55 protein-coding genes and 2 pseudogenes (1 of these 57 running past the window's edge) are annotated in these 57671 nt (G+C 49.1%); 39 read left to right on the top strand and 18 right to left on the bottom strand.

The window, feature by feature from the left end; all coding sequences use genetic code 11:
• Window positions 1–558 carry the 5' end (the start) of an alkaline phosphatase gene (locus tag C510_RS0112985; RefSeq protein WP_018711729.1) on the bottom strand. 861 nt of this gene lie to the left of the window's left edge, so the window shows 558 of its 1419 coding nt (coding positions 1–558); it begins with the start codon at window positions 556–558; its stop codon lies beyond the left edge, outside the window.
• A 158-nt stretch (window positions 559–716) separates the two neighbouring features.
• Between C510_RS0112985 and C510_RS0112980 the strand changes: the two genes are divergently transcribed.
• The 3 genes from C510_RS0112980 (at window position 717) to C510_RS0112970 (ending at window position 3749) form a co-directional block, all read left to right on the top strand.
• Window positions 717–1676, top strand: coding sequence for a fimbrillin family protein (locus tag C510_RS0112980; RefSeq protein WP_025892803.1), 960 nt, complete (start codon window positions 717–719; stop codon window positions 1674–1676).
• Between the two features lie 165 nt (window positions 1677–1841).
• A complete protein-coding gene (gene xpt, locus C510_RS0112975) occupies window positions 1842–2411 on the top strand; it encodes a xanthine phosphoribosyltransferase (RefSeq protein WP_018711727.1) in 570 nt (189 codons plus the stop codon).
• Between the two features lie 3 nt (window positions 2412–2414).
• Complete coding sequence (locus tag C510_RS0112970) at window positions 2415–3749, top strand: nucleobase:cation symporter-2 family protein (RefSeq protein WP_018711726.1); 1335 nt, start codon at window positions 2415–2417, stop codon at window positions 3747–3749.
• Between the two features lie 83 nt (window positions 3750–3832).
• On the opposite strand, the gene C510_RS0112965 is transcribed toward C510_RS0112970, so the two are convergent.
• Window positions 3833–4009, bottom strand: coding sequence for a DUF4250 domain-containing protein (locus tag C510_RS0112965; protein ID WP_018711725.1), 177 nt, complete (start codon window positions 4007–4009; stop codon window positions 3833–3835).
• A 366-nt stretch (window positions 4010–4375) separates the two neighbouring features.
• On the opposite strand from C510_RS0112965, the gene C510_RS0112960 reads away from it, so the two are divergent.
• Together C510_RS0112960 and C510_RS0112955 are read left to right on the top strand one after the other, a co-directional pair.
• The gene (locus C510_RS0112960; RefSeq protein WP_004291422.1) at window positions 4376–5611 is read left to right on the top strand and encodes a site-specific integrase; all 1236 of its coding nucleotides are present in this window, start codon (window positions 4376–4378) and stop codon (window positions 5609–5611) included.
• Between the two features lie 11 nt (window positions 5612–5622).
• Window positions 5623–5985: a hypothetical protein gene (locus C510_RS0112955; protein ID WP_004291423.1), complete on the top strand. Its 363-nt coding sequence runs from the start codon at window positions 5623–5625 to the stop codon at window positions 5983–5985.
• Window positions 5986–6062: 77 nt separating this feature from the next.
• On the opposite strand, the gene C510_RS0112950 is transcribed toward C510_RS0112955, so the two are convergent.
• Both C510_RS0112950 and C510_RS0112945 read right to left on the bottom strand, forming a co-directional pair.
• Window positions 6063–6368 carry a helix-turn-helix domain-containing protein gene (locus C510_RS0112950; protein ID WP_004291424.1) on the bottom strand — a complete coding sequence of 102 codons (306 nt, stop codon included), beginning with the start codon at window positions 6366–6368 and terminating at the stop codon, window positions 6063–6065.
• A 31-nt stretch (window positions 6369–6399) separates the two neighbouring features.
• Entirely contained in the window at window positions 6400–6699 is a 300-nt protein-coding gene (locus tag C510_RS0112945) for a helix-turn-helix domain-containing protein (protein ID WP_004291426.1), read from the bottom strand.
• A 138-nt stretch (window positions 6700–6837) separates the two neighbouring features.
• On the opposite strand from C510_RS0112945, the gene C510_RS0112940 reads away from it, so the two are divergent.
• From C510_RS0112940 to C510_RS16540, 13 genes and pseudogenes are all read left to right on the top strand, one after another.
• On the top strand, window positions 6838–7263 hold the full coding sequence (locus C510_RS0112940) for a helix-turn-helix domain-containing protein (protein ID WP_004291432.1): 426 nt from the start codon (window positions 6838–6840) through the stop codon (window positions 7261–7263).
• 3 nt (window positions 7264–7266) lie between these two features.
• Entirely contained in the window at window positions 7267–7617 is a 351-nt protein-coding gene (locus C510_RS0112935) for a helix-turn-helix domain-containing protein (protein WP_004291454.1), read from the top strand.
• Window positions 7618–7637: 20 nt separating this feature from the next.
• The gene (locus tag C510_RS0112930) at window positions 7638–9209 is read left to right on the top strand and encodes a DUF3945 domain-containing protein (protein ID WP_004291455.1); all 1572 of its coding nucleotides are present in this window, start codon (window positions 7638–7640) and stop codon (window positions 9207–9209) included.
• A 60-nt stretch (window positions 9210–9269) separates the two neighbouring features.
• Window positions 9270–11357, top strand: coding sequence for a type IA DNA topoisomerase (locus tag C510_RS0112925; RefSeq protein WP_018711724.1), 2088 nt, complete (start codon window positions 9270–9272; stop codon window positions 11355–11357).
• A 27-nt stretch (window positions 11358–11384) separates the two neighbouring features.
• Window positions 11385–11972 (top strand): DUF1896 domain-containing protein, encoded by a 588-nt coding sequence (locus C510_RS0112920; protein WP_004291461.1) that lies wholly within the window; start codon window positions 11385–11387, stop codon window positions 11970–11972.
• A complete protein-coding gene (locus C510_RS0112915; protein WP_004291462.1) occupies window positions 11962–17778 on the top strand; it encodes an N-6 DNA methylase in 5817 nt (1938 codons plus the stop codon). The genes C510_RS0112920 and C510_RS0112915 overlap by 11 nt, the downstream gene beginning before the upstream one ends.
• A 657-nt stretch (window positions 17779–18435) precedes the next feature.
• A complete protein-coding gene (gene tet(Q), locus C510_RS0112910; RefSeq protein ID WP_004291466.1) occupies window positions 18436–20361 on the top strand; it encodes a tetracycline resistance ribosomal protection protein Tet(Q) in 1926 nt (641 codons plus the stop codon).
• Entirely contained in the window at window positions 20361–22679 is a 2319-nt protein-coding gene (locus tag C510_RS0112905) for a hybrid sensor histidine kinase/response regulator (protein WP_004291467.1), read from the top strand. The genes tet(Q) and C510_RS0112905 overlap by 1 nt, the downstream gene beginning before the upstream one ends.
• Window positions 22672–23994, top strand: a complete 1323-nt coding sequence (locus tag C510_RS0112900) for a sigma-54-dependent transcriptional regulator (protein ID WP_004291471.1) — start codon at window positions 22672–22674, stop codon at window positions 23992–23994. The genes C510_RS0112905 and C510_RS0112900 overlap by 8 nt, the downstream gene beginning before the upstream one ends.
• Window positions 23995–24273: 279 nt before the next feature.
• Window positions 24274–24696, top strand: coding sequence for a dihydrofolate reductase family protein (locus tag C510_RS0112895; protein WP_004291474.1), 423 nt, complete (start codon window positions 24274–24276; stop codon window positions 24694–24696).
• A 238-nt stretch (window positions 24697–24934) separates the two neighbouring features.
• Window positions 24935–25540: an RteC domain-containing protein gene (locus C510_RS0112890; protein WP_004304269.1), complete on the top strand. Its 606-nt coding sequence runs from the start codon at window positions 24935–24937 to the stop codon at window positions 25538–25540.
• Window positions 25541–25841: 301 nt separating this feature from the next.
• Window positions 25842–26972, top strand: a complete 1131-nt coding sequence (locus C510_RS0112885) for an ATP-binding protein (RefSeq protein WP_004291480.1) — start codon at window positions 25842–25844, stop codon at window positions 26970–26972.
• Window positions 26973–26988: 16 nt separating this feature from the next.
• Window positions 26989–30243: pseudogene (locus tag C510_RS16540) on the top strand (P-loop NTPase fold protein).
• Window positions 30244–30374: 131 nt separating this feature from the next.
• Here C510_RS16540 and mobC read toward each other — a convergent pair.
• From mobC to mobA, 3 genes are read right to left on the bottom strand one after another with little or no spacing between them, the layout of a single operon-like run.
• The gene (gene mobC, locus C510_RS0112875) at window positions 30375–32393 is read right to left on the bottom strand and encodes a conjugal transfer protein MobC (protein ID WP_004291482.1); all 2019 of its coding nucleotides are present in this window, start codon (window positions 32391–32393) and stop codon (window positions 30375–30377) included.
• Window positions 32394–32423: 30 nt separating this feature from the next.
• Window positions 32424–33671: a conjugal transfer protein MobB gene (mobB, locus tag C510_RS0112870; protein WP_004291483.1), complete on the bottom strand. Its 1248-nt coding sequence runs from the start codon at window positions 33669–33671 to the stop codon at window positions 32424–32426.
• Window positions 33650–34078: a conjugal transfer protein MobA gene (gene mobA / locus C510_RS0112865; RefSeq protein WP_004291488.1), complete on the bottom strand. Its 429-nt coding sequence runs from the start codon at window positions 34076–34078 to the stop codon at window positions 33650–33652. Before mobA ends, mobB begins: the two co-directional genes overlap by 22 nt.
• A 421-nt stretch (window positions 34079–34499) precedes the next feature.
• Here mobA and C510_RS0112860 point away from each other — a divergent pair, with 421 nt between their 5' ends.
• The 21 genes from C510_RS0112860 to C510_RS17885 all read left to right on the top strand — a co-directional run bounded on the left by C510_RS0112860 (window position 34500) and on the right by C510_RS17885 (window position 52036).
• Window positions 34500–35549 carry a ParA family protein gene (locus C510_RS0112860; RefSeq protein WP_004291492.1) on the top strand — a complete coding sequence of 350 codons (1050 nt, stop codon included), beginning with the start codon at window positions 34500–34502 and terminating at the stop codon, window positions 35547–35549.
• A gap of 2 nt (window positions 35550–35551) precedes the next feature.
• A complete protein-coding gene (locus C510_RS0112855; protein WP_004291503.1) occupies window positions 35552–35992 on the top strand; it encodes a DUF3408 domain-containing protein in 441 nt (146 codons plus the stop codon).
• Between the two features lie 2 nt (window positions 35993–35994).
• Window positions 35995–36348 (top strand): DUF3408 domain-containing protein, encoded by a 354-nt coding sequence (locus C510_RS0112850; RefSeq protein WP_004291505.1) that lies wholly within the window; start codon window positions 35995–35997, stop codon window positions 36346–36348.
• A gap of 16 nt (window positions 36349–36364) precedes the next feature.
• Complete coding sequence (locus C510_RS0112845) at window positions 36365–37093, top strand: hypothetical protein (protein ID WP_004304280.1); 729 nt, start codon at window positions 36365–36367, stop codon at window positions 37091–37093.
• A gap of 201 nt (window positions 37094–37294) precedes the next feature.
• On the top strand, window positions 37295–37612 hold the full coding sequence (locus C510_RS0112840; RefSeq protein WP_002560983.1) for a DUF4134 domain-containing protein: 318 nt from the start codon (window positions 37295–37297) through the stop codon (window positions 37610–37612).
• A 10-nt stretch (window positions 37613–37622) separates the two neighbouring features.
• Complete coding sequence (locus C510_RS0112835) at window positions 37623–37955, top strand: DUF4133 domain-containing protein (RefSeq protein WP_004291514.1); 333 nt, start codon at window positions 37623–37625, stop codon at window positions 37953–37955.
• Window positions 37952–40456, top strand: a complete 2505-nt coding sequence (locus tag C510_RS0112830; protein ID WP_004291515.1) for a TraG family conjugative transposon ATPase — start codon at window positions 37952–37954, stop codon at window positions 40454–40456. Before C510_RS0112835 ends, C510_RS0112830 begins: the two co-directional genes overlap by 4 nt.
• A gap of 40 nt (window positions 40457–40496) precedes the next feature.
• Window positions 40497–40877, top strand: a complete 381-nt coding sequence (locus C510_RS0112825; RefSeq protein WP_004291516.1) for a DUF3876 domain-containing protein — start codon at window positions 40497–40499, stop codon at window positions 40875–40877.
• Between the two features lie 23 nt (window positions 40878–40900).
• Window positions 40901–41530 (top strand): DUF4141 domain-containing protein, encoded by a 630-nt coding sequence (locus C510_RS0112820; protein WP_004304283.1) that lies wholly within the window; start codon window positions 40901–40903, stop codon window positions 41528–41530.
• Between the two features lie 3 nt (window positions 41531–41533).
• Window positions 41534–42538, top strand: coding sequence for a conjugative transposon protein TraJ (gene traJ, locus C510_RS0112815; protein WP_004291518.1), 1005 nt, complete (start codon window positions 41534–41536; stop codon window positions 42536–42538).
• A 31-nt stretch (window positions 42539–42569) separates the two neighbouring features.
• The gene (gene traK / locus C510_RS0112810; protein WP_004291519.1) at window positions 42570–43193 is read left to right on the top strand and encodes a conjugative transposon protein TraK; all 624 of its coding nucleotides are present in this window, start codon (window positions 42570–42572) and stop codon (window positions 43191–43193) included.
• A 27-nt stretch (window positions 43194–43220) separates the two neighbouring features.
• Complete coding sequence (locus C510_RS17630) at window positions 43221–43508, top strand: TraL conjugative transposon family protein (protein WP_018697145.1); 288 nt, start codon at window positions 43221–43223, stop codon at window positions 43506–43508.
• The gene (traM, locus tag C510_RS0112800; protein WP_004291521.1) at window positions 43489–44841 is read left to right on the top strand and encodes a conjugative transposon protein TraM; all 1353 of its coding nucleotides are present in this window, start codon (window positions 43489–43491) and stop codon (window positions 44839–44841) included. Before C510_RS17630 ends, traM begins: the two co-directional genes overlap by 20 nt.
• Window positions 44842–44875: 34 nt before the next feature.
• Complete coding sequence (gene traN, locus C510_RS0112795) at window positions 44876–45862, top strand: conjugative transposon protein TraN (protein ID WP_004291522.1); 987 nt, start codon at window positions 44876–44878, stop codon at window positions 45860–45862.
• 2 nt (window positions 45863–45864) lie between these two features.
• Complete coding sequence (locus C510_RS0112790; protein ID WP_004291523.1) at window positions 45865–46440, top strand: conjugal transfer protein TraO; 576 nt, start codon at window positions 45865–45867, stop codon at window positions 46438–46440.
• A 7-nt stretch (window positions 46441–46447) separates the two neighbouring features.
• Window positions 46448–47350 (top strand): toprim domain-containing protein, encoded by a 903-nt coding sequence (locus C510_RS0112785; protein WP_004291524.1) that lies wholly within the window; start codon window positions 46448–46450, stop codon window positions 47348–47350.
• Window positions 47347–47850, top strand: coding sequence for a DUF3872 domain-containing protein (locus C510_RS0112780; protein ID WP_004291525.1), 504 nt, complete (start codon window positions 47347–47349; stop codon window positions 47848–47850). Before C510_RS0112785 ends, C510_RS0112780 begins: the two co-directional genes overlap by 4 nt.
• Window positions 47847–48374: a glycoside hydrolase family protein gene (locus C510_RS0112775; RefSeq protein WP_004291526.1), complete on the top strand. Its 528-nt coding sequence runs from the start codon at window positions 47847–47849 to the stop codon at window positions 48372–48374. The genes C510_RS0112780 and C510_RS0112775 overlap by 4 nt, the downstream gene beginning before the upstream one ends.
• 274 nt (window positions 48375–48648) lie before the next feature.
• Complete coding sequence (gene erm(F) / locus C510_RS0112770) at window positions 48649–49449, top strand: 23S rRNA (adenine(2058)-N(6))-methyltransferase Erm(F) (protein ID WP_025892811.1); 801 nt, start codon at window positions 48649–48651, stop codon at window positions 49447–49449.
• Window positions 49450–50194: 745 nt separating this feature from the next.
• Window positions 50195–51490 (top strand): group II intron reverse transcriptase/maturase, encoded by a 1296-nt coding sequence (ltrA, locus tag C510_RS0112765; RefSeq protein WP_007567572.1) that lies wholly within the window; start codon window positions 50195–50197, stop codon window positions 51488–51490.
• Window positions 51491–51832: 342 nt separating this feature from the next.
• A complete protein-coding gene (locus C510_RS17885) occupies window positions 51833–52036 on the top strand; it encodes a hypothetical protein (RefSeq protein WP_004316914.1) in 204 nt (67 codons plus the stop codon).
• A gap of 33 nt (window positions 52037–52069) precedes the next feature.
• On the opposite strand, the gene C510_RS0112760 is transcribed toward C510_RS17885, so the two are convergent.
• The 11 genes and pseudogenes from C510_RS0112760 to C510_RS16535 form a co-directional block, all read right to left on the bottom strand.
• Window positions 52070–52378, bottom strand: coding sequence for a hypothetical protein (locus tag C510_RS0112760; protein ID WP_004304290.1), 309 nt, complete (start codon window positions 52376–52378; stop codon window positions 52070–52072).
• Between the two features lie 53 nt (window positions 52379–52431).
• The gene (locus tag C510_RS0112755; RefSeq protein WP_004291529.1) at window positions 52432–52677 is read right to left on the bottom strand and encodes a DUF6956 domain-containing protein; all 246 of its coding nucleotides are present in this window, start codon (window positions 52675–52677) and stop codon (window positions 52432–52434) included.
• Window positions 52674–52907 carry a DUF3873 domain-containing protein gene (locus C510_RS17210; RefSeq protein WP_004304291.1) on the bottom strand — a complete coding sequence of 78 codons (234 nt, stop codon included), beginning with the start codon at window positions 52905–52907 and terminating at the stop codon, window positions 52674–52676. The genes C510_RS0112755 and C510_RS17210 overlap by 4 nt, the downstream gene beginning before the upstream one ends.
• Before the next feature lie 19 nt (window positions 52908–52926).
• Window positions 52927–53184 (bottom strand): hypothetical protein, encoded by a 258-nt coding sequence (locus C510_RS0112745; protein WP_004291531.1) that lies wholly within the window; start codon window positions 53182–53184, stop codon window positions 52927–52929.
• Window positions 53185–53208: 24 nt separating this feature from the next.
• Window positions 53209–54540, bottom strand: coding sequence for a PcfJ domain-containing protein (locus C510_RS0112740; protein WP_004291532.1), 1332 nt, complete (start codon window positions 54538–54540; stop codon window positions 53209–53211).
• On the bottom strand, window positions 54537–54953 hold the full coding sequence (locus C510_RS0112735; protein WP_004291533.1) for a PcfK-like family protein: 417 nt from the start codon (window positions 54951–54953) through the stop codon (window positions 54537–54539). The genes C510_RS0112740 and C510_RS0112735 overlap by 4 nt, the downstream gene beginning before the upstream one ends.
• A gap of 13 nt (window positions 54954–54966) precedes the next feature.
• Complete coding sequence (locus C510_RS0112730) at window positions 54967–55188, bottom strand: hypothetical protein (protein WP_004291534.1); 222 nt, start codon at window positions 55186–55188, stop codon at window positions 54967–54969.
• Between the two features lie 11 nt (window positions 55189–55199).
• The gene (locus C510_RS0112725) at window positions 55200–55415 is read right to left on the bottom strand and encodes a hypothetical protein (RefSeq protein ID WP_004291535.1); all 216 of its coding nucleotides are present in this window, start codon (window positions 55413–55415) and stop codon (window positions 55200–55202) included.
• 161 nt (window positions 55416–55576) lie between these two features.
• The gene (locus C510_RS17625; RefSeq protein WP_009126113.1) at window positions 55577–55963 is read right to left on the bottom strand and encodes a hypothetical protein; all 387 of its coding nucleotides are present in this window, start codon (window positions 55961–55963) and stop codon (window positions 55577–55579) included.
• Between the two features lie 553 nt (window positions 55964–56516).
• Window positions 56517–57089: an ORF6N domain-containing protein gene (locus C510_RS0112710; RefSeq protein ID WP_025892812.1), complete on the bottom strand. Its 573-nt coding sequence runs from the start codon at window positions 57087–57089 to the stop codon at window positions 56517–56519.
• A 327-nt stretch (window positions 57090–57416) separates the two neighbouring features.
• Window positions 57417–57671 (bottom strand): annotated as a pseudogene (locus tag C510_RS16535) (IS4 family transposase); the annotation flags it as partial.

The following is a 57671-nucleotide window of genomic DNA, read 5'->3' as shown; positions in this document are numbered from 1 at the left end:
TAAATCATACAGGTTCTCGGTGTCTTTGCCCGATTTGTCTACCGGTTCCAGGAAATCAGAACCGGCGTAAAAGTCGAAACCTGTCCGGTAAAGGTCTTTACCGATGCTGTAATAGCTGCTACGGCCGGCAACATGTGCATAGAAGGCGGCTGGGGTAGCGTGGTCTACACTTACACTGGTAGCGATACCTACCTTGTGTCCGGCTTCTTTCGCCCATACAGCTACGCTGTTAACCGGAGTTTCCAAATCTTTCAGTACACCGATGGCTCCGTTTTTGGTCTTGTTGCCGGTCGCCAGTGCAGTACCGGCTGCTGCAGAATCGGTTACGCCGTTTGTGGCTGAGAAAGTGGTCGATACTGTAGCATAAGGGAACTGTGTGAACTGCAACGGGATGATTCCGATTTTTCCGTTCAGTTCTCCCCGGTAGAGTTCTGTCCCTTGTACTTGGTTAACACCCATACCGTCTCCGATGAAATAGAAGACATACTTGGCCTGCTGGGCAAATGAATAATAAGTGGCCAGCAGAATGAATACGAATAAAAATGAAACTTTCTTCATGGATGAATCAGTAAAAAGTTAAATGTTTTGACGCAAAAATAGGGAAAAGTTATTTTCTAGTGATGCGAACTTCGAAAAAAAACATGTTTAAGTGGAAGTTTCTTGATGAGGTGGCGTTTCCCTTATTACAGATTCATTAATTTTAAAATTTCTAATACATGAAAAAAATGATGTTATTGGCAGGAGTCTGCTGTCTGTTGGCAGCCTGTCAGAGTAAGGAGGAATTGCAAGAGGTAAATCCAGAAAGTAATGCACCGATGTTTTTGGAGGCATCCATCGCTTCAGGGGGAGTAACGAGTCGAACCACCACTTCCGAACAAGGGGTATCCAACTTTGAATTGACAGACCGGATTGGTCTTTTCCAACCGGATGAAGATGAAGCTTCCTGTTGGGAGTTTGAAGAAAGCGGATGGACTACAGAAACGGCAATGAATTGGGAAAATAAAGTGGAAGATTTTCATTTCTGTGCTTTCTATCCTTATGAGGAAACGGCTACCCGTTCGTCAGTGCCTATGCCGGATTTGACAGCACAGACCGGTGAACTGGAGCGTATCGGTACGTTTGATTTCCTGGCAGGGCACTGTACGATGTCTTATGCCGATGCTGCCGGAGTGGTCTCTTTTACAGAAGACAATGCCTTCCACCATGTATATGCTATGCTGAAAATTGTGGTGAACAAGAGCAGTGCGGAAGATGAGCTGACTATCCATAAGGTGAGTTATGAAGGACAGGACATTGTAACTAGCCAGACTTATAGTTTTGGAAGCAGTTTTGCGGAAGACCGTTTGATATCAGGTTCTCCGTCTACGTCCGTGCTGACATTGACTCCGGAGGCAGTAGTCAGTGGAGAGAGTTATACATTTGTGGTGTTGATTAATCCGGTCACTTTATCGTCTTCCTTGAAATTGAGTTTTGATTATACCCGAAACGGTATTCGTTACACGGCTTCTACCGAGAATTTGGTATCAGAGTATGCGGGCGGTAAACTTTATACCTATACGATACGGCTGAAAAAAGAAAATATTCTGATAGAAGGCAATAGTATCGGTAACTGGGAAAGTCAGGTGGGAGATGATATCTGGATAGATGAGAACCATACTCCCGAGGAAATGGATTGATTCCATATCCGGATATATGATAAAGGATGCAGATGGGGATACCGCTGCATCCTTTTTTTGTCTATGCTTGTCGGGTTGTCCGGAAAAATACCGATGATTTCCGGAAAAACCTATAACTTTGCAGAATTTTAAGGAACATATCAATTACCTAAATATCGAAAAGCAATGAAAGCATTGAAGGAGCGTATCCTACGCGATGGAAAATGCTTTGAGGGAGGAATCCTCAAAGTCGACAATTTTATCAATCATCAGATGGACCCGATTCTGATGAAATCAATGGCTGTAGAATTTGTCCGCCGTTTTGCCAGTACCAGGATTAATAAGGTGATGACAATCGAGGCGAGCGGGATAGCTCCGGCTATCATGGTGGGCTATCTGTTGGAATTACCGGTAGTCTTTGCCAAGAAAAAGGTTCCCAGTACCATGGAGAACATGTTGACTACAAAGGTGTATTCCTTTACCAAAGACCGTACCTATGATGTGTGTGTCAGCCGTGATTACCTTTGTCCGGGTGATAAGGTGTTGTTTATCGATGACTTCCTGGCCAACGGTAATGCTGCCAAGGGAGTGATTGATTTGGTAAAACAAGCTGGAGCGGAACTGGTAGGAATGGGTTTCCTGATTGAAAAGTCATTCCAGCACGGAGGCGATTACTTGCGTGAGCAAGGTATTCATGTAGAGTCTTTGGCTATCATTGAAAGTTTGGATAACTGTGAGATTCGTATCAAGGAATAAAGGATGGGAAAAGAAGATACAATAGTCCGGGGAGCCGGACTGATTTATGGGCTGAATGACCGCCCACCGTTGAAGGAGACTGTCTTTGCAGCACTCCAGCATTTGTTGGCTATCTTTGTGGCCATTATTACACCTCCGTTGATTATTGCTGGTGCCTTGAAACTCGATTTGGAGTCTACCGGTTTCTTGGTTTCCATGTCCTTGTTCGCATCGGGAGTCTCTACATTCATCCAATGTCGTCGGATAGGACCTGTAGGTTGCGGGCTGTTGTGTATCCAGGGAACCAGCTTTTCGTTCATCGGTCCCATTATTTCGGCTGGTTTGACGGGAGGATTGAGTGCCGTTTTCGGGGCAACCATCATGGCATCCTCGGTGGAGATGCTTATCAGTCGGGTGTTGAAATATACCCGTAAGGTAATTACGCCACTGGTTTCAGGAATTGTGGTGACACTGATAGGTATGAGCCTGATTAAAGTTGGAATTTCCGCTTGTGGCGGTGGCGCGTCCGCTCAGGCCGACGGTAGTTTCGGCTCTTTTCATCATGTCGGGCTGGCTGCTTTGGTGCTGATCTTGATTATTTTCTTTAACCGCAGTTCCAACCGCTATCTGCGCATGAGTTCTATTGTTATCGGACTGATGGTCGGGTATGTACTGGCGTGGATATTGGGGATGGTTGATTTATCGGCAGTTCAGAATTACGGTGGCTTCAATATCCCTGTTCCTTTCCGTTACGGCATTTCGTTCGACCTTTCGGCCATCATCGGATTAGGACTGGTGTATCTGATTACAGCCATCGAGGCTTATGGTGACATTACAGCCAATTCTTTGATTTCGGGCGAGCCGGTAGAAGGAGAGGTTTTTGTGAAGCGTGCTTCCGGAGGAATTCTGGCCGATGGATTCAATTCCATGTTGGCCGGTATTTTCAATTCTTTCCCGAATTCCATCTTTGCCCAGAATAATGGAATGATACAGTTGACTGGGGTGGCCAGTCGTTATGTCGGTTATTTCATTGCCGGTTTTCTGATTCTGTTGGGCTTGTTCCCGGCAGTAGGTTTGGTTTTCTCGCTGATGCCTGAACCTGTATTGGGAGGGGCTACCTTGCTGATGTTCGGAACCGTAGCGGCGGCAGGTATCCGTATTATTGCTGCGCAGAACATCAACCGTAAGGCTACGTTGGTGATGGCATTGAGCTTCTCTTTCGGATTGAGTGTAGAACTGGTACCTGAAATTCTGTGTCAGTTGCCTGAGACTGTCCGGAATATCTTTTCATCCGGTATCACGACCGGTGGATTGACAGCCATCATTTCGAATCTGCTGATCCGTATCAAGGAAGACTGATATATACCTCAAATATAAGAATAGCGGGCTTTGCAGGAATAGATTCTTGCAAAGCCCGCTATGGTTTCAGAAGTTTCCGTTGATTACCAGAACTTGTTCAACTCCTGATTATATTCAAAGCCGGCAGCTTTCAGGTTGTTTACAATTTCTTCTTTGCTGACATTCAGGTCAGAACAAAGGGCATCGAGCGATGGATAGAAGTCACGCAGTTTCATGTTGATGAGGCTGTACAGCATCATCGGGTCTTTAGGTAATTCCATAATTTTTTCTCAAAAAACGTTTCTTTCTTTTTGCGGCGCAAAGTTACTACAAAAAAGTGAAATGCGGAAAGATATAGTGATAGAATTGAGTTACAAGGGTTTTGGTTGAAGTGGCGATAATCCGTGAAGCCATTACAATCCCTGCCGAAGCCAAATCCTGACGCCGCTACGTTACTTGTTCGTAACCATGCCCGAAAATGCGACAAACGGGTACGAATAGCGAAACAAGGCTCTAAGGAATAGTGAGTTATCCATAACTCATGCGAAAAATCAGGTTACGGAAAAAGATTGCGCCGTTCCTCCCCGTTTTGCGTACCAACACCGGACTCTTCACCAACTAATTTTGAAACCCAAAAATTAAGGACAATGAAGAGTACATTTTCAGTAATCTACTACCTCAAGCGTCAGGTAGTGAAAAAGGACGGGACAGTTCCCGTCATGGGACGCATCACGGTGGACGGCAGCCAGACACAGTTCAGCTGCAAACTGACTGTCGATCCGAAACTGTGGGACACCAAAGGTGGACGTGTCACGGGCAGAAGCACGGCGGCACTCGAAACGAACCGTATGCTTGACAAGATGCGGGTACGCATCAACAGGCATTATCAGGAAATCATGGAGCGTGACAACTTCGTCACGGCGGAGAAGGTGAAGAACGCCTTTCTCGGACTGGAACACCGCTACCACACGCTGATGCAGGTGTTCCGCCAGCACAACGAGGACTACGAGAAGCAGGTGGAGGCAGGCATGAAAGCCAAAGGCACGCTGCTGAAGTACCGCACCGTTTACAAGCACATGCAAGAGTTCCTCGACATCCGCTACCATGTGAAGGACATCGCCCTAAAAGAGCTTACCCCGGCTTTCATCTCCGACTTCGAGATGTTCCTGCGCACGGACAAGCACTGCTGCACCAATACCGTGTGGCTGTACGTCTGCCCGTTACGGACGATGGTATTCATCGCCATCAACAACGAGTGGCTGACGCGCGACCCGTTCCGCGAGTATGAAATCAAGAAGGAGGAAACAACACGCAGTTTCCTGACCAAAGATGAGATCCGCCTGCTGATGGAGGGGAAACTGAAAAACGCCAAACAGGAATTGTACCGCGACCTCTACCTGTTCTGCGCCTTCACGGGGCTGTCGTTCGCGGATATGCGCAACCTTACGGAAGAGAATATCCGCACCTACTTCGACGAACACGAGTGGATAAACATCAACCGCCAGAAAACGGGCGTGGTGTCCAACATCCGCCTGCTCGACATCGCCAACCGCATAATCGGCAAATACCGGGGACTGTGCGGGGACGGCAGGATATTTCCCGTTCCGCATTATAACACGTGCCTTGCCGGTATCCGTGCCGTCGCCAAGCGTTGCGGCATCACCAAGCATATCACGTGGCATCAGAGCCGCCACACGGCAGCCACGACGATATTCCTCTCCAACGGTGTTCCCATCGAAACGGTCAGCTCCATGCTCGGACACAAGAGCATAAAGACGACGCAGATTTACGCAAAGATAACCAAAGAGAAGCTCAATCAGGACATGGAGAACCTTGCCGCAAGATTGAACGGCGTCGAGGAATTTGCAGGTTGCACCATCTAAAAAGAAAAGCCATGAAACGTGACACAATCATCATCGAGGACAAGGCAGTCAGCGTAACCGGTAACGACGTGTGGATGACCGCCACCGAAATAGCCGGATTGTTCCATACGACCGTCCCGGCAGTGAACGCCGCCATCAGAGCCGTCCGCAAGTCGGACGTGCTGAACGACTACGAGGTGTGCCGCTACATGCAGCTTGAAAACGGGCTGCACGCGGACGTGTACGCCCTTGAAATCATCATCCCGGTCGCTTTCAGGGTGAATACCTACAACACCCACCTGTTCCGCACATGGCTGGTGGGAAAGGCACTCTCACAAGAGAAACGGCAGACATACGTGATGTTCATACAGAACGGAAAAGCCGGGTATTGCTGATTGCACATACCCCATAAGACAAGTAAACGGGTAGCACCACAAAAGGTGTCACCCGTTTACTTTTTCATGAAACCGCCTCACTCCAGCGGCTTGCGGTAGTTCGCTTCCAGTACCCCGCGCAGCCCCGTTTCCGGGTAAAGCACCTTCCCTCCCAAAAGTATGAAGGGCAACACGCGGTTGTTGCGGTATTCCTGCAAGGTGCGCCGGCTCACACGGAGCAGTTCCGACACCTCGCCGTCCGTCAGGTAACGTTCCCCGTCCAGCGGAGGACGGTAGCTTTCCAGAAATGCGGACAGCCATTTCGAGCCTTTGCGCATATCCTGCACCACAGAGGCTATCGGCTCGTCTTCCATCGTAAAAACATCGTTGTTCTCGTTCATCATAACTTCGGATTCAGTGGGTGAATAAATCAAATCATCTGCCGTGCGGATAGAGCGTGCCGACAAGCGGTATCAGCCGCTTCACCTCCTCTGGCTTGTAATAGAACCTGCGGTTTATCTGCGAGTAGCCGATAAGCCGCCTGTCACGCAGCGTCTGCAACGTGCGCGGGCTTATTCTCAACTGCCCGCAGACCTCCTCGCCCGTGAGCCATCTTTCCATGCGCCCCGTGTCGCTTTTGCGCCTCAGGGCGGCGACCTTCTCCGAGAGTGCGCCGAATGCCGCCACCATCATCTCGAAAGTCTTTTTCTCGATAGATACTATTTCCATATTCATGTCATTTAGAGTTTGCCGCAAAGGTAACGAAACGGCATACAAGACGTATCGTTTTCCGCTGAAAGGCTGCCTGTTGCGCCGTTTGACCGGGTTACGGAGCCATCTTCCGCAAAAATCTTACGTGAGTCACGTAGTGAGTTGTTAAAGCCCCTTTTGTTTATTGCCGAATTTTGTCGCAGAAACAAAAAGAAAGGACTGAACATGAAAGTGATAACAATGGAAAGTTCCGCCTACAAGGAGATGATGGCGCAGATTGCGAACATCGCAGGGTACATCCGCGAGGCAAGGGACGAGAAGAAACGGAAGCGGGAAACCGAAGACAAGCTGCTTGACACGGCACAGGCGGCGAAGATGCTCAACGTGAGCAAGCGCACCATGCAGCGTATGCGCACCGACCACCGTATCGAGTATGTGGTGGTACGCGGAAGCTGCCGCTACCGCCTTTCCGAGATACTGCGGCTATTGGAGGACAACACAGTAAGGAACGAGGAAGGGACAATAGACACCCTGTTCCACAACCACACGCTGCGCACGGGCGGCAAACCAAAAGGAAGGAGGACATAGGTCATGGAACTGCTCACACGAAACAACTTCGAGGGCTGGATGCAGAAGCTGATGGAACGGCTCGACCGTCAGGACGAACTGCTGCTGGCGATGAAGGCTGAGGGGAAACAGCCCACTATCACGGAAAGCATCCGCCTTTTCGACAATCAGGATTTGTGCATGTTGCTCCAGATAAGCAAACGCACCCTCCAACGCTACCGCAGCGTAGGCGCATTGCCCTACAAGACGCTGGGCAAGAAGACCTATTACAGCGAGGAGGACGTGCTGACATTCCTTTCCAACCATATCAAGGACTTCAAAAAGGAAGATATAGCCTTCTACAAGGCTCGTATCCATAATTTCTTTCATAAATAACCCATTAAAACATTTTTCAGATGGCAAAGAAAAAAGACGAAAAGGACGTGCTGGTAGTCCGTGACGAGAAGACAGGCGAGATCAGCGTGGTAGCCGGGCTGAACGCGGACGGCACACCCAAGCGCACCCCCGCAAAAGCGGAGAACGCGCAGAGTTTCCTGCAATTCGACCGACATGGCGACGTGCTGGACAACTTCTTCAAGAACTTCTTCCGGCAGTGCAAGGAACCCAGCCGCTTCGGTTTCTACCGCATTGCGGCAGACCAAGCTGAAAATCTCTTAGAGGTGATGAAGCAACTGCTGAAAGACCCCGAAGCGAACAAGGAGCTGCTCGCCCCTCACAAGGTGGACACCTCCGACTATGAGAAGAAGGTGCAGGAAGAGATGGCAGCACAACAGACAGAGAAACAAGAACCTCAAAAACAGGAGAACATGGAACAACGGAAAGAACAGCAACAGGACAAATCCGAACAGATGCAGGGCAAACGTGGCTACCAGCCCATCGACGAGAGTAAAATCAACTGGCAGGAGCTGGAGGACAGATGGGGCGTAAAGCGGGACAACCTTGAAAAGTCCGGCGACCTTACGAAGATGCTCAACTATGGCAAGTCCGACTTGGTAAAGGTCAAACCGACCTTCGGCGGCGAATCATTCGAGCTGGACGCCCGCCTCTCCTTCAAGAAGGACGGTGAGGGAAACATCAGCCTCGTGCCGCACTTCATCCGCAAGGAGCAGAAGCTGGATGAGTACAAGGAACACAAATTCTCCGACAATGACCGGAAGAACCTCCGCGAAACGGGCAATCTCGGTAGGGTCGTGGACATTGTGGACAGGGAAACGGGCGAGATCATCCCCTCCTACATCAGCATCGACCGCAAGACGAATGAAATCACGGACATTCCGGCAAGCAGGGTGCGCATCCCGGAGCGCATCGGCAAGACGGAAATCACCACGCAGGAGCGGGACATGCTCCGCGCCGGACTGCCCGTACGCGACAAGCTCATCGAGCGCAACGACGGCAGAAAGTTCGTCACCACCCTGCAAGTGAACGTGGAGCAGCGCGGCGTGGAGTTCGTGCCGGGAACCGGCAAGTCGCCCCGTACCGCACAGACACAGGAAACCAAAGGCGACACATCGAAAAGTCAGGCGCAGGGCGGGGAAAATGCCGCACAGACCAAGAAGGAGCAACGCCGCAACACGTGGACGAACGAGGACGGCAGCATCCGCCCCATCAGCAAATGGAGCGGCGTGAGCTTCACCGACCAGCAGAAAGCCGACTATGTGGCGGGTAAAGCCGTGAAGCTGGAGAACGTGACCGACAAGCAGGGCTTCCATGCCACGATGTATATCAAGTTCAACCCGGAGAAGGGACGCCCGTACCGCTACGACACGAACCCTGACAATGCACAGCAGGTTGCTCCGTCCAACGAGAGCCGCACGCAGGTGGCGGTGAACAACGATGGCAAGACCAACGAGGCTACAAAGAATCTGAGAGAGCCGTTGCAGAAAGGTCAGACCAACCCGAAGGACGCCCGCCAGCAACAGCAGCAGGAGAAGCCGCAGAAGAAAACGGGCAAGGGCATGAAAATGTAATCCCGTGTCCGCCACTGAATCCAAAATAAAATCCAAAGTATCAACAAAAAAGAAGAAGACATGAAGACAATCATTGCAGAAAAGCCCTCCGTGGCACGTGAAATCGCCCGCATCGTGGGCGCGACAAAGAGAGAGGAAGGATATTTCGAGGGAGGCGGTTATGCCGTGACATGGGCATTCGGACACCTCGTTCAGCTTGCCATGCCCGACGGCTACGGCGTGCGCGGATTTGTCCGTGACAACCTCCCGATTATTCCCGACACATTCACGCTCGTCCCCCGTCAGGTCAGGACGGAGAAAGGTTACAAGCCCGACAGCGGCGTGGTGTCGCAGATAAAAGTCATCAAAAGACTGTTCGACACAAGCGAACATATCATCGTGGCGACCGATGCCGGACGCGAGGGAGAGCTTATCTTCCGCTACCTCTACCACTATACGGGTTGCACCACTCCTTTCGTGCGCCTGTGGATCAGCTCTCTCACCGACAAAGCTATCCGCGAGGGACTGCGGAAACTCGAAGACGGCAGCAAATACGACAACCTCTACCTCGCCGCCAAAGCGCGGAGCGAATCCGACTGGCTCGTGGGCATCAACGGCACACAGGCGTTATCCATCGCCGCCGGACACGGCACGTATTCCGTGGGGCGGGTGCAGACACCAACGTTGGCTATGGTATGTGAACGCTACTGGGAGAACCGCCGCTTTACGTCCGAAGCATTCTGGCAGCTCCATATCGCAACGGACGGTTGCGACGGCGAAGTCGTGAAATTCTCATCCTCCGAGAAATGGAAAGAGAAAGAACCGGCGATGGAACTATATAATAAGGTAAAGGCGGCAGGTTGCGCCACTGTCACGAAAGCCGAGCGCAAGGAGAAGACGGAGGAAACTCCCTTGCTCTACGACCTGACCACGCTCCAGAAAGAAGCCAACGCCAAGCACGGCTTCACGGCGGAACAGACGCTTGAAATCGCGCAGAAACTCTACGAAAAGAAGTTGATAACCTATCCGAGAACGGGAAGCCGCTACATCCCCGAAGACGTGTTTGCCGAAATTCCCAAACTGCTCGCTTTCATCGGCACACAGCCCGAATGGAAAGACAAGGTGCGGGCAAAAGCCGCCCCGACACGCCGCAGCGTGGACGACGGCAAGGTGACAGACCACCATGCCCTGCTCGTCACGGGTGAGAAACCGCTCTTCCTCTCCAAAGAGGACAATACCATCTATCAGATGATTGCCGGGCGCATGGTCGAGGCATTCTCTGAGAAATGCGTCAAGGATGTGACCACTGTCACGGCGGAATGTGCCGGAGTGGAGTTTACCGTAAAAGGCAGCGTCGTGAAGCAAACCGGATGGCGTGCCGTCTATGGCGAGGAAAAAGAGGAAATTACCATCCCCGGCTGGCAGGAAGGCGACACGCTGACACCGAAAGGCTCGTCCATTACCGAAGGAAAGACCAAACCCAAGCCGCTGCATACCGAAGCCACCCTGCTCTCGGCAATGGAAACGGCGGGCAAGGAAATTGAGGACGACGCACTGCGGCAGGCGATGAAGGACTGTGGCATCGGTACTCCCGCCACACGCGCCTCCATCATCGAAACGCTTTACAGGCGCGGTTACATGGAACGCTGCAAGAAGTCGCTTGTTCCCACCGAAAAAGGACTTGCCCTCAATTCCGTCGTCAAGACGATGCGCATCGCCGATGTTGCCATGACGGGCGAATGGGAAAAGGAGCTGGCGCGTATCGAGCGCGGGGAACTGTCCGACGACACCTTCCGCAAGGAGATAGAGGCGTACACACGTGAGATAACCTCCGAACTGATCTCGTGCGACAAGCTCTTCGGCAGCCGTGACTCCGGCTGCGCGTGTCCCAAGTGTGGCACGGGCAGGATGCGGTTCTACGGCAAGGTGGTACGCTGCGACAACACGGAGTGCGGACTGCCCGTGTTCCGGCTGAAAGCGGGACGCACCCTGTCCGACGATGAAATCAAAGACCTGCTCACCGAAGGGCATACCAAGCTGCTCAAAGGGTTCAAGAGCAAACAGGGCAAGAGTTTCGATGCTGTTGTCGCCTTTGACGGGGAATATAACACGACTTTTGTGTTCCCGGAGGCTAAAAAGGACAAGAAATTTTCAGGACGGAAGAAATAGTATTAACTTTGCCACTTGTTCAGAGTAATGAATTGTTCTTCGATACCGGATTACACTCATACTTTGGATTTAGTGGTGGCACTCGGAGGGATACCGAGTGCCTTTTTCTTCCTTTTTCCAACCGATTATCCCGTTAATTATCAATCCGCTAAATCCAAAGTAATGAACAACAAGAAGAAAAACGAGGGTCAGACCGACTTTTCCTATTACGGTCTGTACCTGCTGGACTATCTCCGCACGAACAAGTTTGAACAGGCTGACGACACCGCTTTCATACGGGAACGGGCCGACCGTGCCGCCGAAACGTATGAGAGGGCACGGCTTGAAGGCTATCCCGCCGATGGTGCGCAGGAACTGGCGATGGACACGCTGCTGCGCGGGCTGCATTATTCCCGTTACGCCATCCTCCGCGAAGTCGTGGAAAACGAGTTTGCCGATGAAGTGCCGGAAGAGAAGCGTGAAGCCTTTGTCCTGAAACTGCTGCCGCTTGTCGGCAACGTGTTCTCCGTCTATGACCTCTCGGATGACAATTTCGCCCTGTCTTCCGATTACGACCTGCTCTACACGGAGCTGACGGGAGCAACCGTCCTTTACTTAGACGAATATGGCGTTTAACCGCAAACAGAAACTGCGGGACAACATCGAGGCGATACGGACGGCATTCATCCTTGACAGGGAAAATAGGACAGCGACAACCGAAGAGCGTGCCATACTTCAAAGGTACTGCGGTTTCGGCGGTCTGAAATGTATCCTCAACCCTGCAAAGGAACTGACGGATGCCGTCCGGTGGGCGAAATCCGACCTCGAACTGTTCGCCCCGACGGTGGAGCTGCACAGGCTTATCCGTGAGAACAGCAAGGACGAAACAGAGTACAAGCGGTTTGTGGATTCGCTGAAAGCGTCCGTGCTGACCGCTTTCTACACCCCCAAAGAGATAACCGACACCATCGCGGACGTGCTGGCAGATTACAGCGTCCGCCCCGCCCGTATGCTCGAACCGTCGGCAGGTGTCGGCGTGTTCGTGGATTCCATGCTGCGGCACAGCCCCAATGCGGATGTGATGGCTTTCGAGAAGGATCTGCTCACGGGTACAATCTTGAGGCATCTCTATCCCGACCAGAAAATGCGCACCTGCGGTTTTGAGAAAATCGAAAGACCGTTCAACAATTATTTCGACTTGGCGGTGTCCAACATTCCGTTCGGTGACATTGCCGTGTTCGACGCGGAGTTTCAGCGGAGCGACTCTTTCGGCAGACGCTCCGCCCAGAAAACCATCCACAACTATTTCTTTCTCAAAGGACTGGATGCCGTGCGTGACGGCGGTATCGTGGCGTTCATCACCTCGCAAGGGGTATTGAATAGCACCAAGACCTCCGTGCGTAACGAGCTGTTCAGTCAGGCCAATCTGGTATCCGCGATACGCCTGCCCAACAACCTGTTCACGGACAACGCGGGCACGGAGGTGGGCAGTGACCTGATTGTCCTGCAAAAGAACCTCAGCAAGAAGGAAATGTCGCAGGACGAGCGGCTGATGACCGTGATACAGACGGACACGAAAACCGCCCTGACCGACAACGCCTATTTCATCCACCACCCGGAACGCATCGTGCATACGATGGCGAAACTTGACACAGACCCCTACGGGAAGCCCGCTATGGTTTATCTGCACGAGGGCAAGGCAGCAGGCATCGCCGGGGATTTGCGCCGTATGCTCGACGAGGATTTCCATTACAGGCTTGCCATGCGCTTGTATTCGGGTTCAATCCGGCAGGCAGGAACGGAAGAAAAAGTTGCCGTTCAAAATAAAGTAGAGCGTCCTGCCATAAAATTGGAAACAGTATCCTCGGCGCAGACGGTGGAAACTCCGACAGAAAAGCCGCAACCCGCAGATGAAAAGCCGGAGATAGAACCGCGCCCGCAATATTCCGCAGGCGTGCAGCTCACCCTGCTTGACCTCTGGGGGATGACGGAAGAGGTCAGCCAACCGAAAACCTCCAAAAAGAAAAAGACGGTGAAAAAGGCAGTTACGGCAAAGTCCACTCCGCCCAAACCGAAAGTCACGGTTACACCGACAGCTCCAACTGCAAAACCCGCAATGGAGAATAAGGAGGTGAAAGCGGAGAACACCGCCAAGCCTGCCGACCCGGACGACATCTATGCCACACTGGACTGGGATACCAATCCTCCCATCAACGGTTTCTATGAAATGATGATGGGTTTGACGCCGGAGCGTAGGAAAGAACTTCGGGAACTGGCAAGGCAGCATAACGAGAAACAAGTGGCGGAAAAGACGGAAGTGAAAGCCGTGCCGGAAACTTCCCGTGAGCAGCCACGACAGGAGGAAACACAGCCGGAGGCAGTCGCCGCACCTGCCGTTACAGATACCCCATCGGAAGCGGTGGGGACTTTCCTTTTCCCCGACATCGAAGCGGAAAAGCCGAAGGAGGAAGTCGTGGATCTTTCTCCGCGTGCCTACCACCGCACGCCGGAGATGCACCTGCGCGAAGGGTCGCTGGTGGCTGACCGGGGGCGTCATAACATCGGCTACCTGAAAGACATCACGCCATACGGGGCGACATTCCAGCCGCTCGACCTGAAAGGATACCAGAAGGAAAAGGCGTTGTTGTATGTGTCGCTGCGTGACGCCTACGAGCGTCTGTACCGTTATGAATCGCTCCGGCGCGAGGCAAATGTTCCGTGGCGAGAGCATCTGAATACCTGTTACGATGAGTTTGTCATGCGCTACGGCAACCTCAACGCCAAGCAGAACGTGAAGTTAGTGATGATGGATGCGGGCGGGCGCGACATCCTTTCGCTGGAACGGATGGAAAACGGAAAGTTCGTCAAGGCGGACATCTTCGAGCATCCTGTTTCCTTCGCGGTGGAGAGCCATGCCAACGTAGGCTCTCCCGAAGAAGCCCTGTCTGCGTCGCTCAACAAATATGGTACGGTCAATCTCGACTATATGCGGGAGATAACCGACAGCACGGCGGAGGATTTGCTCACTGCCCTGCAAGGGCGCATCTACTACAATCCGCTCGTGACCGGTTACGAAATCAAAGACCGTTTCATCGCCGGAAATGTCATAGAGAAAGCGGAACGCATAGAGGCATGGATGGGTGACAATCCCGAAAATGAGCGTATGCCGGAGGTGAAGCAGGCGTTGGAGGCTCTGAAAGATGCCGAGCCGCAGCGCATCGCCTTCGAGGATCTGGACTTCAATTTCGGGGAACGCTGGATTCCGACGGGTGTCTATGCCGCCTACATGAGCCGGCTGTTCGACACGGAGGTGAAAATCGCCTATTCCGCAAGCATGGACGAGTTTTCGGTGGTGTGCGGCTACCGCACCATGAAAATCACGGACGAGTTTCTGGTGAAGGGGTATTACCGGAACTATGACGGTATGCACCTCCTAAAACACGCCCTGCACAACACCTGCCCTGACATGATGAAGTCCATCGGCAAGGACGAGCATGGCAACGACATCAAGATGCGCGACAGCGAGGGAATACAACTCGCCAACGCCAAGATTGACGAGATACGAAACGGCTTCTCCGAATGGCTCGAAGAGCAGTCGCCGCAGTTCAAGGAGCGGCTTGTGACGATGTATAACCGCAAGTTCAACTGTTTCGTGCGCCCGCGCTACGACGGCTCCCATCAGACCTTTCCCGACCTCAACCTGAAAGGGCTGGCAAGCCGGGGTATCAAGAGCGTCTATCCCTCACAGATGGATTGCGTCTGGATGTTGAAACAGAACGGCGGCGGAATTTGCGACCACGAGGTGGGAACCGGTAAGACGCTGATAATGTGCATCGCCGCGCATGAGATGAAGCGTCTGAATTTGGCACACAAGCCGATGATTATCGGGCTGAAAGCCAACGTTGCGGAGATTGCAGCCACCTATCAGGCGGCATATCCCAACGCACGTATTCTGTACGCTTCGGAGAAGGACTTTTCGACCGCCAACCGTGTGCGCTTCTTCAATAATATAAAGAACAACGACTACGATTGCGTCATCATGTCGCACGACCAGTTCGGCAAGATACCGCAGTCGCCGGAATTGCAGCAGCGCATCCTGCAAGCAGAGCTTGACACGGTGGAGGAAAACCTCGAAGTGCTACGGCAGCAGGGAAAGAACGTGTCGCGGGCGATGCTGAAAGGATTGGAGAAGCGCAAGCACAACCTTGAAGCGAAGCTGGAGAAGGTGGAACACGCCATAAAGTCACGCACGGACGACGTGGTGGATTTCAAGCAGATGGGCATCGACCACATCTTCATAGATGAGAGCCACCAGTTCAAGAATCTGACTTTCAACACGCGCCACGACCGTGTGGCGGGATTGGGAAACAGCGAGGGAAGCCAGAAGGCACTTAACATGCTCTTTGCCATACGCACCATACAGGAGCGCACAGGAAAAGACTTGGGTGCGACCTTCCTCTCCGGCACGACTATCAGCAACTCACTGACTGAATTGTACCTGCTGTTCAAGTACCTGCGCCCGAAGGAGCTGGAACGGCAGGACATAAGGTGTTTCGACGCTTGGGCGGCGATATTTGCCAAGAAGACGACGGATTTTGAATTTAACGTGACGAACAATGTGGTCCAGAAGGAGCGTTTCCGCTACTTCATCAAAGTGCCGGAGCTTGCCGCCTTCTATAATGAAATCACGGACTACCGCACGGCGGAGGATGTGGGCGTTGACCGTCCTGCCAAGAACGAGATACTGCACCATATACCGCCCACGCCGGAACAGGAGGACTTCATACAGAAACTGATGCAGTTCGCCAAGACGGGCGATGCCACCTTGTTGGGCAGGCTGCCGCTTTCGGAAACGGAAGAAAAGGCGAAGATGCTCATCGCCACGGACTATGCCCGGAAAATGGCACTCGACATGCGCATGATAGACCCGAATTACGAAGATCATCCCGACAACAAAGCGAGTCACTGTGCCAAGATGATCGCGGAGTATTATCAAAAATACGACGCCCAGAAAGGCACGCAGTTCGTTTTCTCTGATTTGGGGACATACCAGCCGGGCGACGGGTGGAACGTCTATTCGGAAATCAAGCGCAAACTGACGGAGGACTACGGTATACCGCCAAGCGAGGTGCGCTTCATTCAGGAGTGCAAGACCGACAAGGCGCGGAAGGCGGTGATAGACGCCATGAACGCCGGGACGGTGCGTGTGCTGTTCGGCTCTACCTCTATGCTCGGAACGGGTGTGAACGCCCAGAAACGGTGTGTGGCTATCCATCATCTCGATACGCCGTGGCGACCGTCCGACTTGCAACAGCGTGACGGACGCGGAGTTAGGGCAGGTAATGAGATTGCCAAACATTTCGCCGGGAACAACGTGGATGTAATCATCTACGCGGTGGAGAAGTCACTGGACAGCTACAAGTTCAACCTCCTGCACTGCAAGCAGACTTTCATAAGCCAGCTCAAAAGCGGTGCGATGGGTGCGCGTACCATCGACGAGGGGGCAATGGACGAAAAATCGGGCATGAATTTCTCGGAATACATGGCGTTGCTCTCCGGCAATACCGACCTGTTGGACAAGGCGAAACTGGAAAAGCGGATCGCATCGCTCGAAGGGGAACGCAAGTCGTTCAACAAGGGCAAGCGTGATTCGGAGTTCAAGCTGGAGTCAAAGACCGGCGAGTTGCGCAACAACACGGCTTTCATAGATGCCATGACGGAGGACTGGAACCGCTTCCTGTCGGTGGTGCAGACCGACAAGGAGGGCAACCGCCTTAATATAATAAAGGTGGACGGAGTGGATTCCGCCGATGAGAAGGTCATCGGAAAGCGTTTGCAGGAGATAGCCAAGAATGCCACGACCGGAGGGTTGTACACGCAGGTCGGTGAACTTTACGGTTTTCCGATAAAGGTGGTGAGCGAAAGGATACTCAAAGAGGGATTGGAGTTCACCGACAACCGCTTCGTGGTCGAGGGGAACTACAAGTACACCTACAACAACGGGCATCTGGCGATGGCTGACCCGTTGGCCGCCGCCCGCAACTTCCTCAACGCGATGGAGAGGATACCCTCCATCATCGACCAGTACAAGGCGAAGAACGAGGTGCTGGAGATGGAGATACCGCAGTTACAGGAGATAGCGGGTAAGGTGTGGAAGAAGGAGGACGAGCTGAAGCAGTTGAAGTCCGAACTTGCCGCCCTTGACCGAAAAATTCAGCTGGAGCTTGCGCCACCCACGCCCGAAGTCGCAGAAAAGGAGAATGAAGGGCAACAGCTCAAGCCGGAAGCGGAAGATGTGAGGAACAGGCAGGCGCAATATCCCGAAAATGCACCGCCGCAGATACGCAGTCCGGCGGATAGTATCGTTGCCAACCATGTCATAATCGGGCGTCCGGGACTGTATGCCAAGGAGGAAACCCGGTCCAAAGGATTGAAAATATAACCTAAGGAATTTTATCTGAAGTATTAATAAGGGCTATCCCAAAAGGTCTAAAAGTAAATTTTATCCTTTCTGCAAGTATCTATAGGATGGCAACTGCATTTTTTTCTTTTTGGGCAGCCCTTATTAAAATTTATTCTTATTTTAGGTTATATACATTCATGTCCATTTATGTAAAAAATTCCTGCTGACCTTGTTTATGTCTTGTCAGTCACCATTTGCAAAACCATATTTGACCCTCAAAGAGGCTGAATTTGATAAGTAACTTGCTACATACTCATAATAAGGAGCTAAATAGAACACGAATGGGAAATACACAAATGCTAAACTAAAGAAGATATTGGCCAAAATAAACGCTATACCGAGAGAGAAACTTGATTTTTCAACTTCCTAAAACGGTGTTGTTCAAACATTTCTACTTATTTGTACTTGCCAGTTGAACCTACGCTTCCCTAATAAAATGTCTATGGTAAAAAGTTAAAAAATCCTCCCACTTTTGTTAGATATATTTTTTTGTGTAATTTTGTAATCGTTATGCGGCAGTAATAATATACATATTAATACGAGTTAGTAATCCTGTAGTTCTCATATGCTACGAGGAGGTATTAAAAGGTGCGTTTCGACAATGCATCTACTGTAGTATATTATTGCTTAATCCAAATGAATATTATAAATTTAGGAATTCTTGCTCACATTGATGCAGGAAAAACTTCCGTAACCGAGAATCTGCTGTTTGCCAGTGGAGCAACGGAAAAGTGCGGCCGTGTGGATAATGGTGACACCATAACGGACTCTATGGATATAGAGAAACGTAGAGGAATTACTGTCCGGGCTTCTACGACATCTATTATCTGGAATGGAGTGAAATGCAATATCATTGACACTCCGGGACACATGGATTTTATTGCGGAAGTGGAGCGGACATTCAAAATGCTTGATGGAGCAGTCCTCATCTTATCCGCAAAGGAAGGCATACAAGCGCAGACAAAGTTGCTGTTCAGTACTTTACAAAAGCTGCAAATCCCGACAATTATATTTATCAATAAGATTGACCGTGCCGGTGTGAATTTGGAGCGTTTGTATATGGATATAAAAACAAATCTGTCGCAAGATGTCCTGTTTATGCAAACTGTTGTCGATGGATCGGTTTATCCGGTTTGCTCCCAAACATATATAAAGGAAGAATACAAAGAATTTGTATGCAACCATGACGACGATATATTAGAACGATATTTGGCGGATAGCGAAATTTCACCGGCTGATTATTGGAATACGATAATCGCTCTTGTGGCAAAAGCCAAAGTCTATCCGGTGCTACATGGATCAGCAATGTTCAATATCGGTATCAATGAGTTGTTGGACGCCATTTCTTCTTTTATACTTCCTCCGGCATCAGTCTCAAACAGACTTTCAGCTTATCTCTATAAGATAGAGCATGACCCCAAAGGGCATAAAAGAAGTTTTCTTAAAATAATTGACGGAAGTCTGAGACTTCGAGACGTTGTAAGAATCAACGATTCGGAAAAATTCATCAAGATTAAAAATCTAAAGACTATTTATCAGGGCAGAGAGATAAATGTTGATGAAGTGGGTGCCAATGATATCGCGATTGTAGAAGATATAGAAGATTTTCGAATCGGAGATTATTTAGGTGCTAAACCTTGTTTGATTCAAGGATTATCTCATCAGCATCCCGCTCTCAAATCCTCCGTCCGGCCAAATAAGCCCGAAGAGAGAAGCAAGGTGATATCCGCTCTGAATACATTGTGGATTGAAGACCCGTCTTTGTCCTTTTCCATAAACTCATATAGTGATGAATTGGAAATCTCGTTATATGGTTTGACCCAAAAGGAAATCATACAGACATTGCTGGAAGAACGATTTTCCGTAAAGGTCCATTTTGATGAGATCAAGACTATCTACAAAGAACGACCTATAAAAAAGGTCAATAAGATTATTCAGATCGAAGTACCACCCAACCCTTACTGGGCCACAATAGGGCTGACTCTTGAACCCTTACCGTTAGGGGCAGGGTTGCAAATCGAAAGTGACATCTCCTATGGTTATCTGAACCATTCTTTTCAAAATGCCGTTTTTGAAGGGATTCGTATGTCTTGCCAATCTGGTTTACATGGATGGGAAGTGACAGATCTGAAAGTAACTTTTACTCAAGCCGAGTATTATAGCCCGGTAAGTACACCTGCTGATTTCAGACAGCTGACCCCTTATGTCTTCAGGCTGGCTTTGCAACAGTCAGGTGTGGACATTCTCGAACCGATGCTCTGTTTTGAGTTGCAGATACCCCAAGTAGCGAGTTCCAAAGCTATTACAGATTTGCAAAAACTGATGTCTGAGATTGAAGACATCAGTTGTAATAATGAGTGGTGTCATATTAAAGGGAAAGTTCCATTAAATACAAGTAAAGACTATGCCTCAGAAGTAAGTTCGTACACTAAGGGCTTAGGCATTTTTATGGTTAAGCCATGTGGGTATCAAATAACAAAAGACGGTTATTCTGATAATATCCGCATGAACGAAAAAGATAAACTTTTATTCATGTTCCAAAAATCAATGTCATTAAAATAATGGAGCGGTCAGGAAATTTCTATAAGGCAATACGGTTGGGATATATACTTATCTCCATTCTTATCGGATGTATGGCATATAATAGCCTCTATGAATGGCAGGAGATAGAAGCATTAGAACTTGGCAATAAAAAAATAGACGAGCTCCGAAAAGAAATAAACAATATCAATATTCAAATGATAAAATTTTCTCTATTGGGTGAAACAATACTGGAATGGAACGATAAAGATATCGAGCATTACCATGCACGGCGTATGGCAATGGACAGTATGCTCTGCCGTTTCAAGGCCACCTATCCAGCAGAGCGCATCGATAGTGTGCGCAGTCTTTTAGAGGATAAGGAACGACAGATGTTCCAGATAGTCCGGTTAATGGATGAACAACAATCTATTAACAAGAAGATAGCCAATCAAATTCCGGTTATTGTACAGAAAAGTGTGCAGGAACAGTCCAAAAAGCCAAAACGAAAAGGTTTCTTAGGCATATTCGGCAAAAAAAAGGAAGTAACTCCAGCAGTATCAACCACTATCCTTCATTCGGTCAATAGAAACGTAATCAGCGAACAGAAAGTGCAGGATCGCCAATTGTCGGAACAAGCCGACAGCCTTGCAGCTCGTAATGCAGAACTTAACAGACAACTGCAAGAATTGATTTGCCAAATAGAAGAAAAGGTACAAACCGAACTGCAAAGCCGGGAAAACGAAATAGTTGCCATGCGTGAAAAGTCATTTATGCAAGTAGGCGGTTTAATGGGATTCGTTCTTCTATTGTTGTTAATTTCCTACATCATCATACATCGTGATGCAAAAAGCATTAAACAATACAAGCACAAGACAACTGATTTGATAAGGCAACTGGAACAATCCGTACAACGGAACGAGGCACTGATAACGTCAAGGAAGAAGGCGGTACATACTATCACCCATGAACTGCGCACACCGCTGACAGCAATAACAGGCTATGCCGGACTGATACGGAAAGAACAGTGTGAGGATAAGTCCGGGCAGTATATCCAAAACATACTGCAATCCTCCGACCGTATGCGGGATATGCTTAACACTTTGCTTGACTTCTTCCGCCTGGACAACGGCAAGGAACAGCCCCGTCTGTCACCCTGCCGGATTTCAGCAATCACGCACACACTTGAAACGGAGTTCATGCCTGTTGCCGTGAACAAAGGGCTGTCCTTGTCCGTGAAGACTGGACACGATGCCATTGTATTGACCGACAAAGAGCGAATAATACAAATCGGGAATAACCTGCTGTCAAACGCTGTCAAGTTCACAGAAGAAGGCGGTGTTTCTTTGATTACTGAATATGATAATGGAGTTCTGACACTGGTCGTTGAAGATACAGGTACAGGCATGACAGAAGAGGAACAGAAACAAGCGTTCGGTGCGTTTGAACGTCTATCAAATGCCGCCGCAAAGGAGGGTTTCGGGCTTGGGCTTGCCATAATGCGTAATATTGTGTCGATGCTTGGCGGAACAATCCGTTTAGACAGCAAGAAAGGGAAAGGCAGTCGTTTCACAGTTGAAATTTCTATGCAGGAAGCTGAAGAACAGCTTGGATATACAAGCAATACACCTGTTTATCATAACAATAAATTCCATGATGTTGTCGCCATTGACAATGATGAGGTATTACTTCTGATGCTGAAAGAGATGTATTCCCAAGAAGGAATACACTGCGACACTTGCACCGATGCTGCGGCACTGATGGAAATGATACGCCAGAAAGAATACAGCCTGTTGCTGACAGACTTGAATATGCCCGATATAAACGGTTTCGAATTGCTGGAACTGTTGCGTTCGTCCAACGTGGGCAATTCACCAACAATCCCGGTGGTTGTGGCAACCGCTTCGGGCAGTTGTAACAAAGGGGAACTATTGGCAAAAGGCTTTGCCGGATGCCTGTTCAAACCGTTCTCCATATCGGAACTGATGGAGGTTTCCGACAGGTGTGCCATAAAAGCGACACCGGACGGGAAACCGGACTTTTCCGCCTTATTGTCCTATGGCAATGAAGCCGTCATGCTGGAAAAGTTGATAACTGAAACAGAAAAGGAAATGCAGGCGGTACGGGATGCAGCAAAAGAAAAAGACCTGCAAAAGCTGGATTCCCTGATCCACCACCTGCGCAGTTCGTGGGAGGTGCTCCGTGCCGACCAACCGCTGAATGTACTTTACGGATTGCTTCGTGGCGATGCTCTCCCGGATGGTGAAGCGTTAAGCCATGCCGTGACTGCCGTGCTGGATAAGGGAGTGGAAATAATACGGTTGGCAGAAGAGGAAAGGAGAAAATACGAAGATGAATAAGACAAAAATAATTGTGGTGGAAGACAACATCGTGTATTGCGAATATGTCTGCAATATGCTGTCACGGGAGGGCTACCGCAATATGAAGGCTTACCACCTCTCAACCGCGAAGAAACATCTGCAACAGGCAACAGATAATGATATCGTGGTTGCCGACCTGCGTCTGCCTGACGGCAGTGGCATAGACCTTTTGTGCTGGATGCGAAAGGAGGGAAAGATGCAGCCCTTCATCATTATGACCGACTACGCCGAAGTTAATACCGCCGTGGAAAGCATGAAACTCGGCTCGATAGACTATATTCCCAAACAGCTTGTGGAGGATAAACTTGTCCCCCTGATCCGTTCCATACTGAAAGAACGTCAGGCAGGACAACGCCGTATGCCTATATTCGCCCGTGAAGGTTCCGCCTTTCAGAAAATCATGCACCGCATAAGGCTGGTAGCCGCCACCGATATGAGCGTGATGATATTTGGTGAGAACGGCACGGGCAAGGAGCATATTGCCCACCTGTTGCATGACAAGAGCAAACGTGCAGGCAAGCCATTTGTGGCGGTGGACTGCGGTTCACTCTCCAAAGAGCTTGCACCGTCGGCTTTCTTCGGACACGTCAAAGGTGCATTTACAGGTGCGGACAATGCCAAGAAAGGATATTTCCATGAGGCGGAAGGCGGCACGTTGTTTCTGGACGAGGTAGGAAACCTCGCGTTGGAAACCCAACAGATGTTGCTCCGTGCCATACAGGAGAGGCGGTATCGCCCGGTCGGAGACAAGGCAGACCGGAATTTCAATGTCCGCATCATCGCTGCTACCAATGAAGATTTGGAGGTATCGGTGAATGAAAAGCGTTTTCGGCAGGATCTTCTGTACCGCCTGCACGACTTCGGGATAACCGTTCCTCCGTTGCGTGACTGTCAAGAAGACATTATGCCGCTGGCAGAGTTCTTCCGTGATATGGCAAACAGAGAGCTGGAGTGTAGCGTGAGCGGGTTCAGTTCCGAAGCACGTAAAGCGTTGCTGACACACGCATGGCCGGGCAACGTGCGGGAACTTCGGCAGAAAGTTATGGGTGCTGTATTGCAGGCGCAGGAAGGTGTTGTCATGAAAGAGCATCTGGAACTTGCCGTGACGAAACCGACCTCTACTGTCAGCTTCGCCTTGCGCAATGACGCGGAGGATAAGGAGCGGATATTGCGTGCGTTGAAACAGGCAAACGGCAACCGGAGTGTCGCCGCAGAACTGCTCGGCATAGGCAGGACAACACTATACAGCAAACTTGAAGAGTATGGACTTAAATATAAATTCAAGCAATCATAGCCCGTAATTCACTGAATTTGGCTATCTTTGCATAACATTTGAGAAAAACGGCGATTGGCAGGAGCTTTTCGCCGCCAACATATAGGATAAGACCGCAAGGCGTTTCAAGCGAAAATCTGGTAAATTGGAACTACGGAGACGATTGCGTGATGCTTATGCTATGCTTACGCATAGCGTGCATTCACGTACTCTCCGTAAAGGCTTTACCAGAGCCATCGCTTGAAGGTAGTGTGAATTGCACGCTACTTTTTTACCCTTGCCTAACGAAAGGAAACGATTATGGGTAAAGTTCAGATTCTCGCCGTACTGACGATGGACGGATGTCTTTCTTCAGAGTTATATGATAAAGCACATCAGGATTTGTGCCTTGACCGTTGCGGTCTTGATGAAATCAGGAAGAAAGCCTTTTACCGTGTGACACCGGACTATTCCATTTCAATGCTGCACGAATGGAGAAAAGACTGCACAAACATCCGTTACCTCGCGGAAGCCACACCGGACACGGCAGACTATATAAACGGACTGCTGCGGATGCACGCTGTGGATGAAATCATACTATACACCGTTCCTTTCATATCCGGAAGCGGACGACATTTTTTTAAGTCGGCTCTGCCAGAGCAACACTGGACGCTTTCCTCTTTGAAAAGCTATCCCAACGGTGTATGTCGCATTATCTATATCCTTGATAAAAAAGCAAGATAGCCAAAATGTGCGGCAAGCATACATTTCTATTTTCAGGAATAGAATAAATGTTCCGATTACAAACAATTTAAGTCGGAGATAATTTGTCCTTGTGAAAAAATACTGAATTTTATACCTCTGAAATCCAGCACTTTGTAAAATTGAGTGTTGGATTTTTTATTTTCTGCCGCGTTTTTTGCCAATTATATTCATGTGCGCACGCAGAAAACAAAGTGTAATTTTCAAAATTGACAGAACCATGAATTATTTCTTGCTGGCGGAAACCGACTTTTTCCGCCTGATAAACGAAGCCGGCGACTGCAATATGGAAACGGCATACACGGCTTTCGCCACCCAAGTGATCGAACTGTGCAACGGCGGCATGGACATGAACCTTACCGTCATCGCGCTTGCCTACATCGAAATCGAGTTGCAGCACCATCCCGTACGTAATCTGTCAGAAGAAAAAAGAGAGATTGCCGCCTACGTCAGCAAGGCTCTGTCTTTCGTAAGAAAGATGCAGAAATTCCTTGCCACGCCCCAAGTGCCACCACTAATATCCGCCAACAACGCAACAGAAACCACCGCCAGCCTTCTTCAATGGACGGGCAATGCCATCGACCTCGTGGAACTTATCTACGGCATAGACGTGATGGGCTGCATCAACAACGGCAATATGCCGCTCAAACAGCTCGCCCCACTTCTCTATAAGATATTCGGGGTTGATTCTAAAGACTGCTACCGCTTCTACACTGATATCAAACGCCGGAAGAACGAAAGCCGCACCTATTTCATTGACAGGATGCAGGAAAAACTGAACGAGAGAATGTTGCGTGATGAGGAGTTGGAGCGGATGAGAAAATAAAAAAATATCCATTACATATGAGAAGACAGGAATACTCGTATCCTGTCTTTTTATTTTCATTTAATTATATATTAATTAGCACAATATATGTGAGTTTTTCATTCCTATAAGGACAAATTTCAGAAACGTATGTCTGGTAAATTATTGAGTCATCATAGTATGAACATATATCATTACTAAAAACAATGAAACAACTTCCATAAGATTGTGGTTGTAAAAATCGCCATTTAATAGCCCGTTTTTTTTGTAAAATTCGCCAATTAAAAAAATATGATTATCTTTGCATTATATTTTATAAGGTATGGAAACAGTAAATAGAATACTTCAAGAGAAGATTACAGCACGAATCGCGCCCAATAAAGCAGTACTGATTTTTGGTGCTCGCCGTGTTGGTAAAACGGTAATGATGCGTAAAATTGTGGACAACTATTCAGGTAGGACGATGATGCTCAACGGCGAAGACTACGACACATTAGCACTATTGGAGAATCGCTCAATAGCCAATTATCGGCATTTATTGGATGGTATTGATTTGCTGGCTATTGATGAGGCACAGAACATACCACAAATCGGTAGTATTCTGAAGTTGATAGTTGATGAAATACCGGGAATAAGTGTCTTGGCAAGTGGTTCTTCGTCATTCGATTTGCTGAATAAGACTGGTGAACCGTTGGTCGGCCGCAGTACGCAATTTCTCCTTACACCATTCTCGCAACGGGAAATCGCACAGACGGAAACGGCACTTGAAACCCGCCAGAACCTCGAAGCGCGCTTGATTTACGGTTCCTATCCCGAAGTAGTAATGATGGAGAACTATGAACGTAAAACAGACTACCTACGTGATATTGTCGGTGCATACCTGCTTAAAGATATCTTAGCAATTGACGGCTTAAAAAATTCGAGCAAGATGCGCGATCTACTGCGATTGATAGCTTTTCAGTTGGGCAGCGAAGTTTCTTACGAAGAGTTAGGTAAACAACTCGGCATGAGCAAGACGACCGTTGAAAAATACCTCGACCTATTGGAAAAGGTCTTCGTTATCTATCGTCTGGGGGCTTATTCGCGTAACCTACGCAAGGAGGTTACAAAAGCTGGCAAGTGGTACTTCTACGACAACGGCATTCGCAATGCCATTATCGGGGCTTTCTCACCGCTGGCCATTCGGCAGGATGTCGGTGCGCTGTGGGAGAACTACATCATCGGAGAGCGGCGCAAAGCGAACTTCAATGAGGGACTGCACAGGGAGTTCTATTTCTGGCGCACCTACGACAAACAGGAAATCGACCTGATTGAGGAGAGTGCCGACAGTCTTACCGCCTTGGAGTTCAAGTGGGGAAATAAAATGCCGGCCGCACCGAAAGCCTTCCAAGAAGCCTATCCCTATGCCGAGTTTCATGTGGTAAATCGGGAGAATTATTTGGAGTTCGTATAATCAATAAATTACGTATATGGAAACAAAACTACAATCCAAACAGCAATATCCGCGGTTTATCCAAAATAAACCGTGTGGTATTGACAAATTCGATGGAGGTTCGCAAGAAAGGTTGGCAAAAACTATTGCTCGCCATTTTTGTCAGAATGATTCATTGGATGAGGAATGTACTTTACCTCGAATTATCGGCATCGAAGGTATTTAGGGATCTGGAAAATCCAACGTGGTTAAAATGTTGGAACGTGAATTATCAGACGACTATTACTTTTTTGAGTATGACGCATGGGGACATCAAGAGGACTTGCAACGCCGCTCTATATTGGAATTGCTTACAAGCAAACTTATTGATGATGGTATCCTATCTGGAAATGCAACAATAAAAGTCAAAGGTGGAGGTACGAAAACCGTATCATGGTCTGAAAAGCTGAAATATTTATTAGCCCGTAAAACGGAGACCGTAACCGAAAAATATCCCCTTATCAGTAATGGTATGGTTGCGGCATTTTTGGTTGCAGTTTTAACTCCGATATTTACATTTATTGCGTATGCAGTAAAACCTACACCCACAACATGGTGGTTTTCTTTATTGTCTATTATCATAGCTGCACTGCCAGTTCTTATTGCATTGTGCGTTTGGAAATGGGCATATAGCAAAGATCATAAATATGGATGGAGTTATATGTTAGCTATTTATCAAGATAAAGTCGAAAAGGACGTTTGCTATGAGACTTTGAGCGAAGACGAACCAACGGTTTACGAGTTCAAAACATGGATGCAAGACATTTCTGATTTTATCAAGGAAAAAGGACAACGTAAATTAGTCCTTGTTTTTGACAACATGGATCGTCTCCCCGCTGAAAAAGTAAAAGAATTATGGTCTTCTATCCATACGTTCTTCGCCGATAGCGGTTTTGAAAATGTTTGGGCTGTTATTCCTTTCGATGAAACACATTTAGCTTGTGCATTCGGAGATGAGACCGACGAACAAACGAAACAACTGACCAAGTATTTTATCAATAAAACTTTCCCTATTGTTTATCGTGTTGCTCCTCCTGTTATTACCGACTATCGAAGTATATTCAACAAACTGTTTGTTGAAGCATTTGGAGAAACAGAAAATGAAGCGAAAGAAACTATAAATCGGATATTCAGATTGGTAAATCCTAATGCCAATGTTAGGGAAATTATATCATATATCAATGAGATGGTCGCTCTTAAACAAGAGTGGTGTAACGAAATTTTGATGATAAACATAGCATTGTTCTGTTTGAAGAAGACGGATATTCTGGCAAATCCAGTAGAACAAATATTGTCCGGCGACTATCTGAATGGCATTCAAACAATAATTAACAATGATCTGCAAACACAACGCGAAATTGCAGCTTTGGTATATGGTGTCGATGTTGAAGATGCTCGACAAATTCCATTGAAAAAATATATTGAAGGCTGCATCAACGGAGAAGAAGACCACGACATAAATCAATATGCAGAGACTAATAAACAATTTGACACTGTATTAGAAGAAGTTATACAATGTATGGACAATGCGCTTATCGATAAGATTATACATTGTTTGCATAAATTAACTCGAAAGAGCGATGTTATTCTGCGTGTATGGCAAAGAATAGCACAATTGAAATTAAAAGAATCCATAGAGAAGCAGGTGTTCCCTGTCGAATACCAAGAACTGCTGTTGCATTTAGACACGGAAAGCCAAAACCATGTGATTGCTCAATTATATAAGAAGATAGTTCGGTTCAATGACTTCAATGGCGGCGACTATTTCAAAACGTTAGATGCAATAGACAGGTTTATTGCGCAAAATAAGTTGGCGTGCGATTTTACGTCATTGATTGAAGCAAAAACAGTCAAGCCAAATACATTTATCGATTATATTCAAGCTGCAAATGCAACAGATGCTGCCTATCGGGATAACGCGACAACTAAAGCATATAAATATTATCAAGTAGCAACAAATTCGGAGGCGCTCGATAATTATTTGGCAAACTTACTACCCGATAATTTCGACCATGCAGATATTGTAAAAACGTTAAAAGATAATTCTACCTATACGTTTCCAACGCTTTTGCAAGCGATCACGAATTGCATTGATGAACAGAATGTAAATAAAGATAATATAGGGGCTATATTTACAACCTATCGTTTATTGGCATCTGACGAAGAAAGACCTTTACCTGTAACGTTAGATTCAACCTACATAAATCAGTTGCATTCTGAATTAGAAACTGATGGCCGAAACATTAAAGAGTCTGGATATTACGATTTAGTCGCCATGCAATTGGCACATGGTCATTCCGTTTCCTTAATAGAGGGTGGAGATATAAAATATGTTGCAGAACTCATGGACTATTATGTGGATCATGGAGACTTATTAGTAAATAGTGTGGGATGGAATATACCGCTATTAAATGAAACACTACAATACATGGTAAATCATAAACTTGGCTATAAATTATTGCTCTCAGACATATTGCCCCAATTTGAAGATATTAAGAACAGAATAGGTGTAACGGATGAGGTATTTATCGAGCATTTAGCAGAGTGGAATACCGATTTGGATAAGTATATCACTAAGAACAATATTAAAGATGTAATTCCTGACGCATCTTTTTACGATTTGACCACTAAAATAAGCAATGTCCTGACCGATCATATCAATAAAATAGCGTTCGAAGCGTTGTCTGAAATAAGTGTTGATACATTATACGCCCAAAGAACAGCACATACATCATATTATTGGTTTGTCGCAATAAAACATTTACTGGCTAAAATCAAATCCTTGCCAGATAACTTGACTGAATTTGGCAAAAAGATTCTGATGGATATTGCTTCTGGAACTCAAAGTTTGAATCCTTTCCCTAATTGTTTCAAGAATATAGTTGAAAGATTGGATAAACGAAAAATTAAATCGACAGTTACCGATATAAGAAATGATTTCTGCATCGGTAAAAAGACTATCAATGCAATAAAGTTTCAATTTTTCGAAACATGGCTTAGATCGCATGGTAATTTGAAAAGTCAAGCTGGAGACGTTATTGATAAAATAGTGAAACCTGTAATTTCCGATGGGGCATGCCGTTCATTGATTCTGCAAAACAAAGATTTTTATATGGATTTAATAAATACAGCAGGGGATGATGCTTATGAATTGAAAAAGAGTCTCCGAAACCACATACAAAAAGATTCAGATCCGCAATTGGTTAAATTTGTCAATTCGATAGATTCAGTACCTGAGGTTGAAACCGCGTAAGTATTTGTCTAACAAGTCCGAATTTTACGATTTTACCCGTCAGAACTGAAGTGCCCCCCAAAAAAATTGTATCCAACTTTTGGGGGTCACTTCAAACTTCGATAGGGATAATTTTCAATTTTGGGGACTTGTTAGACAGTCTCATTATCTGGTAGCAGTTTACACAGCACCGGATCGTTTTTGATACGCTCCAGTTCCTCCTGCACAATCTGCTTCACCTCTTCCTTGATGCGCCGGTAGTTCGCCTGCACCGTTTCCTTCATGCGGTCGTTGCCGTCCTCGTCCGTGAAGTTTGTAATGACGGGAATTTTCTTGTAGGCACTTTCTTCCCGTTTCACCTTTTCGGCATCCACCACAATCTCGCAATGAAAAATCTTCTGCTCGATACGCTCGTTGAAGTTGTCGGATACAGAACCGACAAACATTCCCTGCGTAAGCCCGGAAATCTTACTCGGTGGAATGAGCGCGTCCATCTGCGTGTTGATGGAGGTGGAAACATCCTGCCGGTTGATGGAGATGGACTGCCGTTTCTGCAACACCTTACCGAACCGCTCGGAGAGCGTCTTGGCTGTTTCCCCCACCACCTGACCGGAGAAAATATTGCCGACAGTGTTCATCACCACTTTCGCCTCTTTGTCCCCGTAGTCACGCACTAACTGGCTGAAATCCTGAAAGCCCAGACACACGGCAACCTTGTTGCTTCGGGCGGTAGCTATAAGATTGTCCAACCCTTTGAAGTATATTGTGGGCAACTCGTCGATGATGACCGATGACTTCAGCATCCCCTTCTTGTTGATGAGCTTCACGATACGGGAATTATACAGACCGAGTGCCGCACCGTAGATATTCTGACGGTCGGGATTGTTACCCACGCAGAGGATTTTCGGCTCTTCGGGATTGTTGATGTCCAGCGTAAACTCGCTGTCTGACATCACCCAGTAGAGCTGCGGTGAAATCATCCTCGAAAGCGGGATTTTTGCCGACGCTATCTGACCCATGAGCTGCTCCGCAGCCCCTCCAAGCCACGCATCCATGAACGGCGAAAGGTAGTTCTCCAGCTCCGGATAAGAGGTCAGTATCGGAAATATATCCTCGTAACGGCGGTTCAGAAACTCGATAGCATGGGGAAACGTGCAAAACTTCCCGTTCTGATAGATTTTGAGATACCAGATAATACTGGCAAACAGAATGATAGGTGACTCCACGAAGAAGTCGCCCTGCTTTTGCACCCACGTTTTATTGAGGTTGAGCATTATTGTGTAGGCACTCTCATAGGCATCCGTAATATCTTCCATAAAATCCGGGTGAATGGGATTGCACCGATGAGAGCGTCGCGGGTCGTCGAAGTTGATCACATAGAACTTCGGCTTTACCTTGTAGCCGTCCGGGTGGTTCAGCAAATGGTTGTAGGCAATAGTAGATAGGTCGGGATACTTGAAATCGTAGATGTATTGACTAAAGCCCTTTTCAATCTGTTGCTTGATAAAATTGTTTACCACGGCATAGGACTTGCCGCTGCCCGGCGTACCCAACACGATGGACGCACGGAAGGGATTAACTACATTGATCCAACCGTTGTTCCAGCGTTTCCTGTAATAGAAACGTGTCGGCAGATTGACCGAATACTCGCTTTCGATAAGCCTCGTTTCCTGCATGAAACTCTCGTTCTCGTTGTTGAAAACATCCTCCATCAAATTGTGTTTCAACAGGCGGCTCATCCACAGACCACCCATCAACAGGCAGACATAGCCCGTTCCAATGGTAAGGACATACAGTCCCGTCACCGCTTCAAGCGGCAGCGGCAGGGGCAGCAACCACCAGTTCAGGAAAAACAGCACGAACCCGACGGCAAATGCTGTCCAGATTCTCCCCCAAGTGATTTTCTCACCCTTGACACCCTTCGTACCCAGACAGGACAAGGCAAGCAAAAGGACGGAAAACAGCTTCGTGTAGAGAATGGAATGGAACAGCCCCGCCGTGCGGTCGAAGTTCAGAAGGATTTTGTCCACCACGCCGATGTTCACGCCCCACAGCCGGATGGCTTCGTAGCAGAACCAGTACACGTTCATGACCACTAAAATGATACTCACGGCACGCAGAAAATCCATGATTTTCGCCAATGCCCTCAAATCGTCTTCTTGTTGTGACATACATTGATTTTTTAATTGTTGATACTCTGATTACATACCCAAGCCCTTGCGTTTTTTCTTCTTTTTGCGCTTCATCGCCCGGATGAAAGCCTCTTCCTCGGCATCTACCGCCGGACCTTCGGGAGTGAGCAAGCCCATACCGCCCGATATATCTTCACTGTCGTAGGCGGTCTGCCCGTGTGCCTTGTCCGCAGCATCCACAGGGATGGATAGCGGTATCGGCGGTTGTCCGGCGTATGGCAGGGTGAAGTGTTCCTGCAAGGCATTCGCCGAAAGCTCCTTACCCATGCGCGAACCGTTCAGCACGCATCCCGTGCGGTGGTCGATGAAGGTAGCCCCATAGATGCGCCCTTCCTCTGTGTAGCGCAGTACGGTGTCGATGCCCTTCTCTTTGAGTTGGGATACAAATTTGTCCTTGTCATAAGTGCCTTGCAGCACGGAAAGGACGGTGCGTTTCGTCATGTCTGCCAGTTTCCTATCCTTGATTTCCGATTTGGAACGGACAAACTTCTTCTGTACGGCTTCATAGCCTGCGGACTTCCCGAAAAGCGAGGATTTGAACGGGTTGCCCACCTTGTTACCCTTGTCGTCCGTGACGGAATAGACCAGCCCGTGATACTCCCGTCCGCGCACGTTGCCCCTCGCTTCCTCCACCGTCATATTATATAAGGAAAGGAGCGCACGGTATTCGCCCATCGTCTGGAAACGGTACTGCCCATTCAGAGCCTTCACGGTGTTGCCTACCTGCTTCTTCACATCACCTGCCGATGCGGCCACCTTGCGCAACGGATTATCCAATCTCTGATTTTTACGTTCTGCCGGATGCAATCCGTACTTCTGTTCCAGTTCCCTGCGGATACGGTCGCTGCGGCGGTAGAGAAAATCCCGGTTGAGCCTTTTCCCGTTCTCGTCCACGTTGACCGTCACGATGTGCAGGTGGTGGCGGTCGATGTCCTCGTGCTTGAATACAAGATAAGGCTGGTTTCCGAAACCGAGTTTTTCCAGATACTCGCGGGCGATATTCTGCAACTCAATATCGGTCAGCACATCCTCCGGGTGCGGGTTGAGAGAGATATGCACCACCGGCTTCTCGATCTTCATCTGCGGTGGCAGGAAGGTGAGAAAACCCTCCATCGCCTTGCCTATGTCCACCGTTCCCGAACCGTCATTGTAGATGCGGTTGGTGGTGAGAAGCCGCCCCTGCGCCTCGTTAATCTTCTCCCCGTTGTAGGCAATCGCGCCGTACAACGAACTTCCTACACTGATTTTTGCGACCATTTTGCCTCCATTTCCCTTGAAAGTTCCACAATCCGGCGGCTCAGTTTCACGAGTTCGACGGTGTGTTGCTCTAATTTGTAGAGCAACGCCATCGCCTTTTTCTCTGAAAAATGCAGCCTCAGTTCCTTCACGACTTGGTTGTAATTCGTACCCACGGCACGGAATTGTGCATGAAAATCCGACAGTTTGGTGTAATAGTCCACCAACGTCTTGTCCACCTTCAGCACCTTGAACGGTTGCCCGAAGAAGTGCGCTTTGAGGAAAACAGACCGTGCATAGACACCCGATTTTCCGAACATGGCGAGGAAACGGTTGTGTTCCTCCTCGTTGAAACGGACGGTGTACCGGTACACCGCCGGATCAAGTTTGGGATTTCTCCCTGATTTGCTTTTCCTTTTCTCTTTCATATTACTTTGGATTTAGCGGATTGACGGCATAAGCCGCCGCTTCGGATTACAGCACCGCAGTTCTGAAAGGCTTCCCGACTTCGGAGGGAAAGCCCGCCCCCTGCAAGGGCAAGTGCTTTTCGTGGCTGCTCAAAATATTTTGAGCGGCTGAAAAGACATCTTGCTATGTTCAGGTGAACATAAAAATCCGTCAGGGGACGGATTGGGAAAATACCTTTCAGGACTCCGGGCCGCGCGTCATCGGCGAACCCTGCTGTCCGGGTGCAAAGTTACGCCCTTAAAGCGGTATCGGACAGATGCTTGACCCGGTCAATGACTGCCAACCGGCGCAACGTGCCGCCACTTGCCGGAGAAGTGATACAGGTTCCAAAATATACTTGTTTATTTGCAGCATGATTCAAGAAACGAACGATTTGAAGATATGATAAACGGAACATTCAAATACCCGGAAATCCGCTTCTTCGGATACTTGCCGAAACGGATACCCGAACCGTCGGAAACCCGGTTCTCCGACAATTCGGTGACGTATGGATTCAATGACTTCATGACGCAATGTCGTCAATCACCATTTGTCCGACGCACCGCTTCACCACAGAACCGGATACGCGACGACCCGCCTGCGTGTGTAGTCACGGAAGCGGATGGTGCGACAGCCAAATCCGTATGGAAACAGAAAAACAAATCATCAACAATTAAAATAAATGGAACTATGAGTAAGGAAATCTTCGTTGCATTCGCAACACAGAAAGGTGGCATCGGCAAATCCACTGTCACGGCACTTGCCGCCAGCTACCTGCACAACGTGAAAGGCTACAATGTCGCCGTCGTGGACTGCGACGACCCGCAGCACAGCATCCACGGGCTGCGCGAACACGAAATGGGGCTTATCGACAGCAGCACCTACTTCAAGGCTCTCGCTTGCGACCATTTCCGCCGGATCAAAAAGAACGCCTACACCATCGTCAAAAGCAATGCGGTGAACGCCCTCGACGATGCCGAGAGGATGATTGCCACTGAGGACGTGAAACCCGACGTGGTGTTCTTCGACATGCCCGGCACACTCCGAAGCAACGGCGTGATAAAGACGCTCTCGCAGATGGACTACATTTTCACTCCGCTGAGTGCCGACCGCTTTGTCGTGGAGAGTACCCTGAAATTCGTCACGATGTTCCGCGACAGGCTGATGACTACCGGACAGGCGAAAACAAAGGGGCTGCATCTGTTCTGGACGATGGTGGACGGCAGGGAGAGGAACGACTTGTACGGCATCTACGAGGAAGTGATAGCCGAAATGGGCTTTCCGGTACTTTCCACCCGCTTGCCCGACAGCAAGAAGTTCCGCCGTGACCTTTCGGAAGAGCGCAAGAGCGTTTTCCGCTCCACCATCTTCCCGATGGACACGGCACTGCTGAAAGGGAGTGGCATCCGGGAGTTTTCCGAAGAGATAAGCGACATCATCAGACCGCAGTGAGCATGGGCAGCAGGAAAGTGAACACGGAAGGCATCGACGAGGAACTGCTGTTAGCCTCCATCGGGCGGCGCACACAGGACGGGACACTGCGCCCCGCACAGGAAGTACCCGCAGCTGCACCGACCGAAGAGGACACCGCCGCACCGGAACCATCTCCTGTGCAACCCGTAACACGGGAAAAAGCGCAGAGGGAAAGTGGACGCCGGAAAAGGCAGGACGAGGACTACAACGAGCTATTCCTGCGCCGCAACGAGATAAAGACCCGCCAATGTGTCTATATCAGCCGTGACGTCCACGGCAAGATCCTCAGAATCGTGAACGACATCGCCGGAGGGGAAATCTCAGTAGGCGGATATGTGGATACCGTGCTGCGCCAGCATCTGGAACAGCACAAGGAGAGAATCAACGAACTGTACAAGAAACAACGTGAAGATCTGATTTGAAAATGGAAAAAGAAATGACACCGAATGAAAAAAGACCACAGCAAGACTGCGGAGGTATGTTTACCCAAGTGCAGGCGAGTGTGGAAATACTGTCGCCTGTCCCGGTAAGCGGCAAATGCAGTGAGAAGGACTATGAACGCCTGTTCATCCGCGACCCGGAAGTAAAGGCACGTGAGGGGAAGATGGCGTATGTGCGCCCGGAGTACCACGAGCGTATCATGCGTATCACCCGTGTAATCGGGCATGACCGGCTTACGCTGTCCGCTTACATCGACCATGTGCTGACGCACCACTTCAACCAGTGCGAAGATGCGATAAAGAGCCTTTATGCCCGAAATTACAATTCAGTATTCTAACCAAAAACGGAAGGATATGAATTACACAATCAGCATGACAGACATTCTGCTGGCGGTATCGGTCGGCTGCAACCTCTGGTTCCTGTTCCTGCTCCTTTACGAGCGCATCATGGACACGCGGATTGTCCGCTTCTTCAAGGGCATTGTCGGATTATGGCGGTCACTGGACGGGAATGAGGCTAAACGCATAGCGGCACACGAGGAAGTCCCTGCGGAAAAGGCGGACATCATCGGCAAGAGCCGTTTCAGGATGGCATCCACCCGGACAACCGCTGCCATACCGACGCAAGAAGCCGCCACTATTGAAAAAGGCATTGAGCTGTCGGAGGAAGAGGCTACTTTTGACGACGGAAAAACGGGAAACGCATCCCGCCCGGCACAAGTCCCGGAGGAAAAACTCGATGAGACCTTCACGAGCATACCGCCGGAGGAACTGGGATACGGGGACGACGAACCGGAAGAGGACGCCTCGGACACGCCACGGGCTTCGGGCAGCAGCTTTGACGAGATTGACGACGCCTGCAAGACCGCCAAAAACCCGGACGCGACACAGGCGGAACGTGAAAAGGCGGCTAAGGTGTTCACCGACATGGAGGGCACGGAGTTGTACGAGAAAATGATGGAAGGCTCTTCGGAGATAGGCATCCGCATCAAGGGGCTTATCGAGATTCGGCTGAAGAAATCTGAAAAGGAGTTCGTCGTGCCGGACAACATCGAGGAGTTCGACATTCGCAACTATGTATGACAACAATAAAAGAAATGAACATGAAAGAATGACATCAACCCACGCGGCGAGGAAACGCAAGGCGCATCCCCATCCGCAACGGACACGCCCACGTCCGTGGAAACAAACGGGCATCCACTAAAACCAAAGTAAAGAAACAAAGTATCAACCGCCCGACAAAGGACCATCCACCCTTTTGACGGCAAAAAACAAGAACAGTTTATGAACAAGAACATCTTGAAAAACAGAAAAGCAATCCTCTCCGCGGCACTTGTCATCGCCGCAACCGCCTCCGCTTTCGCGCAGGGAAACGGCATCGCGGGCATCAACGAAGCCACCTCTATGGTGAGTTCTTATTTCGACCCCGGAACTAAACTGATATACGCCATCGGTGCAGTCGTCGGGCTTATCGGGGGCGTAAAAGTGTACGGCAAGTTTTCATCGGGCGACCCCGACACCAGCAAGACAGCCGCCTCGTGGTTCGGCGCGTGCATCTTCCTGATTGTTGCCGCCACCATCCTGCGCTCATTCTTCCTTTAATAAATAATGTATGGCTGAATACCCAATCAACAAGGGTATCGGCCGTCCGGTAGAGTTCAAGGGCTTGAAGGCACAGTACCTCTTCATCTTCTGCGGAGGTCTGCTGGCTCTCTTCGTCCTGTTCGTCATCCTCTACATGGTCGGTATCGACCAGTGGATATGTATCGGCTTCGGCGCGGCATCGTCCTCCCTCCTTGTATGGCAGACCTTCGCGCTGAACGCCCGGTACGGTGAACACGGGCTGATGAAATTAGGAGCGGCACGGAGCCATCCCCGATACCTTATCAACCGGCGGCGGATAACCCGTCTGTTCAAACGACAACGAAAGGAAGAAAGACAATGAGGAATACATCGAAAATGACAACACTGGAAAACAGGTTCCCACTTTTAGCGGTGGAGCATGGCTGCATCATCTCAAAGGACGCCGACATCACGGTGGCTTTCGAGGTGGAACTACCGGAACTTTACACCGTGACGGGTGCGGAGTACGAGGCGATACACAGTTGCTGGTGCAAGGCTATCAAGGTGCTGCCGGACTACTCCGTCGTCCACAAACAGGACTGGTTCATCAAGGAACGCTACAAACCGGAGCTTCAGAAGGACGACATGAGCTTTTTAAGCCGCTCTTTCGAGCGTCACTTCAACGAGCGTCCGTACCTGAAACACACCTGCTACCTCTACCTGACCAAGACAACAAAGGAGCGTAACCGGATGCAGAGCAATTTCAGCACGCTGTGCCGGGGACATATCATCCCGAAGGAGCTGGACAGGGAAACCACGACCAAGTTCTTGGAAGCCTGCGAACAGTTCGAGCGCATCATGAACGACAGCGGGCTTGTCAGGCTGCGCCGCCTCTCCACCGATGAGATTGTGGGTACTGAGGGAAAGACGGGACTTATTGAACGCTACTTCTCGCTCATGCCGGAAGGTGACACCACCTTGCAGGACATCGAGCTTTCGGCAAGGGAGATGCGCATCGGCGACAACCGCCTGTGTCTGCACACCCTCTCCGACGCGGAAGACCTGCCGGGCAAGGTGGCTACCGACACCCGTTACGAGAAGCTCTCCACCGACCGGAGTGACTGCCGACTGTCATTCGCCTCCCCGGTGGGGCTTCTGCTCTCCTGCAACCATATCTACAACCAGTATGTGCTGATAGACAACAGTGAGGAAACCTTGCAGAAGTTCGAGAAGTCCGCCCGTAACATGCAGTCGCTATCTCGCTATTCAAGGAGCAACAGCATCAACCGCGAGTGGATAGACCAATACCTGAACGAAGCCCATTCCTACGGACTGACCTCGGTACGGGCACACTTCAACGTCATGGCGTGGAGCGACGATGCGGAGGAACTGAAGCATATCAAGAACGACGTGGGCAGCCAGTTGGCAAGCATGGAATGCGTGCCGCGCCACAACACCATCGACTGCCCGACACTCTACTGGGCGGCGATACCCGGCAATGCGGCGGACTTCCCGGCGGAAGAGAGTTTCCACACCTTCATCGAACAGGCGGTGTGCCTGTTCACAGAGGAAACCAACTACCGCAGCTCGCTCTCGCCCTTCGGCATCAAGATGGTGGACAGGCTCACGGGAAAACCGCTGCACCTTGACATCTCCGACCTGCCCATGAAGCGAGGTATCACGACCAACCGCAACAAGTTCGTGCTGGGTCCTTCGGGCAGCGGCAAGTCTTTCTTCATGAACCACCTCGTGCGCCAATATTATGAGCAAGGCGCACATGTGGTATTGGTGGACACGGGAAACTCCTATCAGGGCTTGTGCGGCATGATCCGACGCAAGACAGGCGGAGCGGACGGTGTGTATTTCACCTACACGGAAGATAAGCCCATCAGCTTCAACCCGTTCTACACCGACGATTACATCTTCGACGTGGAGAAGAAGGACAGCATCAAGACCCTGTTGCTGACGCTCTGGAAGTCGGAGGACGACAAGGTGACAAAGACGGAGAGCGGCGAGCTGGGCAGTGCCGTGAGTGCCTATATTGAGCGCATCCAATCCGACCGTAGCATCGTGCCGTCGTTCAACACCTTCTACGAGTATATGCGTGACGACTACCGCAAGGAACTGGCACAGCGTGACATCAAGGTGGAGAAGTCCGACTTCAACATCGACAACATGCTCACCACCATGCGGCAGTATTACCGGGGCGGGCGTTACGATTTCCTGCTCAACTCCACGGAGAACATCGACCTGCTCGGCAAGCGGTTCATCGTCTTCGAGATAGATTCGATTAAAGAAAACCGCGAACTGTTCCCCGTCGTGACCATCATCATCATGGAAGCCTTCATCAACAAGATGCGGCGGCTGAAAGGCGTGCGGAAACAGCTTATCGTGGAAGAGGCTTGGAAGGCCCTCTCATCGGCGAACATGGCTGAATATCTGCGCTATATGTATAAGACGGTCAGAAAATATTACGGCGAGGCAATCGTGGTGACGCAGGAGGTGGACGACATTATCAGTTCTCCGGTGGTCAAAGAGAGCATTATCAACAACTCGGATTGTAAAATCCTGCTTGACCAAAGGAAATATATGAACAAGTTCGACCAGATACAGGCGTTGCTCGGACTGACGGAAAAGGAGAAGTCGCAGATACTCTCCATCAACATGGCGAACAACCCTTCACGGCTCTACAAGGAGGTGTGGATAGGCTTGGGCGGCACGCAGTCGGCGGTCTATGCCACGGAGGTCAGCGCGGAAGAGTATCTGGCGTACACCACCGAGGAAACGGAAAAAGTGGAGGTTTACCGTCTGGCGGAGAAGCTGGGCGACGACATCGAAGCCGCCATCCGGCAGCTTGCCGAAAGGCGGAGAAACAAGGAATAACTAAAAAACAGAATGTATCAACCAAAAAAGAAAAACGCGTATGAATTTACCAAAAGTGAAAATGCTGCAAGTCAGCAAGTGCCTTATCGGATTGGCGGTCATGATGCTGCAATCCTGCGACGTGGCCGACAACCGCCGCGACATGCTGTGCGGGAACTGGGAGAGCGTGGAGGGAAAACCTGACGTGCTTATCTACAAGGAGGGCGAAGCCTACAAAGTGACGGTGTTCCGTCGTAGCGGTCTGCGCCGCAAGCTCAAGCCGGAAACCTATCTCTTGCAGGAGGAGAACGGCAACCTGTTCATGAACACCGGCTTCCGCATCGACGTGTCCTACAACGAGGCCACGGATGTGCTGACTTTCTCGCCAAACGGGGACTATGTGCGGGTGAAGCCGCAGCCGGGACATCCGACCGAAGAATAACAACCACTAAAATCCAAAGTAACATGAGAACAAGAATAACAATGATTATCTGCCTGTGCCTGCTTTTCGCGGGCAGGGCAAGCGCACAGTGGGTCGTAAGCGATCCGGGCAATCTAGCGCAGGGCATCATCAATGCCTCCAAAAACATCATCCATACCTCCAAGACCGCCACGAACATGGTGAGCAACTTTCAGGAGACGGTGAAAATCTATCAGCAGGGCAAGAAGTATTACGATGCCCTCAAATCGGTGAACAATCTGGTCAAGGACGCCCGCAAGGTGCAGCAGACCATCCTGATGGTGGGCGACATCACAGACATCTATGTGAACAGTTTCCAACGGATGCTCCGTGACGGGAATTTCAGACCCGAAGAGCTTTCCGCAATCGCTTTCGGCTACACGAAACTGCTGGAGGAAAGCAACGAAGTGTTGACGGAACTCAGGAACGTGGTGAACATCACCACGCTCTCCATGACCGACAAGGAGCGCATGGACGTGGTGGAACGCTGCCACTCGAAGATGAAGCGTTACCGCAACCTCGTGAGCTACTACACGAACAAGAACATCTCCGTGAGTTACCTGCGTGCGAAAAAGAAGAACGACCTCGACCGCATCATGGGGCTGTACGGGAACATGAACGAAAGATACTGGTAGCCTATGAAGTTCGACAACCTTCATCAGATTTTACGTTCACTTTATGAGCAGATGATGCCGCTGTGTGGGGACATGGCTGGTGTGGCGAAAGGCATCGCCGGGCTGGGTGCGCTGTTCTACGTCGCCTACCGGGTATGGCAGTCGCTGGCGAGAGCTGAACCGATAGACGTATTCCCGATGCTCCGTCCTTTTGCCATCGGTCTGTGCATCATGTTCTTCCCGACTGTGGTGCTGGGCACGATAAACAGCATCCTCTCACCCGTCGTACAGGGCACGGCAAAGATGCTGGAGGCGGAAACGCTGGACATGAACCGATACCGGGAGCAGAAGGACAAACTGGAATACGAGGCGATGGTACGCAACCCCGAAACCGCCTACCTCGTGTCCAACGAGGAATTTGACAAGCAACTGGAGGAACTCGGCTGGTCGCCCTCCGACATGGTGACGATGGCGGGAATGTATATCGACCGGGGAATGTACAACATGAAGAAGAGCATCCGCGACTTCTTCCGCGAGATACTCGAACTGCTGTTCCAAGCCGCCGCCCTCGTGATAGACACCGTCCGCACCTTCTTTCTCGTGGTGCTGGCGATTCTCGGTCCGATAGCCTTCGCCCTGTCGGTATGGGACGGTTTCCAAAACACGCTCACGCAGTGGATATGCCGCTATATACAGGTCTATCTGTGGCTACCGGTATCGGACATGTTCAGCACCATACTGGCGAAGATACAGGTTCTGATGCTGCAAAACGACATCGAGCGGATGCAGGCAGACCCGAACTTCTCGCTGGATTCGAGCGACGGGGTGTATATCGTATTCCTCTGCATCGGCATCATCGGCTACTTTACCATTCCCACCGTTGCGGGCTGGATTATCCAAGCCGGAGGCATGGGCGGTTACGGTCGCAACGTGAACCAGATGGCGGGACGAGCCGGAAGCATGGCGGGCAGCGTGGCGGGTGCAGCCGCAGGAAACGCAGTCGGACGTGTCGGCAAATTGCTGAAATAATCAATGTGCAATCATAAATTGGAAAATATAAATGGAATTCAAATCACTTAGAAACATCGAATCGTCGTTCAGGCAGATACGCCTGTTCGGTATCGTCTTCCTCTCGCTGTGCGCCGTGGTGACGGTGTGGAGCGTGTGGAACTCCTACCGTTTCGCAGAGAAGCAACGGGAGAAAATCTATGTGCTGGACAACGGCAAGAGCCTGATGCTCGCCTTGTCTCAGGATTTGTCGCAGAACCGCCCGGCGGAGGCACGGGAACATGTGCGCCGTTTCCACGAGATGTTCTTCACGCTATCACCTGAAAAAAGCGCGATTGAACACAACGTGAAACGTGCCTTGCTGCTGGCGGACAAGAGCGTGTACCACTATTATTCGGACTTCGCGGAGAAGGGGTACTACAACCGCATCATCGCCGGGAACATCAACCAAGTGCTGAAGGTGGACAGCGTGGTGTGCGACTTCAACGCCTATCCCTACCGTGCCGTGACCTACGCCACACAGAAAATCATCCGGCAGAGCAACGTCACCGAGCGCAGCCTCGTGACCACCTGCCGCCTGCTGAACGCATCGCGGTCGGATGACAACCCGAACGGTTTTACCATCGAGGGTTTCACCATCATTGAGAACAAGGATTTACAGACTATCAAACGGTAACAGGACATGAAAAGTATCAGAAAATCAATGTGGGGCATGTATTGGAAACTCCACGACAAACGGAAACGCTTGGCGGCAAGTCTCAAAGGGTATCTGGACGGCTTGCCGCCGGAAACACGCCGCCGCATCGTGCTGGGGATGTTCGCCGCCTTCGCGGTGCTTGCCCTTTACACCTTCGGCAGAGCCGTCTATGACATCGGCAGGAACGACGGCTCACATATGGAAACGGGACACGCCGGACGGGTGGAACTGCCGACCCCGGCGGAAACAGGCAATCACTTAACACCTTATTTATATGGAACAGACAAAGAATGAACCGACGAAAGAGAACAAAGCTGCTCCCGAAACGGGGAAACCGAAAAAGGAGCGCGAACCGCTGACAGAGGCGCAACGGCTGAAACGGCAGAAGATGATCGTGCTGCCCGCTATGGTGTTGGTGTTCATCGGGGCGATGTGGCTGATATTCGCCCCGTCCTCCGGCAAGGAGCAACCGCCGGGAACGGACGGATACAACACCGAGATGCCCGACGCTGACAAGGCGAACCGGCAGATTATCGGCGACAAGCTGAAAGCCTACGAGCATGGGGAGATGGAAGAGCGTCAGGAGAGCCGCAACCGTGCCATCGGGCAGCTGGGCGACATGTTCGACCGCGAGATAGCGGGAACGGAGAACGGAGTGGACTTCGACCTCGCCAATCCGGGCGGCAAGGAAGAAAGGGCAAAGCCAGCCACGCCGCAGACCATCCAGTCCTCCGCAGCCGCCTACCGTGACCTGAACGCCACGCTCGGAAACTTCTACGACCAGCCGAAAAACGACAATGCGGAGATGGACGAATTGTTGGAGCGCATCGCATCGCTGGAGTCGGAACTGGAAAGCGAGAGGGGCAAGGCTTCCTCTATGGACGAGCAGGTGGCTCTTATGGAGAAGTCCTACGAGCTGGCGGCAAAGTACATGGGCGGTCAGAACGGAGGACAGCCATCGGCGGAACAGAGGGCAGAGCCAACTACCGTGCAGAAAGGGAAGAAGAACAAGGCAATGCCTATCAGACAGGTGGAGCATCAAGTAGTTTCTTCACTCTCACAGCCTATGAGTAACGCGGAGTTTGTCGCCGCCTTATCGCAGGAACGCAACCGGGGTTTCAACACGGCTGTCGGCACGGCGGAGGTATTGGACAGGAACACCATACCGGCGTGCGTGCATGGGGCGCAGAGCGTGACGGACGGGCAGACGGTAAGGCTGCGCCTGCTGGAGCCTATGGCGGTGGCAGGCAGGACAATACCCCGGGGTGCGGTGGTGGTCGGCACGGGCAAGATACAGGGTGAGCGGCTCGACATCGAGATTACCTCGCTGGAATACGACGGCACGATTATCCCCGTGGAGCTTGCGGTCTATGACACGGACGGACAGCCCGGCATCTTCATCCCGAACTCGATGGAGATGAACGCCGTCCGGGAGGTCGCCGCCAACATGGGCGGCTCGCTGGGAAGCAGCATCAACATCTCCACCAATGCCGGGGCGCAGCTCGCCTCCGACTTGGGCAAGGGGCTGATACAAGGCACGAGCCAGTACATCGCCAAAAAGATGCGAACCGTCAAGGTGCATCTGAAAGCCGGGTACAGGGTCATGCTTTACCAAGAAAAATATTGAAAACAATAAAAATTACCACTAAAATCCAAAAGTAATGAGAAAAGTAATCATCATGTTTGCCCTCGCTATGGGCATCATAACTGCCAACGCGCAGGAGAATGTAACCGTTGAAACGACCAACGGAAGTGAACAACCGACCTTGACGAAGGAGGTCTATCCGCAGAAGGAGGCGGACGGCGACCTATATCACGGGCTGTCACGCAAGCTGACCTTCGACCGCATGATACCGCCGCACGGTCTGGAAGTGACCTACGACAAGACCGTCCACGTCATTTTTCCGGCGGAGGTGCGCTATGTCGATTTAGGCTCGCCCGACCTGATTGCCGGGAAAGCCGACGGAGCGGAGAACATCATCCGTGTGAAGGCTACCGTAAGGAATTTTCCCAACGAAACGAATATGTCCGTCATCACGGAGGACGGCAGTTTCTACACCTTCAACGTGAAGTACGCCGCCGAACCGCTGTTGCTCAACGTGGAGATGTGCGACTTCATCCATGACGGCAGCACGGTGAACCGCCCGAACAACGCGCAGGAAATCTATCTGAAAGAGCTGGGCAGCGAAAGCCCGATGCTGGTGCGCCTTATCATGAAGTCCATCCACAAACAGAACAAGCGCGAGGTGAAGCATATCGGCTGCAAGCGTTTCGGCATCCAATACCTGTTGAAAGGCATCTACACGCACAACGGCTTGCTTTATTTCCACACGGAGATAAAGAACCAGAGCAACGTGCCTTTCGATGTGGACTACATCACTTGGAAAATCGTGGACAAGAAGGTTGCGAAGCGTACTGCCGTGCAGGAGCAGATTATTCTGCCGCTCCGCGCGCAGAACTACGCCACCCTCGTGCCGGGCAAAAAGAGCGAGCGCACGGTCTTCACGATGGCGAAGTTCACCATCCCCGATGACAAGTGCCTCGTGGTGGAATTGAACGAGAAGAACGGCGGCCGTCACCAGTCCTTCGTGATTGAGAACGAGGATTTGGTACGCGCGGGTACCATCAACGAACTTCAAGTACGCTGACCATGAGAAAGTACATCGCAATAATCATCGCGTCGCTTGCCCTTTTTACAGGGCAGGCGCACGCCCAGCGGTGTCTGCCGAAGATGCAGGGCATCGAGGTGAGGGCGGACATGGCGGACGGCTTCAATCTCGGCGGCAAGGACGGCGGGTACAGCTTCGGGGCGGCTCTCTCCACCTACACGAAGAAGGGGAACAAGTGGGTGTTCGGTGGCGAATACCTGTTGAAGAACAATCCCTACAAGGACACCAAGATACCCGTGGCGCAGTTCACGGCGGAGGGCGGCTATTACTTCAAGATACTGTCGGACGCCCGAAAGATTGTTTTCGTCTATGCCGGGGCTTCGGCTCTCGCCGGATATGAGGCGGTAAATTGGGGGAAGAAGGTGCTGCATGACGGCTCCACGCTGCACGACCGGGACGCCTTCATCTACGGCGGTGCGCTGACGCTCGATGTGGAGTGTTACGTGGCAGACCGTATCGCCCTGCTTGCCAACCTGCGGGAGCGTTGCCTTTGGGGTGGCGACACACGGAAGTTCCACACGCAGTTCGGGGTCGGTATCAAGTTCATCATCAACTGACACGGGCATGGAAAGGACGGAAATAGATGCTGTCAGAAGGATGCCGCTTGCGGATTTTCTCGCACGGCTGGGGCATGAGCCTGTCAGAAGGAGCGGTAACGAGCTGTGGTATCTTGCCCCGTACAGGGGCGAGCGCACATCCTCTTTCCGTGTGAACGTGGCGAAACAGCTCTGGTACGACTTCGGTTTGGGCAAGGGCGGCGACATCTTCACGCTTGCCGGGGAGTTTCTGCAAAGCGATGACTTCATGAAGCAAGCGAAGTTCATAGCGGAAGCCGCCAATATGACGGTTGCCGGATGGGAAAAGCCCGTCTATCTCTCGAAGCCGACCGAATCCGTTTTTGAGGATGTGGAGGTCGCTCCGCTGCTCCGCTCACTGCTGACGGAGTATTTAGAGGAACGGGGCATCCCTTACGCCATCGCATCCCGTCACTGCTGCCGCTTGAACTACGGTGTGCGTGGGAAACGGTATTTTGCCGTTGGCTTTCCGAACATGGCAGGTGGCTATGAAGTCAGAAGCCGATATTTCAAGGGTTGCATACCTCCGAAGTCTGTATCACTGGTAAAGGCGAATGACATCCCGGCTGACGAGTGCCTCGTGTTCGAGGGCTTCATGGACTTTCTCTCTGCCGTGACGCTTGGTGTAACCGGTAACGCTGACTGTCTTGTGCTGAACTCAGTCGCCAACGTGGAGAAGGCGGCGGGATTGCTGGACGGATACGGGCGCATCGGCTGCTTCCTCGACCGTGACGAAGCCGGACGGCGGACGCTTGCCGCACTTACCATGCGATACGGGGAACGTGTCACCGACCGTTCCTCCCTCTATGACGGTTGCAAGGACTTGAACGAGTACCTGCAACTGACAACGAAAAAACAGAAAAACAACCATCTAAAAATCGAAGAACAATGAACATACTGAACAACAGAAACAAGAGAACATCAATATTCAAGGCAGTGGCGTTATGCCTGATAGCCGCCATGTCATTCACCCTCGTGTCATGTGACGATGACATGGACATCCAGCAGTCCTATCCCTTCACGGTGGAGGTCATGCCCGTGCCGAACAAGGTAGTAAAGGGGCAGACAGTGGAAATCCGCTGTGAACTGAAAAAGGAGGGCGACTTTTCGGGTACGCTCTATACCATCCGCTATTTCCAGTTCGAGGGGGAAGGCTCGCTCAAAATGGATAACGGCATCACCTTCCTGCCTAACGACCGCTACCTGCTGGAGAACGAAAAATTCCGCCTGTACTACACGGCGGCGGGTGATGAGGCGCATAATTTCATCGTGGTGGTGGAGGATAACTTTAGCAACTCCTACGAACTGGAATTTGACTTCAACAACAGGAATGTAAAGGACGACGATCTTACCATCGTTCCCATCGGCAACTTCAGCCCCTTGTTGAAATGATGCGTGTATTCATGACAATGCTCTGTTCACTTCTGACGGTCTGTTCTGTGTCCGCGCAGATCAGCCGCCAAGAGGGAACGGACGGGCAGGCGGCAATCTACCGACTGCCGCTTATGGAACGTGCTTTTTTATGCTGCCGCTACTTTGAAGGCTGGCACTCAGAAAAACACTACCCATACGTCGGTTGGGGTCACAAACTTTTGCCAAACGAGAAGTATTCGGCACGAACCATGACAAAACGGGATGCGGATGAACTTTTGCGGAAAGACCTGCGCAAATTTGTCGCCATGTTCCGTAAATTCGGGGTTGATTCGATTTTGCTTGGCACGTTAGCTTACAATGTGGGACCGGCGAAGCTGTTAGGCAGCAAAACAATCCCCAAAAGCACCTTAATCAAGAAGCTGGAAGCTGGTGACAGGAACATCTACCGTGAGTATATAGCCTTCTGCAACTACAAAGGAAAACGCCACGCCATGCTGCTCAAACGGAGAAAGGCGGAGTTTGCGCTGTTGTATATCCCATAAAAGGACTGACAAAACTGGCAAAAGACGTGCCATATTTAACTTGGCACGTCTTTTGCTCTATCACTTGATAGATTATCGTAGGATTTTCTCGTTAATTGACATCGTTGAGCCATTTTTGCCTATCGGTTTCCAAATAACACTTCAAGTTGTAAGTGTTGTGAGAGCAATACAAAACATAGTTATTAACCATAAAAAGTATAGCGAAATTATGAAGAAAGTATTTAGGAAAATTCAGAAAGGAACAATTCAAGTATTCACCTGTAAGAAGTTACTAATGACAAAAAAGAAATTGCCCGTTCGTTTTACGGGTCAGCACTTTACTATTGATAAAGTGCTAATAAAAGATGCAATAAGACAAGCAAATATAAGTAATCAGGATACGGTTTTAGATATTGGGGCAGGCAAGGGGTTTCTTACTGTTCATTTATTAAAAATCGCCAACAATGTTGTTGCTATTGAAAACGACACAGCTTTGGTTGAACATTTACGAAAATTATTTTCTGATGCCCGAAATGTTCAAGTTGTCGGTTGTGATTTTAGGAATTTTGCAGTTCCGAAATTTCCTTTCAAAGTGGTGTCAAATATTCCTTATGGCATTACTTCCGATATTTTCAAAATCCTGATGTTTGAGAGTCTTGGAAATTTTCTGGGAGGTTCCATTGTCCTTCAGTTAGAACCTGCACAAAAGTTATTTTCGAGGAAGCTTTACAATCCATATACCGTTTTCTATCATATTTTTTTTGATTTGAAACTTGTCTATGAGGTAGGTCCTGAAAGTTTCTTTCCACCGCCAACTGTCAAATCAGCCCTGTTAAACATTAAAAGAAAACAGTTATTTTTTGATTTTAAGTTTAAAGCCAAATACTTAGCATTTATTTCCTGTCTGTTAGAGAAACCTGATTTATCTGTAAAAACAGCTTTAAAGTCGATTTTCAGGAAAAGTCAGGTCAGGTCAATTTCGGAAAAATTCGGTTTAAACCTTAATGCTCAAATTGTTTGTTTGTCTCCAAGTCAATGGGTAAACTGTTTTTTGGAAATGCTGGAAGTTGTCCCTGAAAAATTTCATCCTTCGTAGTTCAAAGTCGGGTGGTTGTCAAGATGATTTTTCTGGTTTGGTGTCGTCTTTTAAGCTGCCGCATAACGAAAAATGGTAGCCGTAGTTGCCGGATTTACAGCACTTTCGTATCAATTTAGCACTTCGGTTCGTTAAAAGCACCAAAGTATCAAGTTGGCACGAAAGCCGGCAATTATCGGCTACCATATGTGTGTGCCCTGCATATGCAGGACACACCCCGAAAGCTTTTCAAATAGTTCAAAAATACAAATTTAGTTTTACGAACCAAGTTTTCGGGGTGTTATTTTTCCAGAGGGTGCAAGTCCCTTACGAGCGGATTGAAACCCCGAATCGTTAGCAAGCTGCAAGGTGGTTTATCGTGAGGTATGCACTGAAGGAAGCAGAACTGCAAAAGTCTGTACCGACGAACAGAAAGTACATAAGAGGCATAACAATAAGGATGAGTATCCACAGCAATACGAAGTCCAAAACAGTGTTCTGAACATGCTATTAAATCAGATTATTGTTATGTAGATGTACCGGCGATAGACGGAAGGAAAAAGCATTTACCAGGGGAGGTCTTGGCGATTACGAGTTAATCAATCCAAGAAGTCAGCAGAGGTCATAGTACTTGAGGGCAAACGAGGTGCGAATAGATACCGCATAGGTCTCACAAACAAGGAAGGACTGAACGTAAAGAGGTTTTCAATAGGTAACGGAACACATAGTAGCCCTACTTAACGAAAACAGGTTAAAAACAACTAAAATGATAACAAGAGTAGTACATCCGTTTAATCTTCAAAGAGCATTGGAACACGTGATTGCCAATAAAGGTAGTGCGGGTGTTGATGGTGTTTCTATAAGAGAGCTCCGCAAGGTGTTTTCTGAAAAGAAACTACAACTGATTGAAGCAATCAAACAAGGCAACTATCAAGTACAACCCATTTTAGGTATTGAAATTCCGAAAGGAAATGGGAAAACTCGATTATTGGGTGTTCCCACCACTACAGAACGTGTGTTGCAACAAGCCTTAGCACAAACTATTGCACCACTTTTTGAGCCCGAATTTAGTAATTACAGCTATGGATTTAGACCTCACAAGAATGCCCGACAAGCCGTTGGACAATCTCGGGATTACATCCATTCAGGATTAAACCACATTGTGGATATTGACCTGAAAAACTTCTTTGATGAAGTTGACCACTGTTTATTACTGAATTTAATCTATCAAAAAGTGAAATGCAAAGCTACCATGCAACTCATACGCAAATGGCTCAGAGCACCTATTAAAATCAACGGAAAGCTACGAAAGAGAAGAAAAGGCGTTCCGCAAGGAAGCCCTTTAAGTCCATTATTGTCGAACATTTTACTACATCAACTGGATAAGGAAATGACTCGAAGAGGACACAAATTTGTACGTTATGCGGATGATTTTAGTATTTATTGCAAAAGCCACAATCAAGCCAAGGCAACAAGAGTGGTAATTGAAAAGTTTTTGAAAAACAAACTCAAATTAACTATAAATGAAGAAAAGAGTGGTATCAGAAAACCAATCCACTTCACAATTTTGGGTTTCGGATTCGTACCTACGTACGAGAAAGGAAGTAAAAATCAATACCAACTTATTGTATCGGAAAAAGCATGGAAGAAACTAAAAGAACGACTTAAAACAATCACCCGAAAAACCACACCAGCCACATTTGAAGAGCGTATTGCCAAGATAAAAGAAGTGCAACGCGGATGGTTGAACTATTTCCAAGGCACGAGTATTTTGGGCAAATTACGAGATTTAGATGGTTGGCTTCGCAACCGACTGCGCTATTGCATTTGGCATCATTGGAAAAAACCCGAAAGGAAAAGGAAAAACCTGATTCGATTAGGTGTAGACCAAGACCATGCCTACGCTTGGAGCAGAACACGGAAAGGCGGTTGGGCAATAGCACAAAGTCCTATTCTAGGCACTACCATTACTTTACAACGCTTGAAGAAAAGAGGATATGTTTCCTTAACTGAATTACATTTACAACTTAACCCATCTCTTTGCGAACCGCCGAGTACGTGACCCGTACGCTCGGTGGTGTGAGAGGCGCACTCCGTCAGTTACTGGCGGAGCCGTCTACTCGATTATGCGGTCGGTTTTCATTTTCTCTTCTTTCTCGTTAATTTGTCAAGCAAAGTTACTAAATTTGCAGTCAAGCAATTTCAATTTTTGAATTATGTATTTCAGCAGACCTTGGACTTCTATCTAAGTGATAGGCAGTCCTGAAAATTCCAATCTCTTTTAGGTCAAGACAATTAGTCTATGGGTTTCGTGTACCGACTTTTTTGTAAAGGCGTTACGTTGTCATAGTTGCTCTGTCGGGTAATACTGTCTATTCACTTCTCCACGATTTCAACAACAAAAATGATTGAACGTATCAAATCGTTGGGGGAAATGGAGACGAAGCAGAAATGTGTAGTTCAACGGTTCGAGATTATCATTCCCCTCCACCAAAAAATAACGACCCAATATATAGCCTCCGCAAGTTTTACTTGCGGATTTTTTAGTTATCGCAGATTGGACAAAGGTTTCTTTGCTACTTTCTTTGTCCGCCATCATGCTCACTGAAAGAAAGTAGGGCGGCTCTCGCCGCCCCGCCACTCAAAAGCGTGTGTAAAGTCCCGTCACCATCGTGAACATTTCCTCCAGCATATCAAAATAGATACCCTCGTGTACGGCAATGTCCTTTGTCTTGCACTCAAAGGTCTTTTTGCTGAACGTCCTGCGGTAGAAGCGCATATTGTAGAGGTCTGCCCCTTCGTCATAGATGATGTCAAGGCGGTTGGCACTTGTTTTGTTCCTTGCAAGGCTCATCCGTAAGCCGTTGCCCATATCTATGAAATCACGGCTACCTGTCATGGCGGTGAAGCGTTTTCCGCCTATCTGCTGTAATATCGTCTTGGCTATCATATCTTTTGTTTTTAGGGTTTTAAGTATTGGCGGTGCGGACACCGCCATCCCGTTCAAAATTCTCGCATTTCGGAAATGGGGGTCTGCCGTTGTAGCCACTCTTTCACACATTCCATATTGTACTCGCTCGTGATGACTGCCGTATGGCTGTCGGTGGCGGTGAAACGTGTGCTTTCGTAATCATCTATCCACCCCTTGAGGGTGTCCGTTCCCCACGCTCCGGTATCGTCAAAGATACCGTCCAATGCCGTGATAGGTTCGCTGAACTTGACTATCAGCGTTTGATAGGTCGTGTTCATAGTCTGTCCTCCTTTCCCTTCTTTGCGTTCAGCCACTTGTCCCGTGCGGCTCGGCACTCGTCCAACGTGGGTTTGACACAAGAGAACAATTCTCTGTCTATGGGGTGGCGGTAGTCGTACTGCACAAGTGTCCGCCTGCGTCTTCCGATACCCGATTGGAAACGCTCGTATTTCTCCGTACCTGCTTCCGCGCAGGTGCTTACTCCGTTGATGGTCATTCGTGTTGTCATAATGTTGCTTTTTAGATGGTTAAAAATGTACTGACAGAACTCTGTTCTTCATCACCATTTCGGGGTTGCTTGTGTAGCGTTGGTGCAGGTAGAAATGGTGTGAGCCGAAGCCGTAAAGGAAAAACTTGTCAAGTTCGTGCTTCTCGGCAAACTCCTTTACGCTCTTTCTCAATTCCCCCTCACTCGTTGTGAGAGTGAGGAGGTTCACAAATTCAAGGAACATCGTGGGGATTGCATCATCCCACACACAAATCATACTTTCAATTCTTACTTCCATATCAATGTTGTTTTAGGGGTTATGCTATGCCGCTTTCATCCGCTCACGGATAAGGTTGGCGTTCTTGTTCACAAGGTCTATGATGCGCTCGTGATATTCGGTGTCCTGGTTGTGCTTGCCGTGGCACTGCACCACTTCGAGGGTTCGCAAGTCCACCTCTACGGTTTCAATAATCTCATCGCCAATCCTTGCCGATAGTATGAGGGTGTCGGCTTTCTTGTAGTATCCACTGCCAAACACGCAGATGCCCTGCGTCTTGCCCTCGTTGTAATACTCGTCTATGCTTTCAAGCACCTTGACGATTATTTCCTCGTCCGTGATTACCAAGCCGAAGAATTTGGATTTGTTGGCGATGAAATCCTCCGCATCTTTCTTTCGTTGGAGTTGTCGCTGTTGCTCACGCTCACGCCTTTCAATCTCCCAACGGCGTTGCTCTGCGGCTCTTTCCTTCTCGTGTATGGCTTCAATTTTTCGGGTTGCGTTGTCGTGTGCCGCCATGAAATCTTCGGGACAGATGTTCTTCGGGTTACGGAGGTCTTGACCGAGTTTTTTGAGCATACGCAGATAGTCGCACCACATTGAGAGGTTGTCTATCTGATACTTGTGACGCTTGGCAATCAGATATGATGCCCAACATTCATCGGCAGTACGGGTATTGAAAAGAAAGTGTTTCATGACCTCAATCTCACCGCCTTTCATAAGGGTTTCAATTCTTGGGTCTGAAAGCAAGGCTTTGAAAAGACGCACGGGGGAGATGCCGTGGAAATCGCCCTTGAAGCCGTTACGTCTGAGTTGGGGCAATATCCTCATCTTTGGATATGCACAGCTTCTTGCCACCACATCATCGTATAGGCTGTTGTGCGGTCTTACCTCCATATCGCTGCCTAATGCCCACACATCGCAATAGCAGAAAAGGAAGCCACGGAGCAACGCCATGTCCGTAACCTTGCCGTCGGGTGAAATCCAACGCTGCACGACCTCGTGGCAGTAGAAACGCATCGGTTCGCCTTTCCTGCTCTCGCATCTGACCTGCGCCACGCGGATTACCTGATACCCTTTGCAGGTGGTTATCACGCTGAAATTCTGCGTTTCCTTGTAGATGCGTCTGCGTGTGTCCTGCACTTTGAGTTCGGCATGGCATTTGGGGCAGGTGCAGCCTTCAAGGGTGTCGCATAGTCCGCTGTCGCTGTGCCACTCGTGACCGCAGTCGGAACAGGTGATGTTCCCTTTCTTGGTGCGGTAGCCGATATGCTCAACGCAGTGGCGGTATGCCCAATCTATTTGTGTCGCTGATATGGGGCGAAGGTTGGCGGAAAGTCTTGCCACCTCTTTCTGTATCTTGGTCTTCGGTTTCATAAGCCTAAATCAAATAATGAGGGTTGGGGTTGGTTTTCTTTTCTCGCTGACGGTCTGTGGCGGTTCTGCAACTTGCGGAGTTCCTCCTCTTGGTATTTGCGGACAGCGTTCTGACGTGCCTCCGCCTTTTCCTCTGCCGTGAGTTTCACAACGTGGTTCACAACCACTTGGCAGTCCATCGGTTTGCCCACCTCTATCTCGTTTTCCTCATAGTAGTGGATGGCTTGCCCGAATATCTCTCCGTCCGTGAAACCGTTGCAACCGCTTTTCTGCACATAGTTCAGAATGTGGGTCACGCACTCGTCCATGTTCTTGGCAGGGTTGCGGTACTTCTTTGCAAATAGCGCATCTTCCTCCGCACGCTGTTCCAAGTACATATATATCGTTCTCTTGAAATGGTCTGTTCCTTTCATATCGCTGTCATTTTTAGATTATCTGTTTCAGTATCTCTCTCCAATAGGTCGGCTCTACCTCGCTGAGAAGGAAGTCCATGAAATCCCTCCGTGCGTCCTTGTTCAGTTCGTGGTACAATCTTCGGAAAGTTTCAAAATTGCCGTTGATGTACGTTTCCACCATATACACGAAGATGTTGTCCACCTCGTAATATCTGCACTGCTGCGCTGCCGTCTTGCTGTTTCTTTTTGCCATGTCGGTAAGGGTTAAAGGGTGAATAACCAAAGGATGAAGCCAAAGAAGGCAATGGTGGAAAGGATAGCCACGATTACACCTATCGCCACTCGGAACACTCCGTTTACAATCTCTCTGATGATGCCCCAAAGGATGCCGAACACCCCGAAGGCGGTGCGCATCATCAAGCCGCATATCGCCAACCCGATGTGTTGCGCCATTTGTCTGAAATTTGCCGTTGCCGTCATATCTTCGCTGTTTTTGATTTTTTTGTTTTTAATGCGGATTCAAGAGCTGAGGGAGTTGAGTTTCAAACTATCTTATCTGCCTCTCGTTTATCCGACATTTTTTTTATGCGTCTTTCTGTCGCATCGGTCGTTTTCGTTTCGGGTGCTTGAAAAGGTAGGGATTAGGGAATGCAAGGTTTTTCGGTCAAAATACTACCCGCAGGGCTGGAGATTTTTACCGAAAACAGGAGGCTTGACCTTGCTTTCCCGTCCAATCCCGGAATTACCTTTGCGCCCAGAACGAAAATGACTGACTGATGCGGCTTACTGAAAGGCGCAAAATGGAGGTAAACGAAAACAGAGGCAGATTGTGTAGAAAAAAACTTCAGGGGAAAATCCGTAAAAAAAAGAATCACCAAAAGGAAAAAGACATCACCGGAAGCGTGAAAAGGGCAAACCACAACAAAGGAAGTATGATTGTTTCCGATCCGACGGAACTTGTTCAGCCGGGTGGCAACAATCATTCTTCCCGGTTTGTCCGGCTGTGTGTGGGCGCCTGTTTCATTCATGGGGCAGGCTGACACACTCTGCATTCACTTTCCGCTTCCGGCAAAAGAGACAGCGAAAAAAGAAAAATCATTTGAAAACCCGTAAAAGCACCTCTTGGCATAGGCGCAAAAGAAAGGGGCATTGCTTCATCTGTCTAAACATCGTTTAGGCGTGAGGCAATGCCCTTTTCTCCAGCTATGCGGTAGTCGGCACACGTTTGTTCCAAACTCGTTTTGGGCAATGGTGTGCCGACGGACAATACCGCTTTTACGGAAAATTCTTATGAATGAGGGGATAAAAAACGGGAGTTTATATCAAAATCTCGAATTAAATAGCTACTTTTGCATACGAAGAGTTCTTTGAAGGTTACGCAACGCGCAGAAGGATAATGCAGTAGATAACTAACTAAATCGTAACCTATTACTATCAAGAGCAATTAACCTACGCTCATTTCCAATAAATTACACTCTTTTCGTAACTTCTTGATGCAAAGTTACGGCTTTTTGTGATACATTGTTCTTGGAAGAAGTTAAAAATTAAGGACGTGATGGGATACTTACCGGTTTTGTCCGGTTATTGTTCCGGTTTGTTCTTCTTTGTGTGCTTGACCGTATGCTTGAATTTGATTGCCATCAGGTTCAGTTCTATGAAAGACTCTGTCTCTGTTACTTCTGCGTCATCTGTCAGTAAATCGGATAATAGCTCTCCTGTGCGTTGGATAAGCCCTTTTTGCTTGTTGCTGTCCGGTTCATTGTGTATGGCTCCGATGTTTCGGGTCAGTTCGCGTAGTTGGGTAAATGCATCGATGATGGCAATTGTCGTTTGTGTTGCCCGTGGACTTTTTAAAATGGTAGCTAGCATGTAAAGTCCTCCTTCTGTAAAGGCTCTGGGTTCGACAGTTGATTTCTTCAAGTTTTTCATCCGGTCGAAATTTTCGACCACATACTGTTTCTCAGATACTTGCAGGTGAAAACAATATCTTTCAGGGAATTTCTCCGGATTGTTTCTGACGGCTTCGTTTATGCGCTTTGTCTCTACTTCATAAAGTTCGGCAACATCTCTGTCAAGGATGACCTTTGTTCCCCGAAGCTCGATAACCCGTGCTTCGACTTCCAGGGTACTGATTGTCTGTGTAATTTTTTCCATGTCGATTCGGTTGAACATTTATTCAGATAAACGCAGTTATCTGCATAAATGCCGGAAAACAATTGTTTTTTGTTCGGATTTGACGAGGTGAAACTGCGTTTGGATTTGTTTTCTCAGGGGAATCATGTTCTTCGTATCGGGAATGTATGTTTGACGTGAATGGAATGTATGTCCGTTGCTGGGAGGATGTATGTTTCTGATTCGGTGAATCTATACCTCATGTTGAATAATTCCTAAATATATTCCTGTGCGAAAACAAAAGCGAGAGTTTGTGTGTACCATATTAAGACTTATCTTTCTTAAGTTTCGCAAGTAAAGTGTAGCTCCTCAGGCGGCTGGTGTCAGCCTGTCGAAAGCCTGCTTTACTGCTTTGATTTGTTTATCGTTTGATATTACTTGTTCTGTCAGAACCATTGCATCACAGTTAAGTACCTCGGCAATGACGTTTATAACTTCTACGATCAGCAGCCAAATTTTTTCGGCTACTGAAAGTTCAACAGAGTTCTTTGAAATTTCAGCAAAGAGTCCTCCGATAGTTTCGTATGACTCATTGCGTTTGACATAACTGAGTATATTGTACTG

Origin of the sequence: Phocaeicola barnesiae DSM 18169 = JCM 13652 (genome assembly GCF_000374585.1) — a bacterium.
Lineage (GTDB): Bacteria > Bacteroidota > Bacteroidia > Bacteroidales > Bacteroidaceae > Phocaeicola > Phocaeicola barnesiae.
The sequence above is the reverse complement of the archived record's forward strand: the minus strand, read 5'-3'. Positions and strand labels throughout refer to the sequence as shown.

Excerpts from the sequence above, each read along its gene's own strand:
- ltrA (WP_007567572.1), top strand. The coding sequence starts at position 50,195 with ATGATAACAAGAGTAGTACATCCGTTTAATCTTCAAAGAGCATTGGAA.
- C510_RS0112725 (WP_004291535.1), bottom strand. The coding sequence starts at position 55,415 with ATGACGGCAACGGCAAATTTCAGACAAATGGCGCAACACATCGGGTTG.
- C510_RS0112945 (WP_004291426.1), bottom strand. The coding sequence starts at position 6,699 with ATGAATATGGAAATAGTATCTATCGAGAAAAAGACTTTCGAGATGATG.
- C510_RS0112730 (WP_004291534.1), bottom strand. The coding sequence starts at position 55,188 with ATGGCAAAAAGAAACAGCAAGACGGCAGCGCAGCAGTGCAGATATTAC.
- C510_RS0112775 (WP_004291526.1), top strand. The coding sequence starts at position 47,847 with ATGATGCGTGTATTCATGACAATGCTCTGTTCACTTCTGACGGTCTGT.
- C510_RS0112915 (WP_004291462.1), top strand. The coding sequence starts at position 11,962 with ATGGCGTTTAACCGCAAACAGAAACTGCGGGACAACATCGAGGCGATA.
- mobA (WP_004291488.1), bottom strand. The coding sequence starts at position 34,078 with ATGAAAGAGAAAAGGAAAAGCAAATCAGGGAGAAATCCCAAACTTGAT.
- C510_RS0112900 (WP_004291471.1), top strand. The coding sequence starts at position 22,672 with ATGAATAAGACAAAAATAATTGTGGTGGAAGACAACATCGTGTATTGC.
- C510_RS17210 (WP_004304291.1), bottom strand. The coding sequence starts at position 52,907 with ATGACAACACGAATGACCATCAACGGAGTAAGCACCTGCGCGGAAGCA.
- C510_RS0112980 (WP_025892803.1), top strand. The coding sequence starts at position 717 with ATGAAAAAAATGATGTTATTGGCAGGAGTCTGCTGTCTGTTGGCAGCC.
- C510_RS0112965 (WP_018711725.1), bottom strand. The coding sequence starts at position 4,009 with ATGGAATTACCTAAAGACCCGATGATGCTGTACAGCCTCATCAACATG.
- C510_RS0112780 (WP_004291525.1), top strand. The coding sequence starts at position 47,347 with ATGAACATACTGAACAACAGAAACAAGAGAACATCAATATTCAAGGCA.
- C510_RS0112890 (WP_004304269.1), top strand. The coding sequence starts at position 24,935 with ATGAATTATTTCTTGCTGGCGGAAACCGACTTTTTCCGCCTGATAAAC.
- C510_RS0112885 (WP_004291480.1), top strand. The coding sequence starts at position 25,842 with ATGGAAACAGTAAATAGAATACTTCAAGAGAAGATTACAGCACGAATC.
- C510_RS0112820 (WP_004304283.1), top strand. The coding sequence starts at position 40,901 with ATGAGAACAAGAATAACAATGATTATCTGCCTGTGCCTGCTTTTCGCG.
- C510_RS0112710 (WP_025892812.1), bottom strand. The coding sequence starts at position 57,089 with ATGGAAAAAATTACACAGACAATCAGTACCCTGGAAGTCGAAGCACGG.
- C510_RS0112860 (WP_004291492.1), top strand. The coding sequence starts at position 34,500 with ATGATAAACGGAACATTCAAATACCCGGAAATCCGCTTCTTCGGATAC.
- C510_RS0112920 (WP_004291461.1), top strand. The coding sequence starts at position 11,385 with ATGAATTGTTCTTCGATACCGGATTACACTCATACTTTGGATTTAGTG.
- C510_RS0112960 (WP_004291422.1), top strand. The coding sequence starts at position 4,376 with ATGAAGAGTACATTTTCAGTAATCTACTACCTCAAGCGTCAGGTAGTG.
- C510_RS0112970 (WP_018711726.1), top strand. The coding sequence starts at position 2,415 with ATGGGAAAAGAAGATACAATAGTCCGGGGAGCCGGACTGATTTATGGG.
- C510_RS17625 (WP_009126113.1), bottom strand. The coding sequence starts at position 55,963 with ATGAATGAAACAGGCGCCCACACACAGCCGGACAAACCGGGAAGAATG.
- C510_RS0112955 (WP_004291423.1), top strand. The coding sequence starts at position 5,623 with ATGAAACGTGACACAATCATCATCGAGGACAAGGCAGTCAGCGTAACC.
- C510_RS0112840 (WP_002560983.1), top strand. The coding sequence starts at position 37,295 with ATGAACAAGAACATCTTGAAAAACAGAAAAGCAATCCTCTCCGCGGCA.
- xpt (WP_018711727.1), top strand. The coding sequence starts at position 1,842 with ATGAAAGCATTGAAGGAGCGTATCCTACGCGATGGAAAATGCTTTGAG.
- traM (WP_004291521.1), top strand. The coding sequence starts at position 43,489 with ATGGAACAGACAAAGAATGAACCGACGAAAGAGAACAAAGCTGCTCCC.
- mobB (WP_004291483.1), bottom strand. The coding sequence starts at position 33,671 with ATGGTCGCAAAAATCAGTGTAGGAAGTTCGTTGTACGGCGCGATTGCC.
- C510_RS0112950 (WP_004291424.1), bottom strand. The coding sequence starts at position 6,368 with ATGATGAACGAGAACAACGATGTTTTTACGATGGAAGACGAGCCGATA.
- C510_RS0112855 (WP_004291503.1), top strand. The coding sequence starts at position 35,552 with ATGGGCAGCAGGAAAGTGAACACGGAAGGCATCGACGAGGAACTGCTG.
- C510_RS0112850 (WP_004291505.1), top strand. The coding sequence starts at position 35,995 with ATGGAAAAAGAAATGACACCGAATGAAAAAAGACCACAGCAAGACTGC.
- C510_RS0112895 (WP_004291474.1), top strand. The coding sequence starts at position 24,274 with ATGGGTAAAGTTCAGATTCTCGCCGTACTGACGATGGACGGATGTCTT.
- C510_RS17630 (WP_018697145.1), top strand. The coding sequence starts at position 43,221 with ATGTGGGGCATGTATTGGAAACTCCACGACAAACGGAAACGCTTGGCG.
- C510_RS0112930 (WP_004291455.1), top strand. The coding sequence starts at position 7,638 with ATGGCAAAGAAAAAAGACGAAAAGGACGTGCTGGTAGTCCGTGACGAG.
- C510_RS0112760 (WP_004304290.1), bottom strand. The coding sequence starts at position 52,378 with ATGATAGCCAAGACGATATTACAGCAGATAGGCGGAAAACGCTTCACC.
- C510_RS0112740 (WP_004291532.1), bottom strand. The coding sequence starts at position 54,540 with ATGAAACCGAAGACCAAGATACAGAAAGAGGTGGCAAGACTTTCCGCC.
- C510_RS0112935 (WP_004291454.1), top strand. The coding sequence starts at position 7,267 with ATGGAACTGCTCACACGAAACAACTTCGAGGGCTGGATGCAGAAGCTG.
- traN (WP_004291522.1), top strand. The coding sequence starts at position 44,876 with ATGAGAAAAGTAATCATCATGTTTGCCCTCGCTATGGGCATCATAACT.
- C510_RS0112735 (WP_004291533.1), bottom strand. The coding sequence starts at position 54,953 with ATGAAAGGAACAGACCATTTCAAGAGAACGATATATATGTACTTGGAA.
- C510_RS0112790 (WP_004291523.1), top strand. The coding sequence starts at position 45,865 with ATGAGAAAGTACATCGCAATAATCATCGCGTCGCTTGCCCTTTTTACA.
- C510_RS0112830 (WP_004291515.1), top strand. The coding sequence starts at position 37,952 with ATGAGGAATACATCGAAAATGACAACACTGGAAAACAGGTTCCCACTT.
- mobC (WP_004291482.1), bottom strand. The coding sequence starts at position 32,393 with ATGTCACAACAAGAAGACGATTTGAGGGCATTGGCGAAAATCATGGAT.
- C510_RS0112845 (WP_004304280.1), top strand. The coding sequence starts at position 36,365 with ATGAATTACACAATCAGCATGACAGACATTCTGCTGGCGGTATCGGTC.
- C510_RS17885 (WP_004316914.1), top strand. The coding sequence starts at position 51,833 with ATGATTGAACGTATCAAATCGTTGGGGGAAATGGAGACGAAGCAGAAA.
- traK (WP_004291519.1), top strand. The coding sequence starts at position 42,570 with ATGGAATTCAAATCACTTAGAAACATCGAATCGTCGTTCAGGCAGATA.
- traJ (WP_004291518.1), top strand. The coding sequence starts at position 41,534 with ATGAAGTTCGACAACCTTCATCAGATTTTACGTTCACTTTATGAGCAG.
- C510_RS0112825 (WP_004291516.1), top strand. The coding sequence starts at position 40,497 with ATGAATTTACCAAAAGTGAAAATGCTGCAAGTCAGCAAGTGCCTTATC.
- C510_RS0112785 (WP_004291524.1), top strand. The coding sequence starts at position 46,448 with ATGGAAAGGACGGAAATAGATGCTGTCAGAAGGATGCCGCTTGCGGAT.
- C510_RS0112745 (WP_004291531.1), bottom strand. The coding sequence starts at position 53,184 with ATGGAAGTAAGAATTGAAAGTATGATTTGTGTGTGGGATGATGCAATC.
- C510_RS0112925 (WP_018711724.1), top strand. The coding sequence starts at position 9,270 with ATGAAGACAATCATTGCAGAAAAGCCCTCCGTGGCACGTGAAATCGCC.
- C510_RS0112835 (WP_004291514.1), top strand. The coding sequence starts at position 37,623 with ATGGCTGAATACCCAATCAACAAGGGTATCGGCCGTCCGGTAGAGTTC.
- C510_RS0112905 (WP_004291467.1), top strand. The coding sequence starts at position 20,361 with ATGGAGCGGTCAGGAAATTTCTATAAGGCAATACGGTTGGGATATATA.
- C510_RS0112755 (WP_004291529.1), bottom strand. The coding sequence starts at position 52,677 with ATGAACACGACCTATCAAACGCTGATAGTCAAGTTCAGCGAACCTATC.